This is a genomic window from Methylobacterium sp. JK268, assembly GCF_054052225.1.
In genome coordinates this window covers 1-56,111 of sequence record NZ_JBSVZN010000022.1, presented here as the reverse complement: position 1 = coordinate 56,111, position 56,111 = coordinate 1, and the positions used below count along the sequence as shown (strand labels likewise).

Annotated in this window: 50 protein-coding genes (1 of these 50 running past the window's edge); 30 read left to right on the top strand and 20 right to left on the bottom strand. The window is 72.3% G+C overall.

The genetic code is table 11. From position 1 onward, the window contains the following. Positions 1–646, bottom strand: the 5' portion of a protein-coding gene (locus ACW9J6_RS21890) for an AMP-binding protein (RefSeq protein ID WP_457118625.1). The gene continues 611 nt to the left of window position 1, outside the view; 646 of the gene's 1,257 nt are visible here — the first part of the coding sequence; its start codon is at positions 644–646; the stop codon falls past the left edge of the window. 285 nt (positions 647–931) lie between these two features. On the opposite strand from ACW9J6_RS21890, the gene ACW9J6_RS21885 reads away from it, so the two are divergent. Then, the gene (locus tag ACW9J6_RS21885; RefSeq protein ID WP_457118624.1) at positions 932–1,708 is read left to right on the top strand and encodes an invasion associated locus B family protein; all 777 of its coding nucleotides are present in this window, start codon (positions 932–934) and stop codon (positions 1,706–1,708) included. A 734-nt stretch (positions 1,709–2,442) separates the two neighbouring features. Here the strand turns inward: ACW9J6_RS21885 and hspQ are convergent. Both hspQ and ACW9J6_RS21875 read right to left on the bottom strand, forming a co-directional pair. Beyond that, positions 2,443–2,832, bottom strand: a complete 390-nt coding sequence (hspQ, locus tag ACW9J6_RS21880) for a heat shock protein HspQ (RefSeq protein ID WP_457118623.1) — start codon at positions 2,830–2,832, stop codon at positions 2,443–2,445. Positions 2,833–2,915: 83 nt separating this feature from the next. After that, positions 2,916–3,965, bottom strand: coding sequence for an HpcH/HpaI aldolase/citrate lyase family protein (locus ACW9J6_RS21875; protein ID WP_457118622.1), 1,050 nt, complete (start codon positions 3,963–3,965; stop codon positions 2,916–2,918). Positions 3,966–4,177: 212 nt separating this feature from the next. On the opposite strand from ACW9J6_RS21875, the gene ACW9J6_RS21870 reads away from it, so the two are divergent. The 4 genes from ACW9J6_RS21870 to ACW9J6_RS21855 all read left to right on the top strand — a co-directional run bounded on the left by ACW9J6_RS21870 (position 4,178) and on the right by ACW9J6_RS21855 (position 7,858). After that, positions 4,178–4,414, top strand: a complete 237-nt coding sequence (locus tag ACW9J6_RS21870) for a hypothetical protein (RefSeq protein WP_457118621.1) — start codon at positions 4,178–4,180, stop codon at positions 4,412–4,414. A gap of 277 nt (positions 4,415–4,691) precedes the next feature. After that, a complete protein-coding gene (locus tag ACW9J6_RS21865) occupies positions 4,692–4,892 on the top strand; it encodes a hypothetical protein (protein WP_457118620.1) in 201 nt (66 codons plus the stop codon). Between the two features lie 170 nt (positions 4,893–5,062). After that, the gene (locus tag ACW9J6_RS21860) at positions 5,063–6,361 is read left to right on the top strand and encodes an SLC13 family permease (protein ID WP_457118619.1); all 1,299 of its coding nucleotides are present in this window, start codon (positions 5,063–5,065) and stop codon (positions 6,359–6,361) included. A gap of 252 nt (positions 6,362–6,613) precedes the next feature. Beyond that, on the top strand, positions 6,614–7,858 hold the full coding sequence (locus ACW9J6_RS21855) for a patatin-like phospholipase family protein (protein WP_457118618.1): 1,245 nt from the start codon (positions 6,614–6,616) through the stop codon (positions 7,856–7,858). 3 nt (positions 7,859–7,861) lie between these two features. Here the strand turns inward: ACW9J6_RS21855 and hisI are convergent, their stop codons facing one another. Further along, positions 7,862–8,275 carry a phosphoribosyl-AMP cyclohydrolase gene (hisI, locus tag ACW9J6_RS21850; RefSeq protein ID WP_457118617.1) on the bottom strand — a complete coding sequence of 138 codons (414 nt, stop codon included), beginning with the start codon at positions 8,273–8,275 and terminating at the stop codon, positions 7,862–7,864. Then, positions 8,272–8,934 carry a GTP cyclohydrolase I FolE gene (gene folE, locus ACW9J6_RS21845; RefSeq protein WP_457118616.1) on the bottom strand — a complete coding sequence of 221 codons (663 nt, stop codon included), beginning with the start codon at positions 8,932–8,934 and terminating at the stop codon, positions 8,272–8,274. The genes hisI and folE overlap by 4 nt, the downstream gene beginning before the upstream one ends. A 227-nt stretch (positions 8,935–9,161) precedes the next feature. Here folE and ACW9J6_RS21840 point away from each other — a divergent pair, with 227 nt between their 5' ends. The 3 genes from ACW9J6_RS21840 (at position 9,162) to thrS (ending at position 12,320) form a co-directional block, all read left to right on the top strand. Further along, entirely contained in the window at positions 9,162–9,614 is a 453-nt protein-coding gene (locus tag ACW9J6_RS21840; RefSeq protein ID WP_457118615.1) for an iron-sulfur cluster assembly scaffold protein, read from the top strand. Continuing rightward, on the top strand, positions 9,611–9,916 hold the full coding sequence (gene yidD / locus ACW9J6_RS21835) for a membrane protein insertion efficiency factor YidD (protein ID WP_457118614.1): 306 nt from the start codon (positions 9,611–9,613) through the stop codon (positions 9,914–9,916). Before ACW9J6_RS21840 ends, yidD begins: the two co-directional genes overlap by 4 nt. A 391-nt stretch (positions 9,917–10,307) precedes the next feature. Further along, positions 10,308–12,320, top strand: coding sequence for a threonine--tRNA ligase (gene thrS, locus ACW9J6_RS21830; protein WP_457118613.1), 2,013 nt, complete (start codon positions 10,308–10,310; stop codon positions 12,318–12,320). Between the two features lie 34 nt (positions 12,321–12,354). On the opposite strand, the gene ACW9J6_RS21825 is transcribed toward thrS, so the two are convergent. Then, positions 12,355–12,642, bottom strand: a complete 288-nt coding sequence (locus ACW9J6_RS21825) for an alkylphosphonate utilization protein (RefSeq protein WP_457118612.1) — start codon at positions 12,640–12,642, stop codon at positions 12,355–12,357. Positions 12,643–12,838: 196 nt separating this feature from the next. Between ACW9J6_RS21825 and ACW9J6_RS21820 the strand changes: the two genes are divergently transcribed. Next, positions 12,839–13,312, top strand: coding sequence for an NUDIX hydrolase (locus tag ACW9J6_RS21820; RefSeq protein ID WP_457118611.1), 474 nt, complete (start codon positions 12,839–12,841; stop codon positions 13,310–13,312). A 128-nt stretch (positions 13,313–13,440) separates the two neighbouring features. Here ACW9J6_RS21820 and ACW9J6_RS21815 read toward each other — a convergent pair whose 3' ends face one another. Together ACW9J6_RS21815 and ACW9J6_RS21810 are read right to left on the bottom strand one after the other, a co-directional pair. Further along, the gene (locus ACW9J6_RS21815; protein ID WP_457118610.1) at positions 13,441–14,559 is read right to left on the bottom strand and encodes a metallophosphoesterase; all 1,119 of its coding nucleotides are present in this window, start codon (positions 14,557–14,559) and stop codon (positions 13,441–13,443) included. Between the two features lie 131 nt (positions 14,560–14,690). Beyond that, complete coding sequence (locus tag ACW9J6_RS21810; RefSeq protein ID WP_457118609.1) at positions 14,691–15,365, bottom strand: hypothetical protein; 675 nt, start codon at positions 15,363–15,365, stop codon at positions 14,691–14,693. Positions 15,366–15,707: 342 nt separating this feature from the next. On the opposite strand from ACW9J6_RS21810, the gene ACW9J6_RS21805 reads away from it, so the two are divergent. From ACW9J6_RS21805 to ACW9J6_RS21770, 8 genes are all read left to right on the top strand, one after another. Continuing rightward, complete coding sequence (locus ACW9J6_RS21805) at positions 15,708–16,433, top strand: trna delta -isopentenylpyrophosphate transferase (protein WP_457118608.1); 726 nt, start codon at positions 15,708–15,710, stop codon at positions 16,431–16,433. A gap of 366 nt (positions 16,434–16,799) precedes the next feature. Further along, positions 16,800–17,228: a response regulator gene (locus ACW9J6_RS21800; RefSeq protein WP_457118722.1), complete on the top strand. Its 429-nt coding sequence runs from the start codon at positions 16,800–16,802 to the stop codon at positions 17,226–17,228. Between the two features lie 260 nt (positions 17,229–17,488). Next, on the top strand, positions 17,489–17,698 hold the full coding sequence (locus ACW9J6_RS21795) for a NepR family anti-sigma factor (RefSeq protein WP_457118607.1): 210 nt from the start codon (positions 17,489–17,491) through the stop codon (positions 17,696–17,698). 160 nt (positions 17,699–17,858) lie between these two features. Beyond that, positions 17,859–19,082, top strand: coding sequence for an alpha/beta hydrolase (locus tag ACW9J6_RS21790; protein WP_457118721.1), 1,224 nt, complete (start codon positions 17,859–17,861; stop codon positions 19,080–19,082). A 31-nt stretch (positions 19,083–19,113) separates the two neighbouring features. Continuing rightward, positions 19,114–19,716 carry a glutathione S-transferase gene (locus tag ACW9J6_RS21785; RefSeq protein ID WP_457118606.1) on the top strand — a complete coding sequence of 201 codons (603 nt, stop codon included), beginning with the start codon at positions 19,114–19,116 and terminating at the stop codon, positions 19,714–19,716. A gap of 51 nt (positions 19,717–19,767) precedes the next feature. Then, positions 19,768–19,962, top strand: coding sequence for a hypothetical protein (locus tag ACW9J6_RS21780; protein WP_457118605.1), 195 nt, complete (start codon positions 19,768–19,770; stop codon positions 19,960–19,962). Between the two features lie 121 nt (positions 19,963–20,083). Beyond that, the gene (locus ACW9J6_RS21775; protein WP_457118604.1) at positions 20,084–20,887 is read left to right on the top strand and encodes an SDR family NAD(P)-dependent oxidoreductase; all 804 of its coding nucleotides are present in this window, start codon (positions 20,084–20,086) and stop codon (positions 20,885–20,887) included. Between the two features lie 621 nt (positions 20,888–21,508). Further along, positions 21,509–24,601: a S8 family serine peptidase gene (locus ACW9J6_RS21770; protein ID WP_457118603.1), complete on the top strand. Its 3,093-nt coding sequence runs from the start codon at positions 21,509–21,511 to the stop codon at positions 24,599–24,601. Between the two features lie 187 nt (positions 24,602–24,788). On the opposite strand, the gene ACW9J6_RS21765 is transcribed toward ACW9J6_RS21770, so the two are convergent. Together ACW9J6_RS21765 and ACW9J6_RS21760 are read right to left on the bottom strand one after the other, a co-directional pair. Further along, a complete protein-coding gene (locus ACW9J6_RS21765) occupies positions 24,789–25,658 on the bottom strand; it encodes a MipA/OmpV family protein (RefSeq protein ID WP_457118602.1) in 870 nt (289 codons plus the stop codon). Positions 25,659–26,023: 365 nt separating this feature from the next. Beyond that, a complete protein-coding gene (locus tag ACW9J6_RS21760) occupies positions 26,024–27,088 on the bottom strand; it encodes an amidinotransferase (protein ID WP_457118720.1) in 1,065 nt (354 codons plus the stop codon). A 415-nt stretch (positions 27,089–27,503) separates the two neighbouring features. On the opposite strand from ACW9J6_RS21760, the gene ACW9J6_RS21755 reads away from it, so the two are divergent. The 5 genes from ACW9J6_RS21755 to hpnK all read left to right on the top strand — a co-directional run bounded on the left by ACW9J6_RS21755 (position 27,504) and on the right by hpnK (position 33,086). Beyond that, complete coding sequence (locus ACW9J6_RS21755; RefSeq protein ID WP_457118601.1) at positions 27,504–28,580, top strand: lysylphosphatidylglycerol synthase domain-containing protein; 1,077 nt, start codon at positions 27,504–27,506, stop codon at positions 28,578–28,580. Positions 28,581–28,585: 5 nt separating this feature from the next. After that, positions 28,586–29,260 (top strand): ABC transporter substrate-binding protein, encoded by a 675-nt coding sequence (locus tag ACW9J6_RS21750; protein WP_457118600.1) that lies wholly within the window; start codon positions 28,586–28,588, stop codon positions 29,258–29,260. 58 nt (positions 29,261–29,318) lie between these two features. Beyond that, a complete protein-coding gene (hpnI, locus tag ACW9J6_RS21745; RefSeq protein WP_457118599.1) occupies positions 29,319–30,506 on the top strand; it encodes a bacteriohopanetetrol glucosamine biosynthesis glycosyltransferase HpnI in 1,188 nt (395 codons plus the stop codon). A gap of 43 nt (positions 30,507–30,549) precedes the next feature. Further along, the gene (gene hpnJ, locus ACW9J6_RS21740; RefSeq protein ID WP_457118598.1) at positions 30,550–31,989 is read left to right on the top strand and encodes a hopanoid biosynthesis associated radical SAM protein HpnJ; all 1,440 of its coding nucleotides are present in this window, start codon (positions 30,550–30,552) and stop codon (positions 31,987–31,989) included. A gap of 242 nt (positions 31,990–32,231) precedes the next feature. After that, positions 32,232–33,086, top strand: coding sequence for a hopanoid biosynthesis-associated protein HpnK (gene hpnK, locus ACW9J6_RS21735; RefSeq protein WP_457118597.1), 855 nt, complete (start codon positions 32,232–32,234; stop codon positions 33,084–33,086). Positions 33,087–33,279: 193 nt separating this feature from the next. On the opposite strand, the gene hpnN is transcribed toward hpnK, so the two are convergent. Next, the gene (gene hpnN, locus ACW9J6_RS21730; RefSeq protein WP_457118596.1) at positions 33,280–35,928 is read right to left on the bottom strand and encodes a hopanoid transporter HpnN; all 2,649 of its coding nucleotides are present in this window, start codon (positions 35,926–35,928) and stop codon (positions 33,280–33,282) included. Between the two features lie 494 nt (positions 35,929–36,422). On the opposite strand from hpnN, the gene hpnH reads away from it, so the two are divergent. Then, positions 36,423–37,577 carry an adenosyl-hopene transferase HpnH gene (gene hpnH, locus ACW9J6_RS21725; protein ID WP_457118595.1) on the top strand — a complete coding sequence of 385 codons (1,155 nt, stop codon included), beginning with the start codon at positions 36,423–36,425 and terminating at the stop codon, positions 37,575–37,577. On the opposite strand, the gene ACW9J6_RS21720 is transcribed toward hpnH, so the two are convergent. After that, positions 37,500–38,240, bottom strand: a complete 741-nt coding sequence (locus ACW9J6_RS21720; RefSeq protein ID WP_457118594.1) for a phosphorylase — start codon at positions 38,238–38,240, stop codon at positions 37,500–37,502. The genes hpnH and ACW9J6_RS21720 overlap by 78 nt on opposite strands. Positions 38,241–38,428: 188 nt before the next feature. Between ACW9J6_RS21720 and ACW9J6_RS21715 the strand changes: the two genes are divergently transcribed. From ACW9J6_RS21715 to ACW9J6_RS21695, 5 genes are all read left to right on the top strand, one after another. Next, a complete protein-coding gene (locus ACW9J6_RS21715) occupies positions 38,429–39,208 on the top strand; it encodes a glutathione S-transferase family protein (RefSeq protein WP_457118593.1) in 780 nt (259 codons plus the stop codon). Positions 39,209–39,623: 415 nt separating this feature from the next. Further along, the gene (locus ACW9J6_RS21710) at positions 39,624–39,764 is read left to right on the top strand and encodes a hypothetical protein (protein ID WP_457118592.1); all 141 of its coding nucleotides are present in this window, start codon (positions 39,624–39,626) and stop codon (positions 39,762–39,764) included. Positions 39,765–39,807: 43 nt separating this feature from the next. Beyond that, a complete protein-coding gene (locus ACW9J6_RS21705; RefSeq protein WP_457118591.1) occupies positions 39,808–40,767 on the top strand; it encodes a hypothetical protein in 960 nt (319 codons plus the stop codon). 22 nt (positions 40,768–40,789) lie between these two features. Then, positions 40,790–42,061: an HlyD family secretion protein gene (locus ACW9J6_RS21700; protein ID WP_457118590.1), complete on the top strand. Its 1,272-nt coding sequence runs from the start codon at positions 40,790–40,792 to the stop codon at positions 42,059–42,061. A gap of 2 nt (positions 42,062–42,063) precedes the next feature. Continuing rightward, complete coding sequence (locus ACW9J6_RS21695; RefSeq protein ID WP_457118589.1) at positions 42,064–44,217, top strand: peptidase domain-containing ABC transporter; 2,154 nt, start codon at positions 42,064–42,066, stop codon at positions 44,215–44,217. On the opposite strand, the gene ACW9J6_RS21690 is transcribed toward ACW9J6_RS21695, so the two are convergent. From ACW9J6_RS21690 to hpnC, 6 genes are all read right to left on the bottom strand, one after another. Continuing rightward, positions 44,159–45,625 carry a TolC family protein gene (locus ACW9J6_RS21690; RefSeq protein ID WP_457118588.1) on the bottom strand — a complete coding sequence of 489 codons (1,467 nt, stop codon included), beginning with the start codon at positions 45,623–45,625 and terminating at the stop codon, positions 44,159–44,161. The two genes, ACW9J6_RS21695 and ACW9J6_RS21690, sit on opposite strands and share 59 nt — an antisense overlap. A 234-nt stretch (positions 45,626–45,859) precedes the next feature. Beyond that, positions 45,860–46,891: a TIGR03885 family FMN-dependent LLM class oxidoreductase gene (locus tag ACW9J6_RS21685; protein ID WP_457118587.1), complete on the bottom strand. Its 1,032-nt coding sequence runs from the start codon at positions 46,889–46,891 to the stop codon at positions 45,860–45,862. 101 nt (positions 46,892–46,992) lie between these two features. Then, on the bottom strand, positions 46,993–48,957 hold the full coding sequence (shc, locus tag ACW9J6_RS21680; protein WP_457118719.1) for a squalene--hopene cyclase: 1,965 nt from the start codon (positions 48,955–48,957) through the stop codon (positions 46,993–46,995). Between the two features lie 142 nt (positions 48,958–49,099). Continuing rightward, complete coding sequence (gene hpnE / locus ACW9J6_RS21675; RefSeq protein ID WP_457118586.1) at positions 49,100–50,374, bottom strand: hydroxysqualene dehydroxylase HpnE; 1,275 nt, start codon at positions 50,372–50,374, stop codon at positions 49,100–49,102. Further along, a complete protein-coding gene (gene hpnD / locus ACW9J6_RS21670) occupies positions 50,374–51,225 on the bottom strand; it encodes a presqualene diphosphate synthase HpnD (RefSeq protein ID WP_457118585.1) in 852 nt (283 codons plus the stop codon). The genes hpnE and hpnD overlap by 1 nt, the downstream gene beginning before the upstream one ends. Next, on the bottom strand, positions 51,222–52,106 hold the full coding sequence (gene hpnC / locus ACW9J6_RS21665) for a squalene synthase HpnC (protein WP_457118584.1): 885 nt from the start codon (positions 52,104–52,106) through the stop codon (positions 51,222–51,224). Before hpnC ends, hpnD begins: the two co-directional genes overlap by 4 nt. Before the next feature lie 77 nt (positions 52,107–52,183). Here hpnC and ACW9J6_RS21660 point away from each other — a divergent pair, with 77 nt between their 5' ends. Both ACW9J6_RS21660 and ACW9J6_RS21655 read left to right on the top strand, forming a co-directional pair. After that, on the top strand, positions 52,184–52,426 hold the full coding sequence (locus tag ACW9J6_RS21660) for a type II toxin-antitoxin system RelE family toxin (RefSeq protein WP_457118583.1): 243 nt from the start codon (positions 52,184–52,186) through the stop codon (positions 52,424–52,426). A 12-nt stretch (positions 52,427–52,438) separates the two neighbouring features. Continuing rightward, entirely contained in the window at positions 52,439–52,825 is a 387-nt protein-coding gene (locus tag ACW9J6_RS21655) for a helix-turn-helix domain-containing protein (protein ID WP_457118582.1), read from the top strand. An 8-nt stretch (positions 52,826–52,833) separates the two neighbouring features. Here the strand turns inward: ACW9J6_RS21655 and hpnA are convergent, their stop codons facing one another. Next, positions 52,834–53,871, bottom strand: a complete 1,038-nt coding sequence (hpnA, locus tag ACW9J6_RS21650; protein ID WP_457118718.1) for a hopanoid-associated sugar epimerase — start codon at positions 53,869–53,871, stop codon at positions 52,834–52,836. A 293-nt stretch (positions 53,872–54,164) separates the two neighbouring features. Next, positions 54,165–56,111 (bottom strand): 1-deoxy-D-xylulose-5-phosphate synthase (dxs, locus tag ACW9J6_RS21645; protein WP_457118581.1); only part of this gene is annotated, 1,947 nt, incomplete at its 5' end.

Sequence of the window (56,111 nt, the reverse complement as noted above, 5' to 3'; positions counted from 1 at the left end):
GCGCGTCGTGGTCGCGCAGGACCGGTCGCGGCGCCGCCTCGCCCGTGAAGGTGACGTAGCCCGCGACCTCGGCGCTGCCGAAGGTGGCGTCGCCCCGGTGGTCCAGCACCATCCGGTCGAGGCCCATCACCCCGTCCGGGACGTGCGGGCCGAAGGCGGCGACGAAGCGCAGGGGAAAGTAGCGCGCCGCGACCCGGCACAGGCGCTCGGCGGGCCTGTCGTCGCCGACCTGGCCCTGGGTCACGATCGCCTGCATCTGCGCCGCCTCGACGGCCTTGAGCAGCCGCGCCTCGTCCCAGGTCACCGGCAGCAGGCAGGGCAGGTGGCCGGCCTGCTCGATCGCCATCAGGGCGAGGTGGCTCTCGGTGATCCCCGCCATGCAGAGGCCCACCGGGCTGCGCGGCGGCAGGCGCAGGGCCTGGAGGCCGGCGGTCAGCCGCGCGGCGATCTCCCGGGCCGTGGCGTAGGTCCAGGCGATGGCCGGCCGCCCGCACCAGGCGGCCTTGTCCGGCTGGTCGACGAGGGCGATGCGGTCGGGGTGGCGGTCGGCCGTGGCCGCGAGCAGCGCCGCCAGGCCGAGCGCGCGCGCCGGGTCCGCCCCAGGCTCCGCCGCCCCCGCCGTCACCGCCGCCTGCTGAGCCGCCACCGCACACCTCGCCCTCACGGCGCGACACTCCGGGGTCATGGTTAAGAAGACCTCAAGATCGCGGCTGCGGGCGGCGAATCGTCCTCGCCAGGCTCGCGGGCATGCGCTAGACGGCGCGCGCGGCCGGGAGGTCATGTCTTCGCCTCAATCGACGGGGAAGCAGGCGCCCGGAGGTCGAGCGGGGTCCCCGGCCGCGCTCCCGCTTACGCCCACGCCACAGGCCCGCTGCCGCCCCGCGCGGCTCAAGGCTCTGCAAATCAAGCCGAACCGAGGGGTTCCCACCTGATGTTCTTCGCGACTCGTTCCGCGCGACCGGCACCGGCCGCCGCCCGTCTGGCCCTGGCCGGCCTCGCCCTCGGCCTCGCGGCCGGTCCCGCCCTGGCCCAGCCGAAGAAGCCCGCGGCCCCGGCCCCGGCCCCGGCTCCGGCCGCGCCCGCGCCCGCCCAGCCGAACGCGGCGCAGCAGCAGGCCAGCGGCCCGCAGGTCGTGGCCGTGAAGTCCGAGCCGTCGCAGGCGGACTGGACCAAGGTCTGCGGCAAGGACCAGGGCAGCGGCGCCGAGGTCTGCTACACCACTCGCGACTTCGTCTCCGAGCAGGGCCAGCCGGTCCTCGCCGCGGCGATCTACGACCTCAAGGGCGCCCAGGGGAACGTGCGCGTCGCCCGCTTCCTGCTGCCGCTCGGCCTGCTCCTGCAGCCGGGCATCCGCGTGGCGGTCGATACCGGCCAGGCTCTCCCGGGCAAGTTCGCGGTCTGCTTCCCGAACGGCTGCTTCGCCGAGGTCCCCGGCCTGAAGGACGACGTGATCGCCTCCTTCAAGAAGGGCACCACCCTGAACCTCAGCGTCCAGAACCAGGCGCAGCGCGAGGTCACCTTCGCGGTGCCGCTGGCCGGGTTCGGCAAGGCCTTCGACGGCGCCCCGATCGACCCGAAGGTGCTGGAGGAGCAGCAGAAGAAGCTGCAGGCGGAGCTGGAGCGCCGCAGCGAGGAGATGCGCAAGCAGCTCGAGGCGCAGAAGGGCGCGGCGCCGGCGGCCCCCTCCGCCAACGCCCAGCCGAAGTAAGGCGGACGGATTTCCGGGATCGGGGCCGGGCGGCGACGCCCGGCCTTTTTCCATTCAGGGGGCGCCTCCCTGAAACGGTCTCGCAAAGCGGTGTCGTTGCTGCGAGATCTGAAGCACCCGGTTTTGGAGATCATGGCGCGGGGGAACCCCTCTGCCGTGCGGGCGACCGTGTGCACACATCTCAGTAGCCGGTTGATCAGCTGAACGCTTCTGGAAAGCACAACACTCCTCATGCTGAGGTGCTGCGCAGCAGCCTCGAAGCACCCCGCAGCCGTCAATCCAAGACAAGAATGTGTTGGATACGCTGTTCTGGGGTGCTTCGAGGCTCCCTTCGGTCGCACCTCAGCATGAGGAGATTGGTTTGCGGCCATTGTTCGGAGCTGATGCTGTCGTTTGCCAACGCCCCAGTTGAGGAGAGGTGCTGATCACCAGCCTCATCGACGGTGAGCAAGTCTCGCGATGTCATGCCAGCCACTGCCCAGCTGACGCGGCCGAGCGGTCATGGTGCCGTCCGCAGGTCCACCGGCGGAATTGACCATCTTCTCGATAGGGCGCGGTGTTTCCGCTGTGTGCACACGGTACCCCACTCGGGAGAGGGGATCCCGCGCCGGTCTGGAAGTGCCAGCACCGAGACTCGCAGGTCGTCGCCGCAAATCAGAACGCTCGCCGTCCGCAAGGAACGGTGAAGACGGTGACGGACTGACGCCATCCGCTTCGATCGAGCGGATCCCGGGTCAGTTCGCGGCCTCGCCCCGCATCCGGTAGGCACCGCTGGCGTCGCGCACGAACAGTTCCGCGATGCGCGCGTGGCGCAGGGCCTCGCCCGAGGTGTCGGGCACCAGGTTCTGCTCCGAGACGTAGGCCACGTACTCGGTGTCCTGGTTCTCGGCGAGCAGGTGGTAGAAGGGCTGGTCCTTGGAGGGCCGGACCTCCTCGGGGATCGCCTGCCACCATTCCTCGGTGTTGTTGAACACCGGATCCACGTCGAAGATGATCCCGCGGAACGGGTAGACGCGGTGGCGCACCACGGCCCCGATGTTGAACTTGGCGCGGCGGATCGCGACGGGGGCGAAGGCGGTGGACATGGCGATGGACGGGGCGGCTTCGGCGGGACGGCGGGTCATCGGGCAGAGGTAGGTGCGGCGGCACCGGTTTGCACCGGGCCGCCGCGCCGCATCATGCCACAGGCGCCGCGCCTGCGGGAGGGTCAGAGCCCGTAGCTCCGCGCGAGGTCGGGATCCTTGGCGGCCACGAGCTTGGCGAGGTTCACGATCACGCTCGCCTGCTTCCAGGTGGCGTCGTCCTGCATCTTGCCGTCGATCATCACGGCGCCGGTGCCGTCCGGCATCGCCTCCAAGATGCGTTGGGCGAAGGCGACCTCGGCCGGGTCCGGCGCGAACACCGTCTTGGCGATGGCGACTTGGCTCGGATGCAGCGTCCAGGCGCCCGCGCAGCCCATCAGGAAGGCGTTGCGGAACTGCGCTTCGCAGGCCGCCGCATCGGAGAAATCACCGAAGGGGCCGTAGAAGGCCTTGATCCCGTTCGCCTGGCAGGCATCGACCATGCGCGCGATGGTGTAGTGCCAGAGGTCCTGCTGGGCGCTCGCGCGGGCGGCCCCGCTCTCGGCCGGGTCGGCCAGCACCTTGTAGTCCGGGTGGCCGCCGCCGACCCGGGTCGTCTTCATGCCGCGGGAGGCCGCGAGGTCGGCCGGGCCGAGGCTCATCCCGTGCATGCGCGGCGAGGCGCAGGCGATGGCGTCCACGTTGGCGACGCCCTCGGCGGTCTCCAGGATCGCGTGGATCAGGATCGGCTTGCCGACCCCCGCGCGGGCTTCGAGCTGGGCGAGGAGCTGGTCGACATAGTGGATGTCCCACGGCCCCTCGACCTTGGGCACCATCACGACGTCGAGCTTCGCGCCGACCGCGCCGACGATCTCGATCAGGTCGTCGAGCATCCAGGGGCTGTTGAGGGCGTTGATGCGCGTCCACAGGCCGGTGCCGGCGGCGGCGAAATCCACGTCCCGCGCCATGGCGATGAAGCCCTTGCGGGCGTTGAGCTTCTGGTCGGCCGGGACCGCGTCCTCAAGGTTGCCCAGCACCACGTCGACCTGGTGGACGAGATCCGGCACCCGGGCGCGGACCTTGTCGTTGTGGGGCGGCACGAAGTGGATCATCCGCTCCAGCCGCACCGGCAGGTCGCGGAACGGCGCGGGCGCCCCGGTGGCCAGGGGCTGGAAGAAGCGGCGCGGCAGTTTCATGGCGGTCTCCCTGCGGGGTGGCGCGGCCCGGCGGATCCGGCCTCGCGCGCGGGAAGGCCCCGCCGCTCCCCCGGCTCGACGGCCAGGGGTAGTGCATGGGCCGCGCCAGCGTAAAGACGCGCGGCTTTCGGCCGATGGTCGGGGGTGGGCAGCGGCGGTTGCGCGCATCACCGGTCCACAAACGTCGGCGCTCTTGTCCGCGCGATCGAGGGTTGCGCCTCGCCGAGGAGGATGGTGCTCGACGATCGGCGGTTCTTGCTCCGACGATCACGCGCCATGACGCAAGGTCATCGAGAACGGTCGGCGCCCCTCCGAACGGCGGGCATGATCGGCCTTTGATCTGGTCACCGGATGACGTCGCGATCGCGGTCGAGGCGGTGGATGGCGACACCGTCCTCATCACCGTTGCGATCCCGATCGGCGTGATCAGGGTTCATCGCGACGGTTGATTTCGTGGCCGACGAGGTCACCTCTCATCCACCCACATCGAAGGGCTGTCTCCGGGCGATCTCGGCCGCGCGGGTTTGAATGCGATCGGACGCAAGGCGTTGGAGGTCTTCCATGTCGGACGTCTCAGGGTTGAGGGAGCGGCTCGGACGACCGGCCGCAACGCCGGTCGCGCGGCGCGCCCCTTCCGGTATCCCCGTGGCGATTGAGCTTCGGACGCCGGACGGGTTCGCGAAGCCCATCGCACTCCTTCACGTTCTCAAGGATCTCGGCCTCACCTTGGCGGAAGCGCACGGCGTGCTGAACGCCGCCAAGCAGGGCGGCACGGTTCGGATCACCAGCCGGGCCGCGCGCGGGCAGGAGGTCGTGGACAGGATGGTGGTGCTCGGCGTCCGCGCCTGCGCGATGCCGCCGAAGCGCATCCCGCGCGGCGCCCCCGACATCGAGATCCTCGCGGCGCCGCAATCCGACGAGGGGTGAGGGACGGCCCGCGGATCGTTGCCGGCGCGGGGTCACTCGCGGCCGGTCGGGCGCGACGAGACCCGCTTGGCGGTTCGGCTCCCTTCGCCCGTCGCGAAACGCACCTTGCGTAATCACGCATGTTGCAGGCCGCGACGCCGTGCGAGCCTCCCCGAAACGGAGGACACGCCATGGCATTCGCGCTCGCTCCCGGGGCGCTGCTCCCCGGGCTGATCGCCCTCGGGACGATCCTGCTCTGGGCGACGGCGCGGCTGCCCGAATACCTGACCGCGCTCCTGTTCTTCGCCGCCGCGATGGGGCTGCGGGCCGCCCCCGCCGAGGCGGTCTTCGCCGGGTTCCAGTCGGCGGCCTTCTGGCTGGTCCTGTCCGGCTTCGTGATCGGGGCGGCGATCCGCAAGGTCGGCCTGGCCGACCGGGTCGCCCGGGCGCTCGGGCCGCGCCTGTCGGGATCCTGGCCCCGCCTCGTCGGCGGCACGGTGGCGCTCTCCTACGCGCTCGCCTTCGTGATGCCCTCGAACATGGGCCGCATCGCCCTGCTGATGCCGATCGTCATGGCCCTCGCCGAAAGCTGCGGGCTGTCCGGGCGGGGGCGGACCGCGCTCGCCCTCGCGGTCGGCTTCGGCACCTACGAACTCTCGGCGAGCATCCTGCCGGCCAACGTCCCGAACCTCGTCATGGCGGGGGCGGCGGAGAGCGCCTACGGGCTGCACGTCTCCTATCTCCCTTACCTCGCGCTGCACGCCCCGCTGCTCGGCCTCCTCAAGGGTGCGGCGCTCGCCGCCTGCCTCTGCGTGCTGCTCCCTGACCGGCCGCGGGCGGTCGCGGCCGAGCCCGCGTCGCCGCTCAGCGGGCCCGAGCGGCGGCTCGCGGCGCTCCTCATCGTCACCCTGGCGCTCTGGGCCTCGGACGCGCTGCACGGGGTGCCGCCGGCCTGGATCGGGCTCGCCTCCGCCTGCCTCTGCCTGCTGCCGCGGATCGGCTTCCTCGCCGGGGAGGATTTCGCGAGCCGCGTCGACCTGCGCACCTGCCTCTACATCGCGGGCGTGCTCGGCCTCGCCGCGATGGTGGCGCGCACCGGCCTCGGCGACGCCCTCGGCCGCCAGTTCCTCGCGCTGCTGCCGCAGGACCCGGCCCGGCCGGCCCTCGGCTTCGCCTCGGTGCTCGGGATTGTCGCGGCGCTCAACTTCGCGGTCACGGGCAGCGCCGCCCCGGCGCTGTTCACGCCGCTCGCCCGGGCGCTGGCGGACGGCACCGGCCTGCCCCTCGACGCCGTCGTGATGGCCCAGGTGATCGGCTATTCCACGCCGCTCCTGCCCTACCAGGCGGCGCCGGTCGTGGTCGCGATGGGCATGGCCGGCGTGCCGCCCCGCGAGGCTGTGCGCCCCTGCCTCGCCGTCGCGCTCGTCACCTACGGGCTGCTGGCGCCCCTCGACTACGCCTGGTTCCGCCTCCTCGGCTGGATCCCGTGATCCTGCCGTCCGTCAGCCGGCTCACAGTCCAGGGCGAGATCGGCCGCCGCGCGTGGGGCGCCGGGCCTTCCGGTCGACTCGGGGCGGAAGCTATCGAGGGCGGGCGCGTCTCGGATAGACTGAGAAGGACTTGATCTGATCGGGCAACATTGAATTAATTTGTGCTATTTCGCACATGCGGCGAAGCGGTGCCGGAACGGGGCCGCGCAAGGGGCGTTTTCGTGCCGAGGCGGGTGGCGGAGGACCGGAACGATGTCGGGAACGACCCGGCGGCGGGACATGCTGCTCGCCGCAACCTGGCTGATCGCTGCGGGCGTCCAGGCCCCGGCCTGGGCCGGCAACCCGGCGGCGCCCGAGGGGCCGCGCGCCAAGACGCGGCTGGAGTTCACGGCCGGGGACCTCGCCGCGGCCCGGCCCGAGGGGCTGCCGGCCGCCCTTCGCCGGCCCGCCGACGATCCCGCCGCCTTCCGCGACCTCCTCGCCTCCGCTCCGCAGGCCGGCCGCGCTCCCTGGCTCGCCCTCTCCGGGGGCGGCGAGAACGGCGCCTACGCGGCCGGCCTCCTCAAGGGCTGGAGCGCGTCCGGCGGCCGGCCCGATTTCGGGGTGGTCACCGGCGTGTCCACGGGGGCGCTGATCGCGCCCTTCGCCTTCGCGGGCAGCCGCTACGACGCGGCCCTCGAACAGGCCTACACGCAGACCACCGCGGCCGACGTCTTCGAATTCGGGGGCAGCGACGAGGCCCTCACCGACACCTGGCCGCTCAGGAAGCAGATCGAGAAGAGCGTTACGCCCGCGCTTCTCGCCGACATCGCGGCCGAGCACCGCAAGGGCCGCCGCCTCCTCGTGGTGACGACCGAACTCGACAGCGACCGCCCGGTCCTGTGGGACATGGGCGCCATCGCGGCGAGCGGCGGGCCCGCGGCCCTGAAGCTCTTCCGCGAGGTCGTGCTCGCCTCGGCGGCGATCCCCGGCATCTTCCCGCCCGTGATGATCGACGCGCAGGGACCGGGGGGCAAGCGCTTCCAGGAGATGCACGCGGATGGCGGCACCACCGCGCCGTTCTTCCTGGCGCCCGGTCGCCAGATCCTCGGCGAGGACGGGGAGGCGGGCGGGCTTCCCGCGCCCGCGGTCTACGTCGTGGTCAACAACAGCCTCGCCCCGGATTTCCAGGTCACCTCGCGCACGACGCTGAGCGTGCTCGGCCGCTCGCTCTCGGCGGCCATCAAGGCCCAGACCGCCGGGGCGATCGCCCTGTCGCGGGGCTTCGCGGCGCGCACCGGCCTGCCGCTCCACGTGGCGGTGATCGACGCGCGCTTCACCCGCCGCTCCCCGGCGCCCTTCGACCAGGGCTACATGCGGGCGCTCTTCGCCCACGGCGAGCGGCTCGGCCAGCAGGGCACCGCCTTCGACTGGACGCCCGATTCCGTGACGACGAGCACCCTGCGGCGGGAGGCCGGCGGGTCCGGCGGGGAGCGGCGGGCCGACGCCGCGCGCTGAGCCTCAGCCGGCCGGGACGAGCCGCACCGCGCCGGTCGCCGGGTCGGCCGCGACGGCGCGGTAGAAGCAGGCGCGGCGGCCGGTGTGGCAGCAGCCGCCGTCGCCCCCGACCCGCACCCGCAGCAGCAGGGCGTCCTGGTCGCAATCGACGCGCATCTCGACCAGGGTCTGGATCTGGCCGCTGGTCGCGCCCTTGTGCCAGAGCTCGCCCCGGGAGCGCGACCAGTACCACGCCTCGCCGGTCTCGAGCGTGCGGGCGAGGGAGTCGCGGTTCATGTGGGCGAGCATCAGGATCTCGCCCGTGTCGGCGTCGACCGCGACGGCGGTGATCAGGCCGTCGGCGCCGAAGCGCGGCGTGAAGGCCGTGCCCTCCTCCAGGTCGCGTTTGGCGCCGGGCTGCGCGAAGGCGATGCTCATCGGCGCTGGTCGCGCACCAGGGAGAGGAAGCGGACCTGCTCGTGCGGGTCCTGCTTGAACACGCCGGTGAACTGCGTGGTCAGCGTCGAGACGCCCGCCTTCTGCACCCCGCGCATCGCCATGCAGAGGTGCTCGGCCTCCACCATCACGGCGACGCCGCGGGGGTTCAGCACCGCGTCGATCGTCTCGGCGATCTGCGCCGTCATGGTCTCCTGCGTCTGCAGGCGGCGCGCGAAGGCGTCCACCACCCGGGCGAGCTTCGAGAGCCCGACCACGCCCCGGCGCGGGTAGTAGGCGATGTGCGCCCGGCCGATGAACGGCACCATGTGGTGCTCGCAATGGGAGTGGAACGGGATGTCGCGCACCAGCACGATGTCGCCGTAGCCCTCGACCTCCTCGAAGACGCGGTCGAGGATGTGGGTCGGCTCCTGGCGGTAGCCGCCGAAGATCTGCTCGTAGGCGCGCGCCACGCGCTGGGGCGTCTCGCGCAGGCCCTCGCGGTCGGGGTCGTCCCCGGCCCAGCGGATCAGGGTGCGCACGGCGGCCTCGGCCTCCTGGCGGGTCGGGCGGTCGGTGACGCGCTCGGGACGGGCCGCGTCGCTGCGCTTGTCGGCGGCGTCCGGCAACCGGACCGACAAGGACTTCAGCACCGCATCCATGCAGCCTCCCGCCCGCGCGACGCGGGCCTCACCGTTGGGTCATCGCCCCGGACCATCCGGGCGCCGGCCTCGCGATCCGCCGCCGGGCGGCCTATATCGGTCCTGCGCGGCGCGGGCGCAATGCACCCGCCGCGCATCAGGTCACCATGGACTGGCCCCTGCGCGACGTCCACGGCGAAGACTATCTACAGGACCCCGAGGCTCCTCCGTCCAAAGTCCAACCGGCCATGCTGAGCGACATCTACAACCGGCGCATCCTCGAACTCGCCGCCGAGATCCCGCGGCTCGGCCGTCTTCCGGCCGCGGAGGCGAGCGCGAGCAAGCACTCCAAGCTCTGCGGCTCGACCGTGACCGTGGACCTCGTCACGCGGGACGGCACCGTCACCGACTTCGCCCATGACGTGAAGGCCTGCGCGCTGGGCCAAGCCTCCTCCTCGCTGATGGCCCGGCACGCGGTCGGCGCCACGGCGGAGGAACTGCGCGACCTGCGCGACCAGATGCGACGGATGCTCAAGGAGGGCGGGCCGGCCCCGGAGGGGAAGTGGGCGGATTTCGCCGTGCTGGAGCCGGTGCGGGACTTCAAGGCGCGGCACGCCTCGACGCTGCTGACCTTCGACGCGGTGGTGGACGCCCTCGACCAGATCGCCGCGCGGCGCAGCCTCGCCGAGGCGGGCGCGTGAGCCTGCCCCGCCGGGCCGCGCACGCCGCGATCCGGGGCTACCAGCTCACCCTGTCGGGGCTGGTCGGGCGCCAGTGCCGGCACTGGCCCTCCTGCTCGGCCTACACGGACGAGGCGATCCGCCGCCACGGGGTCTGGGCCGGGGGCTGGATGGGTTTCGCCCGGATCTGCCGCTGCGGGCCCTTCGGCACCCACGGCATCGACCTCGTGCCCGAGGTCCCGCCGCTCGGCGCCGCCTGGCACCGGCCCTGGGCCTACGGCCGCTGGCGGGGGGTGAACGCGCCGGCGCCCCTGGAGGAGTGAGCGGAGCGGGGAGGGTGGCTCGACAGCCGCTGCCATGGCTCAATCTCCGCAACAAGCCCCGTTGATGGCAATAAACCCACGCCCTCATGCTGAGGTGCCGCCGCAGGCGGCCTCGAAGCACGCCAGAACAGTGTGTCCAAGACGGCGTCGTCTCGGATAACCCTTCAGGGGTGCTTCGAGGCCGCCTGCGGCGGCACCTCAGCATGAGGGATGTTGCGGCCTCCACCTGCGCACCTCAGCGTCAGCACGGACTTTGCGGCACCGCGGCGCGATCACGCCCGCGGACCCCGCTGGCCTTTTCGCGCCGCGCTGCTATGCAGGCGCCCTTCCTTAGTCCGATCCGCTTACCTGCACGGTGCGCAGGAGTGAGCCGAAGGAGTTCTTCCCAGCCATGCCGATCCTGACATTCCCCGACGGCGCCTCCCGCGCCTACGACGGCGCCGTCACCGGGCGCGCGGTCGTCGAGAGCATCGCCAAGTCGCTTGCCAAGCGCACGGTGGCCATGGCCCTCGACGGGACCGTCCGCGACCTCGACGACGTCATCGAGGCCGATGCCCGCATCGAGTTCCTCGACCGCGGCGACCCGCGCGCCCTGGAACTGATCCGCCACGATTGCGCGCACGTCCTCGCCGAGGCGGTGCAGTCGCTCTGGCCGGAGACCCAGGTCACGATCGGCCCGGTGATCGAGAACGGCTTCTACTACGACTTCTACCGCGAGACCCCGTTCTCGCCGGACGATTTCGCCGCGATCGAGGCGCGGATGCGCGAGATCATCGCCCGCGACGCCCCCTTCACCAAGGAGGTCTGGGCGCGCGACGCCGTGCGCGCGCTGTTCCAGGAGAAGGGCGAGGCCTTCAAGGTCGAACTCGTCGACGCGATCCCCCCGGGCGAGGACCTGAAGATCTACCGGCAGGGCGAGTGGTTCGACCTCTGCCGCGGCCCGCACATGACCTCGACGGGCAAGGTCGGCACCGCCTTCAAGCTGATGAAGGTGGCGGGGGCCTATTGGCGCGGCGATTCGACGAAGCCGATGCTGAGCCGGATCTACGGCACCGCCTGGGCCTCGCAAGCCGATCTCGACGCCTACCTGCACCGGCTGGAGGAGGCCGAGCGGCGCGACCATCGTCGGCTGGGCCGCGAGATGGACCTGTTCCACTTCCAGGAGGAGGGGCCGGGCGTCGTCTTCTGGCACCCGAAGGGCTGGACGCTCTTCCAGGAGCTGATCGCCTACATGCGCCGCCGCCTGAAGGGCGACTACCGCGAGGTGAACGCGCCGCAGATCCTCGACAAGGCGCTGTGGGAGACGTCGGGCCACTGGGAGTGGTACCGGGAGAACATGTTCGTCACCAAGACCGAGGACGAGCGCGTCTTCGCGATCAAGCCGATGAACTGCCCCGGCCACGTGCAGATCTTCAAGCACGGGCTGAAATCCTACCGCGACCTGCCCCTGCGGCTGGCCGAGTTCGGCTCCGTGTCGCGCTACGAGCCGTCCGGCGCCCTGCACGGGCTGATGCGGGTGCGCGCCTTCACGCAGGACGACGCCCACGTCTTCTGCACGGAGAGCCAGCTCGCCGCCGAGTGCCTGAAGATCAACGACCTGATCCTCTCCACCTACGGGGATTTCGGCTTCGACGAGATCGTCGTGAAGCTCTCCACCCGGCCCGAGAAGCGGGTCGGCTCCGACGCGCTCTGGGACCACGCCGAGGAGGTGATGACCCGGGTGCTCGCCCAGATCGAGGAGCAGTCGGGCGGGCGCATCCGCACCGCGATCAACCCGGGCGAGGGCGCCTTCTACGGGCCGAAATTCGAGTACGTGCTGCGCGACGCGATCGGCCGCGACTGGCAGTGCGGCACCACGCAGGTGGACTTCAACCTGCCGGAGCGGTTCGGCGCCTTCTACGTCGACGCGGACGGGCAGAAGAAGACGCCCGTGATGGTCCACCGCGCCATCTGCGGCTCGATGGAGCGCTTCACCGGCATCCTGATCGAGCATTTCGCCGGCCATTTCCCGCTCTGGCTGGCGCCGCTGCAGGTGGTGGTGGCGACGATCACCGGTGAGGCGGATGCCTACGCCCGGGACGTGCTGGCGGCCGCCGAGGCGGCGGGCCTGCGGGCGGAGAGCGACCTGCGCAACGAGAAGATCAACTACAAGGTCCGCGAGCACTCGCACGCCAAGGTCCCGGTGATGCTGGTGGTGGGCCGCCGCGAGGGCGAGGAGCGCACGGTCTCGATCCGGCGGCTCGGCAGCCAGCAGACCCGCACGCTGCCCCTGGACCAGGCGCTGGCCGACCTCGTCGCCGAGGCGACCGCTCCCGACCGGCGCCGCCGCGACGCGGTGAAGGCGGCCCTCCCGAGCGAGGAGGTCGCCCTCGATTCCCACCACGCGGTCGCGCCGACGCCCTGATCCCGCTGAGGGCCGCGCGCCTGGCGCGCGGCCCTCAGCGCTTGCGCACGAATTCCGTGCGCAGGACCAGACCCTTGATGGTGTCGTGGCGGCAGTCGATCTCCTCGGGATCGTCGGTCAGCCGGATCGAGCGGATCACCGTGCCCTGCTTGAGGGTCTGGTTGGCGCCCTTGACCTTGAGGTCCTTGATCAGGGTCACGGAATCCCCGTCCGCCAGGAGATTGCCGGAGGCATCGCGCACCGCTACGGCCGCCGCCTTCATGTCGGAGGCCGGCCGCCACTCGCCGGTCGCCTCGTCGTACACGTAATCGTCGTCGCTCATCTCTCGCTCTCCACGGACGCGGTCTTCTCGCCAGGACGGGCAGAAACCGCAAGGGCGGACCGATGGCGGCGAGATGAGCCCGCGCGCTGCCGCAGGGTCCGCCGACGGCCGCCCAGGTGTGGCCGGGATCGCGTCGGCTCTTGTGCCGGCCCGGCGGGTCGGGGATCGTCGCGTCTTCTCGGCCGCGGGTGGAGTCATGTGGGACGGTCAGGACTTCGTGGGTTCCAAGCTCGCCCTGCTGCAGGGCGGTGACGTTCTGGCCTATCGGCGCGACGCCAAGCCCGGCATCCCGTTCCCGGGCTGCTGGGACCTGCCGGGCGGCGGGCGCGAGGGGACGGAATCGCCCGTCGATTGCGTGCTGCGGGAGCTGGAGGAGGAGTTCGGGCTCCGGCTCCCGCCCGCGCGGCTGACCTGGTGGCGCCGCTACCCGCCGCTCACGGCGGGCCGCCCGCCGAGCTACTTCTTCGCGGGCACGATCCGGCCGGACGAGGTCGCGCGGATCCGGTTCGGGGAGGAGGGCGAGGCCTGGGCGATGATGCCGGTGGCGACGTTCCTGGCGCGGGACGACGCGGTACCCTACCTGCGGGTGCGGCTGGCCGACCGGCTCGCAAACGGTGACGCACCGGAGACCTCAGTGGACGTTCTTGCAGGCTTTCGTCGCAGCATGTGACGCCTCGGGCGGACCCCCTCGCGAGCCGTTGCGGGCTGCGCCCTGCCGCTCGCCGCGTGCGCCCGAAGGCCAGGCCGTCCTCGCCCGTCCGCATCCCGATTTGGCCGCATCCCGGATCCAGGTCGGTGCTACGAGGACGCCCGCAGGGTGATCCGCGTCAACTCGGACGGGCGGCCGAGCCGAAGCGCGAAGCCCGGCCAGAGCGCGGTGCCGTTGCTGACGTAGAGCAGCATGTCCCCGACCCGGTAGGCCCCGGAGACGAAGCCGGCGTTGGCGCGCGCCACCAGCCGGTCCAGGCCGCGGATCATGCCGCCGTGCGTGTGTCCCGACAGCTGCAGCTTCACCCCGTGGGCGGCCGCCCGCGCGGCGTTCGCCGGCTGGTGGTCCAGCAGCATGACCGGCGCTCCCGCGGGCGCGCCCGCCAGCGCGGCGGCGAGGTCGGGGCCCGACTGGCCCGCGCCGGGCGCCGAGCGATCCGTCACGCCGGCCACCACGAGCGCACCGCCGTCGCGTTCGAGGACCGTGTGGGCGTTGGCCAGCACGCGGATCCCCAGCCCGGCGAGGTGGCGCATCCAGGCATCGTAGTCGAAGAAATACTCGTGGTTGCCCGGGACGGCCCAGACGCCGTCCCGGGCCCGCAGGGCGCGCAGCGGCTCGACGTCGGCCCGTCGGGCCGCGAGCGAACCGTCGATGAAGTCGCCCGTCACCACGATCAGGTCGCTCCCGAGGTCGTTGGTGCGCGCGACGACGGCCTCTGCCCACCCCACCGGGAACAGGCGGCTGATGTGTAGATCCGAGAGGTGCAGGATCGTGTAGCCGACGAAGCCGAGGGGCAGGTCCGCGATCGCCACCGTGACGTCTTTCAGCGGCGGGACGCGGATGGCCTGAAACACGGCGACCGCCGACAGCACGAACGCCGCAAGAGCCGCCGCGTAGCGCCAAGCCATGGGGATCGCCCATCCGCTCCCGGGCAGGATCCAGCAAACCAGCGCCGCAGCATCGAGGACGAGGAGCATCGGCGTCGCCAGCGCGAGCGCACCGAACGCGGTGTTGAAGAGGATCACCACCGAGCGGGGAAATTCCGGCGCGAACACCGATCCGGAGGAGAGGCGGCTCCACAGATGATACTGGGAGGCGGTGAGCAGGAGGACCGTCACGCCGATCTGGATGACGGGCGACCAGGGGCTCGGCCACACCACGCGCGCGAGGACGTAGACGGCGGGCAGGCTGGGGATCAGTCGGATCATGGGCTGCTACATGGCGAGCAGCCCCCTCAAAGCAAAGCTCGCGCCGGGCCGGGCGCGCCGGTTGCCTCTCCGCCTGGCGATGAGCGCGACGCCGGTCCGGAAGCGCCCGACCGCGCTGTCCGGACAATGCTCTAGAACCCGAACGGGTCCGCGAAGGGCAGGGGGCGCCGCCGCACCGGGGTCTCGGGCAGGATCGGCCGCTCGATGTCCAGGGCGACCAGTCCCTCCACGGCCAGCGCCAGCACCGCCGCCACGCCGTCCGACGCGTTCTGCACCGCCGCCGCGCACTCGACGAGCCGCCCGGTCCCGCACTCGTCGAGGAAGTGCAGGATCCGCACCCGGTCGCCCGCGGACACGAAGGTGCGGCGGCAGGCCAGCACCAGCCGCACCGTCGACAGCCGCGGCTCGGCCCGCAGGGAGGCCGCGCTCTCGATCACGAAGTGGCGCCCGTCCTCCGTCACCATCGGCTCGCCCGCCACGTAGGCGACGCGCAGAGGGTGCCGGGGGAGGTCCGCCTCCGCCACCACGTCGACGAGGCGGCCCGGCTCGTCCCGGCGGGTCTGCTCGAAATCCGCCGCGTGCTCCACCACCTCGCCCCCCGCCAGGATCCGCGCCGGGGCGGGCGCGGCGCGCAGGGATTCGACGGCCGGATCAAGGGTGGTGATGGCCAGGAAATCGGCCACCAGCCCCATGCGGGTCGCCGCCACGGACGGGCCGCCGGGGCGCCGGGGCGCGGTACGCACCGCGCCGCGGCGGGTGCCCGGACGCCCCAGGAGCGGGGCGTGATCCTGCGCGAGGGCGGTCATGGTGGCGGAGGGCTCCGAACCACGAGGGGGGCCGCGCGGCCCCCTCCCGAGAAGATGTTGCATTCCTGATTGAAAGGAACATTATGCGAACAGGCCCGCCATGGTCAACCACCGGACAGTTGCCGTCGCAGAAGCTGGGCCACGATCGCCAGCACAGGCGCGAAGCTTTTCAGGGCGTGGTGGCCGTTCGGCGGCGCGCAATGCGGCGGAGAGGCGCGTCTGGTCTTATCATTGAGGCGACAAAACACTCGCTCTTCAGCGTGATTCGTGATAGGAAAATCGTCGTGGAATCGGAGCCTGCGCGGCCTCCGAGGCCGCCTTCGAGCAGGTGAGATCGATCGCATGAGCGCAACGACCGACAAGCAGATCGCGGAGATCCTCGCGACCTACGGGGAGCCGCTGGCCGGCAACGTGTGGCGGGTGCAGGGCACCGCCGTGATCTACCACAAGGCGCTGGAGCGCATCGCCGCGCAGGCGCGCATCCGCTTCGACGCGCCCGTGATCGTGCGCGCCGAGCGCGACGAGGCGGTGATCCTGGTGACCGGGCACATGCCGGGACCGGGCGGCGAGCGCGCCGAATGGTCGATCGGGGAGGCGCTGATCGGCGTGAACTACAAGATCGGCGGCAAGCAGCCAGCCTACGTCTACGCCATGGCCGAGAAGCGGGCCAAGGACCGGGTGATCCTGAAGCTCGTCGGTCTGCACGGCCTGCTCTACTCCGAGGACGAGGCGGACGAGTTCAAGGCCTCGCGGCCCGACCTGCAGGGCGCCGCCAAGGCCCCGGCGTCCCGCGTCCAGCGCCCCGGCGAGGACGAGGAGGAGCCCGCCGAGGCGGAGGCGGCCCGCGACGCCGCGGCACCGGCGAGCGCCGCGGATGCGGATCTCAGGGCCGAGATCGACCGGGCGAAGAGCATCAACGCCGTCACCGACCTGATGCTCGATCCCGCCACCCAGGCCCGCCTCGCCGCCATGGCGCCGGGCCTGCGCGACGAGGTGCGCGAGCACGCCAAGCAGCGCCTCGTCGCCCTCGGCTGGCCCGCCAAGACCCGCAAGGCCGCCGCGGCCTGATCGCCGCCGCGGGAAGACGGGGTGGTCCGGGCACCGGGCCGCCCCGCCTCGCGTGCGCGGGCGCACCGGCCGGCCGGCGGCCCGGCGGATTCCGCGCCTCCGCGGCTTGTCGCCGCCGTCCGGGAACGCAAGATTAGGGAGACGTCGGAGAGAGCGACGGTCTCGCGGAATCGAGGGACGCCGCCGGCCGTGCCGCGGACAGGTCTCGGGCTCGTCCCGCGCCCGCGGCGGGGACCTGTGGCCGCCACGCCCTTGATTCGTGTCATCGAGGGCAAGATGATGCGCTGGTGGTCAAGCTTCCGTGAGCCCGCCGGGACCTCCGTCCAGGGCGATGCAACCAGTCGACTGGACGCCCGTTCCATGCCTATGAGCGAATCCGGCGCCGCGAAGACGCAACCCGTGATCCTGGTCGTCGAGGACGAGCCGGAGGAGCGCTTCCTCGCGGCCACCCTCCTGGAGGAGACCGGGTTCCGTGTCATCGAGGCCGAGACGGCCGAGAAGGCCCTCGCCATCCTGCGCGAGCGGGGCGAGGAGGTGAACGTGGTCTTCTCCGATGTCCGCACCCCGGGTCCGATCGGCGGGTTCGAACTCGCGCGGATCATCGGGGTGACATGGCCGCGGGTGCACGTGCTCCTGACCTCGGGCGATGCCGGCGACCAGCCGAGCGACCTCAGGATGTCCGCCACCTTCATCCCCAAGCCCTGGCGCGCGCTCGACATTCTGACGCTCGTGGAGCAGGCGGCCGGCCATTCTCACGGGGGCGGGTCCGCCGTCGGGGATGCCAGCGCGGGCTGAGGCCCGGCCTGTTTCGAAGGTATTTCGCGCGATCCGGGCCCGCCCGCAGGGCCGTGGCGAGTCCTCGCCGCGGCCCTGCGGGCGCTTGTGCGTCGTGGGACCCGCCGGCGCGCGTCCCTGATCGCGAAATCCCGTCGACGGCCTTACGCAACCCGGCCGGGGGGGATGCGTTGTTACTCGGGATTGCTCGCGGCCCGCGCCGCGTGCGCCCAGACGGTACTTCCGAGAGCGGAGACAGGGCGCGCGCCCGACGACGACCCATGAAGGTGATCCCGAGCAACCATGCGGCCAATTTCGGCCAGACGCACGCCACGGCCTCGTCGCTGGCGGACGCTCTGCTGCTGGCCAAACTCGGGCACGACCTCAGGGCCCTCTACACGGACGTGGTCGATCAGCCGGTGCCCGACGCCCTGAACCGGCTCATCGCCCGTCTCGATTCGCTCGACGAGGACGGTCGACAGGACGGTTGAGCCCACGCGACAGTGCGGGACTGTACCGTGGAAGCGACATGACCGGGCCGAGCCGACTTCCACGACGCGATGATGACTTGAGATTGGGGGCGAGTTGGTGTCGGGTGAGTCCGATCGACGGACCGGCTCCCGCCGGCGGATCCTCGCCCTCGCCCGGTTCATGCGCCCGACCCTTCGTTCCTGCCTGGTCCTCCTCCTGAGCCTCGGCGTCGTCGCGGCGCGGGGCGAGGCGTGGGCCGCCACGCCGCCGCCGCAGCCCAAGGACGGGCCCGGCGGATCCGCCTATGCCGCCCCCACGGTCGTCAAGCGCGCCGTGGTCCGGACCGGGTCCGCCACCTTCGTCTATCACGGCGGCGGGCCGGCCCCCGCGGAGGGGCGCCCGGTCGTGGTGTTCCTCCACGCTTGGGGAGCCGTGAACCCGCAGGCCTACGGCTCCTGGATCGAGCACCTCGCGCGCGAGGGCTACCTCGTGCTGTTCCCCCGCTTCCAGGAGGTGAACCGCACCCGGCCCGCCGATGCCAGCGACACCGCCGCCCGCCTCGTCAAGGAGGCCTTCGACGCGCTCGCGAGCGACCCCGAGGCCAAGCCCGACCTCAACCGCGTGGCGCTGATCGGCCACCTCGCCGGGGTGCCGATGGCCGCCAACCTCGCGGCCTCCGCCGAGGCGGACGGGCTGCCGCGCCCCAAGCTGATCTTCGGCGCGATGCCGGGCGGCATCGCCCGGGACGAGAAGTCCCGCGGCATCGCCCTGCACGACCTCGCCCGGATCGCGCCGACGACGCTGCTGATCACCGTCGTGGGCGACCGCGACGCGCGGGCCGCCGACCTCGCGGCCCGCCGCCTGATGCGCGAGGCGAGCGCCGTCCCCCCCGAGCGCAAGCTCCTGATGCGCGTGCTCTCCGACGACCACGGCTTCCCGGCCCTCTCGGCGACGCTGGCCTCGCCGGCGGGCAACAATCCCGCCTACGACGCCGGGGCGATCAAGCTGCCGGCCGAGCCGGCCAGGGACCCGAAGCAGAAGCCGCCCCCGTTCAAGTGGTCCGCCGACATGGCGCTCACCGGCGAGCAGACCACTTTGGTCGCGCAGATCAACGCCGCCGGGACCGACAGCCTCGACTATCTGGGCTTCTGGAAGACCTTCGACATGGCGGCCGCCGCCGCCTTCGCGGGCCAGGACGCCGCCTCCCTTAAGGCCAATCCGCGCTTCACCGACATGGAGCGCTGGAGCGACGGCTGGCCGGTGCGGCGCCTCGCGGCCGAGACGCCGCGCCCGCCGGCGGAGCGGCCGGCCGCCACCGCGGCGACGACCAAGCCCGCCCCGCAGAAGCCCGGCCTCGCGCGGCCCGGCGTGCGGCCCGTCAACGCGCCGCACCCGCGGCACTGACCCGGCCGGGCCGTCGCCCGAGGAGCCTTCGATGAAGCTGTACCATTCGGCCACCTCTCCCTTCGTGCGCAAGGTGATGGTGACCGCCCACGAACTCGGCCTCGTCGCGCGGCTGGACCTGCTGCCGGCCGCCGCCCATCCGGTGAACCGGGACGGCGGCATCGTGGCCCGCAACCCGCTCGGGCAGGTCCCGACGCTGATCCTCGACGACGGGACCGTGCTGGCCGACAGCCGGGTGATCTGCGAGTACCTCGACCATATCGGCGAGGGCGGCCTGCTCCCGCGCAACTCGGCGCGCTGGGGCGTGCTCGCCGCGCAGTCGCTGGGCGACGGGCTGCTCGATGCGGCGCTGCTCTGCGTCTACGAGGGACGGGTGCGCGCCGAGACCGAGCGCTCCGACGCCTGGGTGGCCGGCCAGCGCGCCAAGGTCGAGAGCGCGCTCGCGGCGATCGAGGCGGCTTCGCCCGGTCTCGGCGACCGGCTCGACATCGGCACCATCACCTTCGGCTGCGCCCTCGGCTATCTCGACCTGCGCTTCGCCGACCTCGACTGGCGCGGCCGCTTCCCGGCCGCGGCGGCGTGGTATGCCCGCTTCAGCGAGCGCCCCTCGATGCGGGCGACGCGTCCGGCCTGATCGCCTGGTGCGCCCCTTGCATGGCCCCCGGGGTCAGCATCGGGCCCGCCCATGAACGCCTTCGTCGCCCTCCTCCTCGCGGCCTCGGCCTTCTGCCTCGCCTTCCTGCTCGCCGGGCTCGGCGTTCAGGTGGCGCTCCGCTTCCAGCTCGGCTCGCGCTTCCTCAGCGACGGGAACTTCCTGCAGGTCGCGCTGGCGCTCGCCCTCGCGGTCGCAACCTTCCGGCGGGCGACGCGCGCGGTGTGAGCGCGCCCGCCCGAGGGGACGGCCGGAGCCATGCGGGCGCCGGATGGCGGTCCTGCTCGCCGCCCCGTTGCGGGATGGCCGCGATTGTCGCGACTGTCGCCGGGTACGGGGATCCGCCGCCATGCCCGACCGCCTCATCGGAAAAACCGCGATCGTCTTCGGGGCCGGCTCGGCGGGCACCGGCTGGGGCAACGGCAAGGCGGCGGCGGTGGCCTTCGCCCGCGAGGGGGCGCGGGTGGTCTGCGTCGACCGCCTCGCCGCGGCCGCCGAGGAGACGGCCCACCTCATCGTGGAGGAGGGCCACGAGGCCGAGGCCCTCGCCGCGGACGTGACCGATTCTGACGCCGTGGCCCGCGCCGTGGCGGCGGCCCAGACCCGCTTCGGGGCCATCGACATCCTCCACAACAATGTCGGCCTTCTCGCCGCGGGCGGGCCGGAGGATCTCGACGAGGAGGGCTGGCGGCGGGTGATCGACCTGAATGTCGGGGGCGTGTGGCGCACCTGCCGGGCGGTGCTGCCCGGGATGCGCGCCCGCCGGAAGGGGGCGGTCGTCAACATCTCGTCCGTCGCCGCGATCCGCTGGACCGGGACACCGGCCTTCGCCTACGCGGCCGCGAAGGCGGCCGTGAACCAGGCGACGGTGGCGGTGGCGATGCAGTACGCCCGCGACGGCATCCGGGCGAACGCGATCCTGCCGGGGCTCCTCGACACCTCGCTGCGCGACGACTGCCGGGCGGCGGGCACCCGCGACGCCGGCCGCGACCGGTCGGTGCCCCTCGGGCGGCTCGGGGAGGCCTGGGACATCGCGCACGCGGCGGTGTTCCTGGCCTCGGACGAGGCGCGCTTCATCACCGGCGTCTGCCTGCCGGTCGATGGCGGCCAGAGCTGCAGCATGGGGTGGCTCGGCGAGAGCGGTTCCCGCTGAAGCGGCCTCCGCGCCCGGCACCGGCCCGGCGGCAGAATGAAGGACCGGGAGCGGGGCTCACGGTTCGATCTCGCCGCGGCCTGCTCGCGAATCCGGTTCCGTGACGCGCCACCGCATCGGGGGAGGGGTCCGGCATGATCGCCGCCCCGGCCGAGGGTGATCCGACGAGCAGGGCCGCTCGAATCGCGCGTCGCGCCATTGCGACCCTCGGACGACCCGTCCGCATCGGGCAGGTCCGAGCGGCGAAACGCCGTTCCGCCCCGGCCTCCGCTCCGCTCCGCTTGCGCGCCGCCGCCCCGCGCGTGCCGGGTCCGCCCGGAGGCAACCCAACTTCACCATTGACCAAAGGTCAAGAAAGGTATTATCATTTCTTCAGACATAAGAAACTGTTTTTCTCTCACTGCATCCGCGGTCGTCGCGCACGTATTGCGTTCGATTGAGTCTAAAACTCTCGAAATATGGTCGGCTAAGTCCCGCAGGATGACGGAACGTCTTCGCGCTGGGCCTTGGCCAGCCGTGGATGCTGCGTGCGCTGCGACGACGATCGCGCGCGGCGTCCGCCCCGTCACAACCGCCGGGCGGCCGACAGCGTCCGCCGCGGCAGACCGGAGAAGACAGACGATGACGACGAGGTCTTGGCTCGGTGGCAACGGCAACTGGATCACTGCGGAAAACTGGAGCCCCAGTGGCGCACCGCGGGCGGGCGATTTCCTGACCGTCAAGTCCGGCAAGCCGAAGCTGACGACCGACGGTGAGAACGGGTACGACTGTTACGACGACGAAGAGGTGACGCTGGAGAGCGGCGCCGGGCTCGAGATCGCCGGTGCCAATCTCGGCCAGTTCTTCGTCGTGCGGACCCGCGGCGACGCGACGCTGAGCTTCACCGGCTCCGAATGCGTCAACGGGGTGATCCTGGTCGGCGGCAACAGCCGGACGACGGTCGACATCGCCGGGCCGACCGGCGGCTCGGACGCGCTGGTGCTGCAGACCGGCAGCGAGATCGATGCCGTCGGCACCGAGGACGCGGGGAGCACGATCAGGTTCTCGGGCACCGTCGTCCTCGAGTCGCGCTACCGACTCGCCCTCAAGTCCCCGGTCGTCAATGCCGGCGCGCTCACGGCGGTCGGGACGAGCGTCGAGTTCGGGCAGCTCAGCGGGTCGGGCACCTTCACCCTCCAGACCGGGGCGACGCTGACGATCGACGCCGCCTGCGCGTCGGGGCAGACCATCCGCTTCGGCGAGGTCGGCGGGGACCTCCGGATCGCCGACGTGGCCGATTTCGGCGGGGCCATCGAGGGATTCGCGCCCGGCGACCTCATCGACCTCACCGGCGTGGCGGGGTCCCGCGTCGCCTACGACGCGGGCGCGGGCACCGCGACGGTCTACGACGCCCAGAATCGGTCCGTGGCGACGCTCAACCACCTGCGGGCCGCGGCCGGGACCCTGACCGCCACGTCGGACGGCGCGGGCGGCACGCTGATCGGCTTTTCCGGCGGGCCGTCGCGGCTTACTTCCGCGATCGGCATGGGCGCGCGGGCCATGCGGGCCGACGTCGTGCACGGCATGTCGGCGCCGAACGGCAGCGCGCACCTGACCGGGTCGGGAATCAAGATCGGCATCATCTCCGATTCGTTCTTCCGCAACGGAAGCAGGACCGATACGCCTGACGCCGACGCGGCGGCGGGCCTGCTCCCTGCCAAGCCCGACGGCACCTGCGCGGTCCACGTGCTGAACGACCGCGTCGAGTCCGGCGAGGACGAGGGCCGCGCCATGGCGGAACTCATCCACCAGGTCGCCCCGGACGCGGACCTCTACTTCTCCGACATGGGTGACAGCCTGGCCGGGATGGGGGCCTCCGTCACCGCCCTGAAGAACGCGGGCTGCAATATCATTGTCGACGACATCTACTATTACGCCGAACCCGACTATCAGACCGGCAGTGATCTCGACAAGGCGATCGAATCTGCGATCGCCGCGGGCGTGAACTACTTCACATCGGCGTCCAACAACGGCCCCTATTTCTACGAAGGGACGTTCCAGCCGGCGCTGGCGAGGGTGGGGGATTCGACGCTGTGGGCCAACACGTTCGGCAACGGGAGCGCCTATCTTCCGATCCGGTATCCCCACGCCGGCCAGATCCTCAAGCTGACCTGGACCGCGCCGTGGAAGGGCGAGGACGGCACGGGGGCGCCGGAGGACCTGCGATTCGAGATCGTCGATGCGAGCGGGAGGGTGCTGGCGTCGAGCCAGCAGCTCGACGATGGCGGGGTCAAGGTGGCGTGCGAGGCGCTGCAGGTGCCGTCCTCGCCGCGGGTGCCGACGAACGCGAACATCGTCGTGTACGCGCCGGGCGGACGAAGCCTTCCCGAGGACCTGACCTTCAAGGTGACCGTCCTGAACGGCGCGCTCGGAATCGAGGATCCCGCGGCCGGAACGGGCTCCGGCTCCTCCTTCGGGCACAACCTGCTGGCGCGAGTGAACACCGTGGCGGCCATGCCGGCCGCGGGCAGCGACATCTACGCCCACCAGAAGGGCTACGCGGAGCCGTTCTCGTCCTACGGGCCGGACAAGATCGTCTACGACGAGGCCGGCGAGCCGCTCGCCTCGCCGCACAGCGCCGGCAAACCCGACTTCACGGCGCCGGACGGCATCATGACGAGCGTGGCCGGCTTCACGCCCTTCTACGGCACCTCGGCTGCCGCGCCGAACGCCGCGGCGGTGGCGGCCCTGATGCTGCAGGCCAATCCGAGCCTCACCACCTCCCAGGTCACGGCGCTCCTGAAATCCTCTGCCGTTCCCCTCGAGGGCGCGTCCATCCGGCAGCAGGGGGCCGGACTGGTCCGGGCCGACCGGGCGGTCGCCGCGGCCGAGTCGCCGGTCACGGTCCGGGGCTCGGGCACCGGGTCCTATGACGGGACTGCGGCGGTGCTGGTCGACGGCGACCTGACCCTGACGGGTGCCGGTGGTGGGACCATCTCGGGCGCCACCGTGGCGATCACGGAGGGCTTCCAGGACGGCGACGTCCTGAACGTCGCCGACCGGGACGGCATCACGGCGCATTTCGACGGCGGCGTGCTCACCCTGACCGGAACGGCGTCGGCGGAGGCGTACCAGGCGGCGCTGCGGTCGGTGAACTTCGCGTCGGTGAGCCCCGACCCGATCGCGCAGGGCCGCGACCCGTTCCGCCTGATCGACATCGCGGTTACGGACGCGCTGAACCTGAGCGGCGGGACCACCAGCACCATCGCGTTGACGGGGAGCGGCGGAGCGCTCTCGGCCGACCGCCTCGCGTCGTTCCTGGCGGCCGGCCGGGGTGCCGATGGCACCGCCCTGTTCACGCCCGCGCCGGAGGCTCCGGAGATTTCGCCGGAGACTTGGCCCGAGACTTGGCCCGCATCGGATCCCTGGCGCGGCGGGGATGAGGAGGTGGGGTCTCTCGCCGCGGGCCATGCCGGCTTCGCCAACGCCGTGGACCTGATCGAGGGCCGCGCTGCGTCGCCGGCCGGATGGCACGACCAGGGCAGCTCCGCGGCGGGGCTCCTCAACGGCACCCGCGGCGCCGGAGCGGAGCCGCCGATCGCCGCCCCCGCCTCCTGGCTCCCGCAGGGCCCAGGCCTCGGGGCCTTCGCGGCGAGCGAGGCCGATCTCCTGGAGGCCTGGGGGTTCTCGCCGGCCGTCCTGGCCCAGGCGATCGGCGTGGCCCATCCGGCATAGGGCGGGCCGCGACGGAGCGGTCATCACTCCGTCGGGTGAGACGGGATCCGTTTGATCCAGGCGGATCCCGTCTCACTGAGCCCGCGCGGCGGGGTGTCTGCCCCGCGAGGAGCGGCCATGCGGGACTGATCCCGCGTGAGGCGGGGGCAACCCGGCCGGATCGCCGCCTCGGGTCTGCCGGCCGCCGTCAGAACAGCGACGGCATCGTGAAGCTGTAGTCGATCCGCGTGCCGAAGATGTACTGGTCGGGGGTGCCGAACCGGCCGCGCACCAGCGGGCTCCCGGCCGAATCCCCGACGATGCGGTTGTAGCCCGCGTAGCCGGTGGCCGACCAATGCTCGTTGAACGTGTAGGTCAGCGCCGCAAGCGCCCCGACCGTCACGTAATTCGACGGGTTGTAGGGCGTCGCGAAGCCGTTGATCGCCGCCTCGAGGGGCGTCACGCCGAAATAGCGCCGCGCGAATTCATCATCGCCGAAATTGAAGCGCGGCCCGACCGAGACCACGAAGCGGTCGATGGGCTGCACGTAGTCGAGGGCGAGGCTCCCGACGACGCCGTGATGCCCGAAGACGCCGTGGCGCAATTCGCCCCGCGCCCGCAGCACCGGGATCGGCCAGAACTCGATGAACACACCCGGCTCCACCGACCAGCGCACGTCCTTGAAGCCGAACAGGGCGCGGCGGTTGTCGCCGTAGTAGCGGCCAGTGAGGACGCGCGCGGTCGGGCCGATCAGCAGGTTGGGCGTGTCGTACAGCGCGAAGCTGATCCCGTCATCGGGCGCGGAGAAGCGCTTGGCCTCGCCCGCCCGCCGGATGCTCCCGGACGGGTAGACGATGCCGGTGTAATCCTCGCCGCCCGGATATTGCGGCATCGCCTGGATGTTCGCCGAGAGGGTGACGATCCAGAGCGGGGGCGGGGCCTCGACGAAGGTCGGGACGGGCCGCTCGGCGAGGTCGGCGGCGGCCGCCGCGCCCGGCAGCAGCCCCGCCGCGGCCGCGAGGGGGAACAGGACGCGCGTCAGGGCGGTGGAGGCCGCCTTCGAGAGGACCGTGAGCATGGGGGGATCTTAGGCGGTGCGGGGTCACCAACCTACCGCCGACATCGCCAAGCGTGGCGATTGGCCGGCGCTGTGTCACCCCGGCAACGGGCCAGAAACAACATCAATCCAGTCCCGAAGAGGCCGTCCCGCCACAAGCATTTCTCGATGCACGGCGCCGCCCGGAAGCCAATCCACCGGGATCTGCTCCAATCGAGACCGCCGCGCCGGGGCGGGCTCGACATCGGATCGTGCCACGCCGGGGAAACGCCCCGGCCTCCCTGCCGGGCTCGTTTGGGAAGGGGGGAGGGGCGGGGAGCGGTGTGACCTTCGGAAGATCCGCTCCCGCGATCTCACCCGCGTCGGGCGCGCCGGGGCGGCCGGGATCAGAAGTAGGATTTCAGCGTGCCGCGCCGGCGCACGTCGAGCGTGGCGCAGTGGAACGACCCGCCGAACGGCCCGTAGGACAGGAAGGGCGCCGGGATCGGGTCGAAGCCCCAGCCCTTCAGGGCCTTGATCAGGGTCGGCTGGCTCGCGTCGACGACCACCTTCTTCTCGTCGAGCATCAGCACGTTGATCGAAGTCCAGGGCGAGCACATGGAGATCCGGCTCATGAAGCCCTCGACGGGGTCGGGGCGGGGCGCCACGAGCACGTCCCAGGACTTGAGCACCGCGGGCAGCCGCTCGATGTCCACGTAGTCGGGGTTCACCAGCACCTTGCCGGGGGCGAGGGGCATGAACGAGGAATCGATGTGCATCGGCTGCGGGCAGCGGCTCTCGATCTCGTGGATGCGGAAGCCCGGCCCCAGATGGCGGCGCAGCCACTCGATGCCCATCAGGTTCGTCACGTTCGAGCGGGTCACGAACAGGTCGCGCCCGCAGCGCACGAAGTCGGCCGCGTCGAAGACCGGCTCGAACTCGTTGACCGTGTAGCGCATCGGCTCGCCGGCCTTCAGGTTCGGCACCCGGTAATCGTAGTTGTAGAGCTCGTCGGTGAGCTGGGGCCGGGGCGCCGAGGTCCAGCGGGCGCCGGCCCGGAAATACTCCTTGAACAGCGCCCGGTAGGCGTCGCCCTCGAAGTAGCGCGAGCGCCAGCACATCGGCGATTCGATGATCTCGTCGCCGATCACCAGGTAGGGGTCGCGCGGGCAGGCGACGCAGAAGCCGCGGGAGGTCCAGCGCGGCGCCCGGTACTTCCGCGAGAAGTCGGTCGTGTCGGGCCGGCGCACCCGCACGCCCTCGCCGGCCAGGATCTTGATGAAGTTGTCGAGCTCGGCCTGCGCCAGCTTCTTCATGAACTTCGGGTATTTCCAGCCCGAGGCGAGCCGGTAGAAGGGCTGGGCGGCCCGCGGCAGGTTGAAGATCACCGTGAGGTGGTGGGTCGGGATCGTCGCGCCGTCGAGGCTGCCGACGATCACCTCCTCCAGCGGGTCCCACTCGTTCCAGGCCATGACCGGCGATTGCGGCGCCGGCGCCCGCCGCCCCGTCACCCCCGCGCCGATGACGTCCCGGCCCGCGGCCTCGTCGAGCACCTCGTGCCCGCCGTCGATGGTCGTGTCCCGGTCCATGTCGCGCTCCCCCCGTGTGACCGTTGCAAATCCGCCGCATCGGGACAGCTTCCGGCCGGCGCGCCCGGCGCCTCACCTTGGCTTAAGCGTCCCGCGCCATAATCTCGCGGCGTTTCGCGACCAAGTCCGTTTCCAGGACCGCGTCGCTGGTTTGCCCGGCGGTGTGTCCGGGCGGTGATAGACAAGCAGTGGCAAAGCTGCAACGTCGCGGGAGTCATGCCGACGCGTCGCGCCGACGCCGTTGCAAGAAAGGCGCGCATCGGGAGGCGGGGTCCGCCGCCCCACCGGAAAGAGGACCATGAAGCGTCTCACCACCCTGGCCCTCGTGGCAGGCCTGTGCACCGCGATCGGCCTCTTCGTGTCGTCGGGGCCCGAGGCCGTGCTGGAAGCCGCCTGGACGGCCGGCTGGGGCGCCGCGCTCGTGGTCCTCGCCCGCCTCGTCGCGGTGGCCTGGGCGGGGCTCGGCTGGTGGGCGGTCTTCCCGGCGGCCGCGCGGCCCCGGCTGCGCGACTGCGTGTCGATCCGCTTCGTGCGCGAGGGCATCAACACGCTGCTCCCGGTGGCCCAGGTCGGCGGCGACCTGATCGGCGCGCGCCTCCTGACGCTGACGAAGGTGCCGGGCGGGCTCGCGGGGGCGAGCATGTTCGTCGACCTGATGCTCCAGGCCCTCACCCAGTTCCTGTTCACGATGATCGGCCTCGGCGTCCTGGTGGCGCTGGGCGGCGAGGGCCCCATCGTCCACTACGTGGCGCTCGGCCTCGCGGTGGCGGCCCCGGCGCTCGGGGCCTTCTACCTCGTGCAGCGCCGTCACGGGCACCGGCTGTTCCAGGCGCTGCTGCGCCGCTTCGCCAGCGGGCGCGAGTGGCGGGCCCTCGGCGCGGTCGACGTGCTCTACGAGAACCTGCGCGGCCTCTACGGCGCGCCCCGGCGCATCGCCACCGCCACCGGCCTCCACCTGATCGGCTGGTTCATCGGCGCGCTGGAGGTCTGGGTCGCCCTGTACTTCATGGGGTATGGGACGGATGTCCTGCAGGCCCTGGTGATCGAGAGCCTCGCCCAGGCGGTGCGCGGCGCCGCCTTCGCGGTGCCGGGGGCGCTGGGCGCGCAGGAGGGCGGATTGATCGCCCTCTGCGCGGTGTTCGGGATTCCGGCCGAGGCGGCGCTCGCGCTCTCCCTGGTCAAGCGGGTCGCGGATCTCGCGATCGGCGTGCCGAGCCTCGGCCTGTGGCACGCGCAGGAATCCCGGGCCCGTGGCGAGACGCCCGCCTTCGGGGCCTCCTTCCGCAACCTGTTCGGGGCGCCGCCGATCCGGCCGTCCCTCGATCGCGCCTACGGCTACGCGCCGGTCGCGGCCGACGCCAAGAGGGGAGAGTGACGCTCGTGCGCAATCGACGCGACATCCTGCGGGCCGGCCTCGTCGCGGCCGGCCTCGCCGTCGGGGTGGGGGCGCTGGCGGCCGACGATCCGGCCGTCGCCACGGTGCAGCGGATGACGGCCGCCTTCACCGAGGCCCTGAAGAGCCCGGACGTGCGCGGGCGCGTGGCGGTGCTGAGCGGGCCGATGGCCGAGTCCTTCGACCTGCCGGCGATGCTGCGGCTCGCGGTCGGCAGCCGCTGGAAGGAGATCCCGGCGGAGAAGCAGGCGGCCCTGGTGGAGGCTTTCGGCCCCTATCTCACCGCCACCTACGCGACCCGCCTGTCGGCGGCGGCGGGCGGCCATTTCACGGTGCAGCCGAAGAGCGAGGCGCGCGGCAGCGGGCGCATCGTGCGCGCGAGCGCCGTCGACGCCAGCGGGGACGAATCTCCCGTCGATTACATCACCACCAATGACGGCAAGATCACCGACGTCTACCTGCAGGGGACGGTGAGCGAGGCCGGCACCCTGCGCACGAAGCTCGGCGAACCGCTGAAGAGCGGCGGCCCCGACGCGCTCCTCGACTATTTGCGCAAGACCACCGCCACGATGCTGGCGGCCCCGGCGCCCGCCGCTGCGCCCGCCTCCGCCCCGGCCGCTCCCGCGCCGGCCGCGGCGCCCGCGTCGGCGCCGAAGCCCTGATCACGGGGGGCAGCCCCCTCGGCCGCCCGGGCGGCCGCCAGCGTCCTCGGATTCACTCATGGACTCCACCTGGATCTCGACCCTGATCCTCGCCCTGGCGGTCGCGGGCTGCGCCTACGCCCTGGTGGCGGCCTGGCGCGCCGGGCGCGTCGCCGGGCGGCCGGCCCCCGCGCTTCCCGCCGGGGCGCCGCGTCCCTCGGTGACGCTGATGAAGCCGCTCTGCGGCGACGAGCCGAACCTCCACCACAACCTCACGACCTTCTGCCGGCAGGCCTATACGGGGCCGGTGCAGGTCATCTTCGGCGTCCAGAACGCTGCCGACCCGGCCATCGCCGTGGTGAACCGCCTCAAGGCGGAGCACCCGGACCTGCGCATCGACCTCGTGATCGACGCGCGCCAGCACGGCGCGAACCGCAAGGTCTCGAACCTGATCAACATGGCGGGGCGGATCGCCCACGAGATCGTGGTGCTGGCCGACAGCGACATGGTGGTCGGCCCCGACTACCTGGAACGGCTCGTGGCCGAACTGGCGCAGCCCGGCGTCGCCGGGGTGACGTGCCTCTATCACGGCGTGCCGGCCAACCGCTCCGTGTTCGCGCAGCTCTCGGCGCTCGCCATCGACACGCAGTTCCTGCCGAACGTGCTCGTCGGCACGGGCCTCGGCCTCGCCGAGCCCTGCTTCGGCTCGACCATCGCCTTCCGGGCGGAGGCCCTGGCGGCGATCGGCGGCTTCGAGCGCGTGAAGGACGACCTCGCGGACGATTACGCCCTCGGGGCGGCGCTCCGCGGCACCGTGGGCGGGGTCGTGGCCATCCCGAACTTCACCATCGGGCACACCTGCACCGACGTCGCGCTCGGCGAGCTGTGGCGGCACGAGACGCGCTGGAACCGCACCATCCGCACCGTCGACCCGGCCGGCTACGCGGGCAGCCTCGTGACCCACGCGGTGCCGCTGGCGCTGATCGGCGCGCTGATGCCCGACACCAGCCCGCAGGGGCTCGCCATCGCGGCCCTGGCGCTGACCTGCCGGATCGTCCTGTGCCTGCGGCTGGAGCGGGCCTTCGGCCTCGCGCCGCACCCCTACTGGCTGTTGCCGATCCGCGACGTGATCTCGTTCGCCGGCTTCACGTGGTGCTTCATGTCCGGCGCCGTGACTTGGAAAGGTCATGATTATCGGGTTGTGGCTGATGGCACGCTCATCCCCGAGCCGGGCCTCGCGCAGGAGACCGGCGCCCCCACGACCTGACCGGCCGCCGCGGCGGCCCGTCCCCATCGCGAGAGTTTCCCCGATGCGCACCCTCTTCCTCCAGGCTCCCACCTTCGACGGCTTCGACGGCGGCGCCGGCTCCCGCTACCAGGCCAAGCGCGAGATCAAGTCGTTCTGGTACCCGACCTGGCTCGCCCAGCCGGCGGCCCTCGTCGAGAACTCGAAGCTGATCGACGCGCCCCCGCACAACCTGAAGCTCGACGACGTGACGCGGCAGGCGAAGGATTTCGACCTCGTCGTGCTCCACACCTCGGTCCCGTCCTTCAAGCAGGACGTGGCGACCGTCGAGGCGCTGAAGGCCGCCAATCCCAACCTCAAGGCCGGCCTGATCGGCGCCAAGGTGGCGGTGGACGCGCAGGGCTCGCTGGAGAAGGCGCCGGCCATCGACTTCGTGGCCCGCAACGAGTTCGACTTCACCTGCAAGGAGGTCGCCGACGGCCGCGATCTCTCGCAGATCAAGGGCCTGTCCTACCGCAACGGCTCCGGCGTCATCGTGCACAACGAGGACCGGCCGGTGATGATGGACATGGACCAGCTGCCCTTCGTCACCAGCGTCTACAAGCGCGACCTGGTGATGGAGAACTACTTCATCGGCTACCTGAAGCACCCCTACATCTCGTTCTACTCGGGTCGCGGCTGCAAGTCGCGCTGCACCTTCTGCCTGTGGCCGCAGACGGTGGGCGGGCACACCTACCGGACGCGCTCGGTCGCTCACGTGATCGAGGAGATCAAGTACTGCCTGAAGGCGTTCCCGCAGACGAAGGAGTTCTTCTTCGACGACGACACCTTCACGGACAACCTGCCCCGCGCCGAGGAGATCGCCCGGGAGCTCGGCAAGCTCGGCGTGACCTGGTCGTGCAACGCCAAGGCGAACGTGCCGCGCGAGACCCTGAAGGTGCTGCGCGACAACGGCCTGCGCCTGCTGCTGGTCGGCTACGAGTCCGGCAACCAGCAGATCCTGCACAACATCAAGAAGGGCATGCGGGTCGAGGTGGCGGAGAAGTTCACCAAGGACTGCCACGAGCTCGGGATCGCCATCCACGGCACCTTCATCCTCGGCCTGCCGGGCGAGTCGAAGGAGACGATCCAGGAGACGATCAAGTTCGCCACCCGGATCAACCCGCACACCATCCAGGTCTCGCTCGCCGCGCCCTATCCGGGCACCTTCCTGTACAAGCAGGCGGTGGAGAACGGCTGGCTCGACGCCGCCAACGCGGAGCTCGTCGACGAGAACGGGGTGCAGATCGCGCCGCTGCACTATCCCCACCTGTCGCACACCGAGATCTTCAACTCGGTGGAGGAGTTCTACAAGAAGTTCTACTTCCGGGCCCCGAAGATCGCCTCGATCGTCGGCGAGATGGTGCGCTCGCCCGAGATGATGAAGCGCCGCCTGCGCGAGGGCGTGGAGTTCTGGCACTTCCTGAAGGACCGCCAGGCCAGCGGCTCCGCCAAGGCGGCGTGACCGCCAGGAACGGCGCGCGAACCCTCCCCCCTTTGCGGGGGAGGGTGCCCGGCGGAGCCGGGCGGGAGAGGGGAACCACGGTGCCGCATCTTCCTGAACCGGCCTGACGGACGCCCGATCCTGAAGCGTGGTTCCCCTCTCGGCGGGACTTCGTCCCGCTGCGCTCACTGCGTTCGCCACCCTCCCCCGCAGAGGGGGGAGGGTTGAGAGACGCCTCGCGTCCCGCTCGACCTGCGGTCCCGATGCCCGTCCCCCCCAAGCGCCTCGTCGTCACCTCGGATGATTTCGGCCTCTCGCCGCAGGTGAACGAGGCCGTCGAGCGGGCGCACCGGGAGGGCATCCTCTCCGCCGCGAGCCTGATGGTGGCGGCCCCCGCGGCGGCCGACGCGGTGGCCCGCGCCCGGCGCCTGCCCTCGCTGCGGGTCGGGCTCCACCTCGTGATGGTGGAGGCCTGGCCGCTGCTGCCGGCCGCCGACCTGCCGGACCTCGTCGACGGGGAGGGCCTGCTGCGGCGCGACATGGGCGGGCTCGGCCTCGACCTCGCCGCCAAGCCCCGCGCCCGGCGCCAGCTCGCCGCCGAGATCCGGGCGCAGTTCGAGGCCTACCGGGCGACCGGGCTCCCCCTCGACCACGTCAACGCCCATAAGCACTTCCACGTCCACCCGGTCATCGCCGGCCTCGTGCTGCGGATCGGGCGGGACTTCGGCATGCGGTCCCTGCGCGTGCCGCGGGAGGACCGGGACACCCTGCGCCGGGCCGAGCCGGGTTTCCGCCCCGGCCTCGCCCTCGACACGGCGCCCTGGGCGGCGCTCCTCGGCTGGCGCGCCCGCCGCGCCGGGCTCGCGGTCCCGGATCGCGTGCTCGGACTCGCGTGGTCGGGCCACATGACCCCGCCGCGGGTGGCGGGCCTGCTGCGGCATCTGCCGGACGGCCTGACCGAACTCTACACGCACCCCGCGACGGCGGGCGGCTTCCCGGGCGAGGCGGAGGGCTACGCCTACGCCGAGGAACTCGCCGCCCTCACCGCGCCGGAGAGCCGGGCCGCGCTGGCGGAATCCGGGGCGGTGCTCGGCGGGTTCTCGGAGTTCGCGGCGTGACGCGCGCCCTCACCCTCCCCCCTCTGCGGGGGAGGGTGCCCCACGGAGTGGGGCGGGAGAGGGGAGCCACGCTTCGGGATTTGGCTGAGCCGTGGCGCAGGGCGCCCCCCTGAAAGAGCGTCGCGCCAGCCCCTCTCCCGGCTCACTGCGTTCGCCACCCTCCCCCGCAGAGGGGGGAGGGTGAGGATCCCGGCTACACCGCCCGCCGCGCCACCACGCCCTCGGGCGCCCGCACCGGCTCCCGCGGCTTGGCGGGCGCGTCCTTGCCCTTGGCCGCCGGAGGCGGGCCCAGGAAGGCCGGCACAATGAAGAAGGCCGCCACCAGCGTGAAGAACAGCGACAGGGCCAGCAGCTTGCCCATGCTGGCAGTGCCCGGGTGGCTCGACAGGACGAGCGAGCCGAAGGCCGTGCCCGTCGTCAGCGCCGAGAAGAAGATCGCCCGCGTCAGGCTCGACGCCAGCATGTCGGCGACGCCCGCCCGCCACGCGATCACGTAGTAGATGTGGAAGGCCACGCCCACCGCCAGCATCAGCGGCATCGCGATGATGTTGGCGAAGTTGAGCGGCATCCCGATCACGTAGAGCGCCTCCAGCGTCCACAGGGTCGCCAGCACCAGCGGGCCGAGCGCCATCGCCACGTCCCAGGGCCGGCGCAGCGCCACCGACAGGATCACGAAGATCGACACCAGGGCGAGCAGGCCGGCCTCCACGAAGGCGCCCAGGATGGTGTGGCTGGAGCGGGTCGTGGCGATCGGCGCGCCGGTCGCGTGCGGGGCCACGCTCAGCACCTCCTTGGAGAAGCGCTTCAGCACCGTGTTGTCGTTCGAGTTGCCCTTCGGCTGAACCTCCAGGCGGGCGCGGCCGTCCTTGGCGATCCATTCCTGGCGGATCTGCGCGGGCAGCGTGTCGAGGGTGATCTTCTCCGGGGCCAGCAGGCCGCGCAGGCGCGCCAGCAGGCCCTTGAGGTCCGGCACCGTGGCGGTGGCCGAGGCCTCGCGGAGCTGGGGCGTGGCGTCGGCGAGGCGGTCGAGCGTGTCCGTGAAGGCCAGCACCTCCTTCTGCGGCGCGGTCTCGCCCTTGCCGGCGATGCCCTTGAGAGCGCCGGAGGCCGTCTTGATCGCCTGGACGACCTCGCGGTCGCTCGGCGGCGGTGCCACGCGGGGCGGGTTCAGCACCGGCCCGAGCACGCCCGCCGCATCCTCGATCGTGGCGAGCTTCTGGTCCTGGTCCGGCGGCACGAAGGTGTCGATGTCGATGACGTTCGCGACGATCGGCAGGGCCCGCAGCTTCTCGGCCATCGGGCGCACCGCGTCGGTGTTCGGCACCAGCACGTCGATCGTGTTGGGGCTCGTCGCCGGGTCCTTGGCGAGGTCGAGATAGGTCGCGACCGATTCCACCTTCGGGCTGCGCAGGTGCATCGGGTTCGAGTCGAAGGGGAGGTAGTAGAGCAGGGGCAGCCCCGCCACCGTCACCAGCCCGGTCAGGACCAGCACCAGCTTGCGGTGATGAATGATCCAGTGGTCGACCGAGGCGAGGGAGGCGGTCCCGACCTCCTCCTTCTCGCCCGGCGGCCGCATCACCGCGATCAGGGCGGGGAGCAGCGTCAGCGCGAAGGCGTAGGCCACGATCATGCCGACGCCGGCGATCAGCCCCAGCTCAGAGACGCCGCGGAACTCCGTCGGCAGGAACGAGAAGAAGCCGGCGAGCAGCGAGACGGCCGCGAGCGTCAGCGACCAGCCGACCCCGTTGGCTGCCTTGCGGATCGCTTTCGCGAGGTCGGGCTCGGCGAAGCGGTCCGCCCGGTAGCGCACCGCGAACTGGATGCCGAAATCGATCCCGAGGCCCACGAACAGAGCCGCGAAGGCCACCGAGATCGGGTTGAGTTCGCCCACCATCAGCAGGCCGAGCGCCGCCGTGACGACGAGCCCCGCGAAGGTGGTGATGAGCACCGCGACGACGAGGCTCGGCGAGCGCAGGGCCAGCCACAGGAACAGGATGATCGCCCCGACCGTGACCGAGTTGTTGAGGAGCGCGTCGTCCGACAGGGTGGCGAACTCGTCGTCCGCCACGGCGACCTGGCCGGTCAGGCGCACGCGCACGCCGGCCTGCGGCGTCAGGCCGAGGTCGCGCGCGGTGCTGCGGATCAGCGCGGTCGCCTGGGCGCCCGGCTGCAACTCGTCGAAGTCGAGCTTCGGCTGCGTGATGATGAAGCGGCGCAGGTCGCTCGTCTGGGCCTTGCCGCCCGACAGCAGGAGCTGCCACGACAGCCGCGCCGGCTCGCCCTTGAGCACCTTCTCGAAGGTGTCGCGCAGCTGCCCGATCGGAGAGGTCAGGTCCTCGATCTTGGCCTGGCCGCCCTTCACGCCCTGCGCGCCCAGGCTCATCGCCTGCATGATGCCGCGCAGCGACGGGTCGGCCGCGAGCGGGCCGAGGAGGCCCTGCTGCTGCACCAGCCGGTCGGTGGTCTGCTCCAGGTCCTTCTGGGCCATCAGCAGGAAGCCGTTCTTGTCGAAGAACGGGCCCCCGTCCGGCCGGTAGACGACCGGCAGCAGGTCCTTGTGCGCGGCGAGCGCCTCCGCGAGGCGCGAGGCGGCCTCGTCGGCCTGTTCGGGCGTCGCGGCGTCGAGCACCGCCACCAGCAGGTTGCTGCGCTGGGGGAAGGCCTGCTCGAACTGGATCTCGTCCTGGCGCCAGCTCACGTCCGGCGCGATCAACCGCTCCACGTCGGTGTTGATGCGGAAGTGGCGGGCGGCCGAGACGCCGCCCGCCGCCGTGGCGACGAGGCAGAGCAGCAGCACGATCCAGCGATGGCGGACGGAGAGGGCGACGAGCCGTTCGAACACGTTGCTGAGCCTACCTTCTGCGGGGCGGATGCGCGAGAAGCCGCGCCATCCCGTCCGGGTTCCGTCGATCCCCCGCCCGGCGCCTCCGCTGCCGGGACGGCGGCGACGGCCGGGAGGGCGGGGAGCCCTCGAACACGGACAGCCCTCTCGCCGTTCCAGGGCATTGGGGCGCTAAGTAGTGACCCCGGGAGGGGATTGCAACGCGCCCGCCCGGACCGCGTCCCCGAGCCGGCCGGCCGGGCCTGACCATGGGTCGCGCCGGGGAGCGCCCCCCGCCGCCCTCCCGGTCGTGCGGCCGGTCCTTGCTGCGCTGCAGCGTCGCACCACCTTTGCAATTCCGGCATTGGTCGAGGAAGAGGGGCGCGGTACCGTCGCGCGACCGTAGGGTTTGGGCCACAGTTGGACCCATTCCAACCTAGATCGCTGGAATTTCGCCGCTTTTCGGTCTAAGGACGCGCGGTTCCACCCTGCAAGCGAGACAAGGAGCCTCGATCTTGGGCATCCCTCTTCGGTACGTCGCGAAGATCGGCGGCTACATCCTCAAGCAGCACCTCACGGGCCGCAAGCGCTACCCGCTCGTGATGATGATGGAGCCGCTGTTCCGCTGCAACCTGGCCTGCGCCGGCTGCGGGAAGATCGATTATCCGGACGAGATCCTCAACAAGCGGCTGCCGGTCGACGAGGCGCTCGAATCGGTCCGCGAGTGCGGCGCGCCGGTCGTCGTCATCGCGGGCGGCGAGCCGCTGCTGCACAAGGATCTGCCGCAGATCGTGCAGGGCATCATCGCCCAGAAGAAATTCGCGATCGTCTGCACGAATGCGCTGCTGCTCGAGAAGAAGATCTCTCAGTACAAGCCGAGCCCGTACTTCACCTGGTCGATCCACCTCGATGGCGACAAGGAGATGCACGACAAGTCGGTGTGCCAGCGCGGCGTCTACGACAAGGCGGTGGCGGCGATCAAGAAGGCCAAGGAGCTCGGCTTCCGGGTCACGATCAACTGCACCTTCTTCAACAACTCCTCGGCCGACAAGATCGCCGACTTCTTCGACAGCGTGACCCGGATGGGCATCGACGGCATCACCGTCTCGCCCGGCTACGCCTACGAGCGCGCGCCCGACCAGCAGCACTTCCTCAACCGGAAGGCGACGAAGGACCTGTTCCGCGGCGTGTTCCGCCTCGGCAAGGAGAAGGGCCGCGAGAAGTGGACCTTCCAGCAGTCGGGCCTCTTCCTCGACTTCCTGGCGGGCAACCAGTCCTATCACTGCACGCCCTGGGGCAATCCGACCCGGACGGTCTTCGGCTGGCAGAAGCCGTGCTACCTGCTCGGCGAGGGCTACGCCAAGACCTTCAAGGAGCTGATGGAGACCACCGACTGGGATTCCTACGGCACCGGCAACTACGAGAAGTGCGCCGACTGCATGGTGCATTCGGGCTACGAGGCCTCCTCGGTGGTCGATTCGGTGAGGAAGCCCTGGAAGCCGCTGGTCTACGCCCTGCGGGGGATCAAGACCGAGGGCGCGATGGCGCCGGAGATCTCCCTGGAGAACCAGCGCCCGGCGGAGTTCGTGTTCTCACGCAACGTCGCGCAGAAGCTCTCCGAGCTCCGGGACGCCGAGGCCGAAGCCAAGAAGCGCGCGACAGCGGCCTAAGGACGCGAAGGCCGCCGAGGAATCGCGGGCGAGGCGCACCAGCCCGCCCACCTTGGCGGATCGCCGGGCGAGAGCCCCCAGGACGGCGAGCACATCGGGCTCGCCGTTCGGCTTGAGGGCCTTGGCGATCGCGGCGGGGAGCGCCCGGTCGGCCGGGTCGCAGATCACCCGCACGGCGCAGAAGGGCAGGCCGTGCCGGGCCGCGAAGGCGGCCGCCACGTGGGATTCCATGTCGACCGCCGCCGCTCCCGTGCCGGCGCGCAGGACCGCCTTCGCGTGGGGAGAGAGCACTGCGGAATCCTCCCCGGCGAGGTCCGCCGGCATCACCCGGAAGGGAAGATCCGAGAGGCGGTGCGTCAGCGCCGAGACCACCGCCGGGTGGGCCGCCTGCCGCCGCCCCGCGGCGATCACGCCCGTCGCGACGACGACGTCGCCCGGCGCGAGGTCGGGATCGAGCCCGCCCGCGATGCCGATGCTCATGACCGCGCGGCAGCCCGGCCGTACCCGCTCCTTCAGGAGGTCCCGCAGGCGCCCCGGGTTGCCGCCCGCGCCCACCGTGGCGACGCCCGGCCCGGCGGCGACGCGCGCCTCGCGGGCGAGGCCGGTGACGGCCAGCACGGGATGCGGCCCGGACGGGCCGGTGGTGTCCTCGACGACAATCATGCGGCGGGGTGACCTGTGCGTGAGACAGGGCGGATGGCTCGGCGCCCGATGCAGCCTTCATACCAAGCCCGGTGCGGCGGTGATGTGGCGGAGCGGCCACGGGCGGGGCCGGACGGAACCGGCGTGAAGCGGCCGACGGTCTCTGGCATGAGGGCGGGGCCGCCGCGTCGGCGCAGGGAGGCTCCGCCATGCCGCATCTCTACGAGCACCCGCTCTCGTCCTATGCGCAGAAGATCAAGATCGCGCTGCGCGAGAAGGGCATCCCCTTCACGGCCGAACTCCCCGGGAGCTTCGGGACCAGCGGCGCGGACGATCCCTTCGCGCGGGCCAATCCCCGCGGGGAGGTCCCGGTTCTGGTCGACGGCGACCTGTCGCTGTTCGAGTCGACGGTGATCCTCGAATACGTGGAGGAGACCTGGCCCGAGCCGCCCCTGCTGCCCCGCGATCCCGCCGGGCGGGCGCGGGCGCGCCTCACCGAGGAGGTCTGCGACACCCAGTACGAGGCGGTGAACTGGGGCTTCGGCGAGGTGCTGTGGTTCCGCCGCGCCACGGGCCACCTCGCGGTCCGGCTCCGGGAGCGGGCGGCGGCGCAGACGCGGGTGCTGCAGGACTGGCTCTCCGCCCGGCTGGGCGAGGCGGCGTGGTTCGGCGGCGAGCGCTTCGGCTGGGCGGATGCGGCGGCTGCCCCGATGGTGAACCGGTCGGTGCATTACGGGCTCGGGCCGGCGGAGGGCAGCCCGCTCGCGCGCTGGCACGCCCGCCTGCGCGAGCGGCCCTCCGTGGCGGCGACCTTCGCGGAGTTCGACGCCGCCGCGTCGCGCATGGCCGAGGCCGCCGACCACTACACGACGGGCGGCCGGCGGCGGGAGTACCGCGATCACCGGCTCGACTGGATGATGCGCTCGGGCGGCGTCGAGGTCGTGCTCGCCGGCCTGCGCGACGACACCATCCGCTTCTCCTGGCCGTGAGTCCTGGCTGTGAGCCCTGGCTGTGAGCTCTGGCCGTGAACCCGCGCCAGCGCGCCATCGATGCCGCCGGCGCGACCGGGAGCCCGGCAAGACCGGCATTCTCCCTGACGCAAGGGAGTCATGAGGGCGAAGGGGCGCCGGATCGCACGATGGCGAATCATTCTCCGCGCCGAGGCAGAATGGAGATGTGTCTTCTGCGTCATGGTGAATTTTCCACATCGATCTGCTGAAGAGATTTCGGACAATTGCGTAGGCACGAATCGGCTGAGAACTCTAAGGCATTCCGCAGAAACAGCTTTTCGTGAGCGGTCGCGATCCTCTCACGGACCCGCAGCCTCGACACGCCGCGAGGTCATGGGGCAGGTGAGGTCGCGCGGGAGACCCCCTGTCTTCCGCGCCACACGAGGAGGTCATCATGAAGAAGCTCGACGCGAAGGCGCTCGCGACGGTCGCTGGCGGCTGCTGCACCCCCTGCTGCCCGCCCCCTTGCCCGCCGGCCCCGGTCTGCGCCCCGGCCCCGTCCTGCGGCGGCCACAAGTCCAAGAAGGGCTGCTGATCCGACGACCGCGGGGGCCGCTTCGTCGACGGATTGACCTGCGATGGACGATGCTCCCCGCATTCCCGCCGCGTACCGGCTCCTGGCGGGCCTGCCGCTCCCGTGGCGCCGCCGGGGGCTCGGCTGGGGGCTTGCCGCGGCGGGACTCGTCGGCCGATGGCGCGGCCGGCGCCAGGGGCTGGGCCTTGCCGACCTGCTGCAGACGCTCCTGCGGATGCCGCGCCGCGAGGCGCTTCGTCTCGATCGCGCGGCCTACCGGCACGACGTCGCGGCGGAGGTCGAGTGGTGCGCGCTCCACCGGCGCAGCGTCCCGGCGATCCTGCGCGACCTCGCGCGCGCGCAGGTCGAGGAGCCCGATCTCTTTCGCCGCGCGGCGGCGAGCGGCCGGCCGGTGATCCTGGCCCCCCTGCATATGGGCGGCTACGTGACGGGCCTCGCCTGCGCGATGGTCCGCTACTTTCCGGGCCGGCCGCTCGTGGTGCTGCGCCAGCGCGACGACATGAGCATGGAGACCGAGGTCATCGGCCGCCTGCGCGAGGTCGGGATCGACGTCCGTTTCCTGACCGTGACGAACCGCGCGGATTTCCTGCCCGCCGTGCGCTTCGCCCGGGACGCCCGCGCGGTCCTCGTGGTGTTCTGCGACCTGCCGCCCGCCTACGGCGCGCCCGCCGCGATGCCGATGTTCGGCCGGCCCTTCCGGTTCGCCTTCGGGGTCGACACGCTGGCGCGGCTCACCGGGGCGCTCGTGATGCCCCTCGCCACCACCCTGGAGCGGGACCGGGACGTGATTCGCCCCGGCCAGCCCTTCGAGGTTCGCGGCAGCGGGCCGCAGGAGCGGGCCGAGGTCGCGGAGATCATGCGCCGGCACCTGCGCGCCGCCATCGAGGGCCGGCCCGAGCAGTGGCACCTCTGGTCGTCGATCGCCGAATATTTACCCGAATCCGACAACCTGCCCACGAACCCTCCGGAAGGTGAAGGAACGCCGCAGATCCTCGCGGCGTGAGACCGGCGAGACCCGACCGCGCATGAGCGACTCCGCGGCCCCCCCTCCGGCCGAGCCGATGCTGCGGCCCCGCCGCGCCCAGGCGGTGCACCTGCATCGGGACCGGGGCAGCACTTGGCTGGCGTGGTTCTTCGGCGCGATCATCGCGGCCCTCCTGGCGGCGCTGATCTTCGGTCGCCTCGCCCGCTCCGAAGCGGTGCGCGGCTACGTGTCGGCGGCCTCCGGGCTGACGCGCCTCGACGCGCAGGCCGCCGGGATCGTCGACGAGATCGCCGTGCGGCAGGGGGACCGGGTGACCCGCGGCCAGCGGCTGATGCGGATCCAGCTGCGCGAGCAGACCACGGGCGGCGTCTCGACGGTGGCCGCCACCCTGCGCAGCCTGGAGCAGCGCCGGGCGACGCTCCGCGGCGAGCGCGCCCGCCTCGCCGCCTATCTCGAGTCGACCCGCGGCGACCGGCAGGAGACCGAGCGCAACGTGGCCGCGGTGATCCGCGCCCTCGACGAGCAGGAGCGGACCCTGCGGGACGGACTGGGCCAGCAGGAGGAGATGGTCTCCCGGGTCGAGGCCTACCTGAAGCAGGGCTACGCCACCCGCGAGGCGCTGAACGCCCAGCGGCGGCTCGCCCTCGACTACGCCCGCCAGATCGCCGACCTCCGGGCCCGCCGGGCGGAGCTGCGGCAGAGCACCGCCGAGCGCCTGCGCGCCCAGCGCAGCGGCGACACCGAGAAGGCCGCCCAGCTCGCCGCCGCCGAGAACGAACTGAGCGCGGTCGAGGCCCAGATCACCGCTTCCGGCGCCCAGTCCCGCATCGACGTGGTGGCGCCGACCGACGGGGACGTGGCCGGCCTGTTCGTGGAACCCGGCGCCTCGGTGAGCGCCGACCAGGTGGTGGCGATCCTCGGCGACACCCGGGCCGAGCCGGTCGTGGTTCTGGAGGTGCCCGCCCGGGCGATCGGCCTCGCCAAGGTCGGCCAGCGCGTCGTGCTCAAGTACGACGCCTTCCCGTTCAAGACCTTCGGCATCGCGCACGGCACCGTCACGGTCATCGCCGCCACGCCCCTGCGCAACCCGATGCTGGCCCCCGCGGCGGATGCTGCGCCCGAGCCCGGCGCGGCCGCCCGCCAGTCGGTCTACCGGGTCGAGGTGAAGCCGGACTCCCGCACCGTGCGGGCCTACGGGGTCGACGAGCCGATCCGGATCGGCTCGACGCTCTCGGCCGACATCGTGGTCGAGCGCCGGCGCCTGATCGACTGGATGCTCGATCCGATCCGGGCCATCCGCGGGAGGCTGTGAGCGTGAGCGACGGGCTGAAGAGGATGCTGGCGGGCCGGCAGCGGGTGCGCACGGTCCTCCAGGCCGAGGACAACGAGTGCGGGCTCGCCTGCCTGGCGATGGTGGCCAATTTCCACCGGCACGCGATCGATCTGCCCTACCTGCGGGCGCTGTTCCCGCTCTCGCGCAACGGGATGACGCTCGCCGACATCGTCGGGGTGGCGGATGGGCTCGATCTCGACGCGGCCGGCTACGCCCTCGACGGGATCGACGACCTCGCCGGGCTCTCCCTGCCGGCGATCCTGCACTGGCGCGGCAACCACTTCGTGGTGCTGGAGGGGATCGCGCGGGGCCGCTACCGCGTCCACGACCCGGAATTCGGCCTGCGGATCTACGACCGGGCCGACATGGAGCGCCATTTCGCCGGCATCGCGCTCGAATTCGCCCCGCGGATGGCGTTCCGGCCCCGCAAGGCCGGCGGCCGGCTCACGCTCCGCGACATCCTGCGCATGACCCGGGGGCTCGGGGCCACGGCCGGGCAGATCGGCCTCGTCTCGGTGGCGATCGCGCTCCTGAGCCTGATGACCCCGGTGCTGCTGCAGATCGCCCTCGACGTGGTCATCCCGCAGGTCGACCTGGATCTCCTGCAGATGCTCGCCCTCGGGCTCATCCTGATGATGCTGTTCGAGGCGCTGGGGCAGTGGCTGCGCGGCCGCATCGCGCTGCGCGCCGCGACGCTGTTCCAGATCCAGTTCACCCGCAACCTCGTGGGCCACGCCTTCCGGCTGCCGCTCCGCCACTTCGAGCTGCGCCACCCGGGCGACTTCGTCACCCGCCTCCAGTCGGTCGATGCGCTGCGCACCTTCCTGGTCGGCGGGCTCGCCACCTCGTTCGCCGATATCGGCACCTCGGCGCTGCTGATTGGGCTGATGGTCTACTACTCGCCCCTCATGGCGGGCCTCACCCTCGCCACCCTGGCGGCGGTGCTGGGGATGCGCTTCGTCACCTTCCCGATCCTCGACCGGGCGACGGCCGGGTCGCTGGAGGCGCGCTCGCAGGAGCAGGCCCGGCTCATCGACGGGATCCGGCGCATCGGCAGCCTCAAGGCCCATAACGGCACCGAACTCTTCGCCATGCACTGGTTCGAGAGCTTCGGGCGCTTCGCCACCCTCGACTTCCGCGCCCGCAAGGCCGGCCTCGACGCCGAGTTCCTGATGCATGCGGTGATCGCCGTCAGCACCGTGACGACCCTCTACCTCGGCATCACCGGCGTGATCGCCAACACGATGACGATCGGCACGCTCTACGCCTTCATCGCGCTGCGGGCCGACTTCTTCGAGCGGGTCAACCACCTCACCGCGAGCCTGCTGCAGCTCGCAGCCCTGCGGGTGCATGTCGGGCGCCTGGACGACGTGGTCGGGGAGGCGCCGGAGGAAGGGCTGCACGAGGCGCGCTTCCACCGGGCGGTCCGCCGGGAGGTGCGGATCGAGGGCGTGGCGATCCGGTTCGGCCGCGGCGCGGCGCCGATCCTCACCGGGGCGGACCTCGCGATCGACGTGGCCCGGGGCGAATCGATCGCCATTGTGGGCGCCTCGGGATCGGGCAAGTCCTCGCTGATGCGCGTGCTCGCGAGCCTCACCGACCCGGCGGAGGGCCGCGTCACCGTCGACGGCGCGCCGCTCGCGGAGTTCGGCAAGCGGGAGTACCGGGCGAATCTCGGCGTCGTCTTCGCGGATGACGGCCTCTTCGCCGGCACGGTGGCCGACAACCTGTCGCTCTTCGACCCCGCCGTGTCCCACGCCGAGATGGAGGCGGCCCTCGACCGGGTCGGGCTGCGCCACGAGGTCGAGCGGCTGCCGCAGGGCTACGCCACCCACGTCTCGGAAGAGGGCAGCGTGCTCTCGACCGGCCAGCGGCGGCGGCTCCTCCTCGCCCGCGCCCTCTGCCGGCGCCCGGCGCTGATGCTCCTCGACGAGGTCACGGCCAATCTCGACCCGGAGACCGAGGCGGCCCTGGTGGCGAGCCTGCGCGACGTGAAGGCGGCCAAGGTCTTCATCACCCACAGCGAGCGCCTGCTCGATCAGGTCGACCGCATCTACCGGATCGCCGACGGGCGGCTCACCGAGGAGCCGCGTCCGCCAGCGAAGCCCGGAGCACCGGTGCCGGAAGCGGCCTGACCGGGGCGCCCGGCGCCTCGGAGCCGCGCAGGAGCGGGGCGGGCTCGGCGGGCGGCGCGGCGCGCCGGAAGGAGGCGAGGGTTTCGAGCCGCGGCCCTCTCTCGACCGCGAGCAGCCCCGCCGCGGCCGCGAGCTGCAGGGTCTGCCCGTCCCGCTCGTTGCGCACGAGCTCGGCCGCGACCTCCGCGTTGGCGAGTTCCCCCTGGATGTTCAACTCGTCGAGCACGGTGCGGAACCCCGCCCCGCGCTCGATCCCGAAGCCCCGCATCGTGGCCCTGAGTTCGCCGACCCGGGCGACGAGCTGGGCGTACTGCTCCGCGGTGGCTTGGCGGCGCGCGAAGGCGGTCCGCGCCGTCGCCAGGGTGGTGCGTTCCGCGTCCCGCGCCTCGTAGCCGCGCTGCAGGGCGAGCGCCGAGGCCTCGCCGATCCGCGGCAGGGTGCCGGGCTCGTAGAGCGGCACGCTCGCCACGACCCGGGTGGTGGTGTCGGTGATGCGGTCCAGGGACGGGCTATAGCCGAGCTGCGCGACCTTGGAGAACTGCAGGTTGACCTTGGGCAGGAGGTCCGACACGGCGGCCTGGGCGTCGTGGCCGGCGGCCTCCGCCTCCAGGTGGGTGGCGGCGATGCTCGGATTGGCCCGGCGCACGAGGTCCGCGTAGGCGTCCGGGTTGCGCGGCAAGCCGTCGGGGAGGCGCGGCGGCCTGACCTGCTCCGGCTCCAACCCGGTGAGGCGGGTGAAGTCGAGCCGGGAAGCGGCGAGATCGGCCCGGGCGCGGGTGCGCAGGGCCTCCGCCTCCTGCACGCGGGAGCGGGCGAGGGCCAGGTCGGTGCGGGTCGCGTCCGCGAGGTCGAGCTGCTTCTCGGTGAAGGCGGCGATGCGCTGCGTCGCGGCGAGCTGCGCCTCCCGGGCCGCCAGGATCCGCGCGTCGCGCAGCACCGCCAGGTAGGCGAGACCGGTGTCGAGCAGCACCTGCTCGCGCTTGCCGATCAGCAGCTGGCGGCCCGCCTCCGCCAGGGTCTGCGCCGATTGCAGCGCGTGCCAGCGCCTGAACCCGTCAAAGAGCGGCAGGCTCGCCGTGAGCCCGACCACGGTCGGCGCGCGGCGCGGGGTGGAATCGAGCCCGACCACGGTCGGTTCCGGGTTGGGCGCGTAGGTGATGCGGCTGCGCAGGGGCCTGTCGGCGGTGAAGGTGACGGTGGGCATGAAGGCGTCGAGGGCGCCCCGCAGCCGCGCCTGCGCGCCCTCCTGACGGGCCTCCTCGGCGCGCAGCGCGAAGCTCGACTCGAGGGCGGCCGTCGAGGCGTCCTCCGGGCCCTGCGCCCGGGCGGCCGGGGCACCGGCGAGCGTGAGGAGGATCGCGGCCGGGACGAGGCCCCGTCTCCTCCGCACTGCGCGCCGCACCGGCATGTCCACTCCCGCCCTGCCCGACCGGGCTCGCGCCCTCCCACCCGGGCGGGCTGCCGGTGCGGCGGACGATCGCTCACATCTGCCGTCCTCAGGGTAAAGGAAGCCCTAAGATCTGACCGGACGCTCGGGCAGCTGCGGCGTATACTCGCTCTCGACGCCCGAGCGAATGAATTCGACATGATGACCCTGCGCAAGGACGGCGGTCTCATGTCCGCTGGGCGGCCCGAGCACGGCCTACCCCGCCCGCGCCGCCGGCCGCACCACAGTCGCGTCGAAATCCGCGGCCGGTGCCCGGCGCCCCCGCAGGGCGGGGAGCACCCGCTCGCCGAACAGGTCGATGAAGGCGGCCTGGTCGCCGCCGACCTGGTGTAGGTCGATGCTGTCGAAGCCGAGCGCCGCGCAGGCGGCGATCCGGTCGATCATCGCCGCCGGGTCGGCGGAGACCAGCACCTGCGCGTGCATGTCCTCCGGCCGCACGAAGCGGGCGGCGGCGTCGAACTCCGCCGGGCTGCGCAGCTCCCAGGCGACCGGGCTGCCGAGCTGGTTGAAGCGCCACGCCGCATGGGCCTGGGCCAGGGCCTCGGCGGGGTCACGGGCGAGGCTGACGTCGAGCTTGAGGAAGATCGGCTTGTCGGCCCCGCCGGTCTCGCGGAACGCCTCGACGACCGGCGCCAGCGCCTCGGGCCGGCTCCCGACCGTGAGGAGCCCGTCCGCCCAGGTGCCGAGCCAGGCCGCGGTCTCGGCGGTGGCGGCGGCGCCCACCAGCCGGGTGGGGGTCTCGGGGCGCGTCCACAGCCGGGCGTCGAGGGCCGAGACCCGGCCGCGATGGGTCACGGTCTCGCCTGCGAGCAGCGCCCGCATGATCTCGGCGCCCTCGCGCAGCCGGGCGTGGCGCTCGGCCCGGTCGGGCCAGGGCGCGCCGGTCACCGATTCGTTGAGGGCCTGGCCGCTGCCCAGCGCCACCCAGGGCAGGCGGCCCGGATACATCTGGCCCAGCGTCGCCACCGCCTGGGCGAGCACCGCCGGGTGGTAGCGCCAGCCGCCCGGCACCGTGACGACCCCGAAGGTCAGGCGCCGCGTCGCCTGGAGCGCCGCGCCGAGCCAAGCCCAGGCGAAGCCCGCCTGACCCTGCGCCGGCGACCAGGGCTGCAGGTGGTCGGACGAGAAGGCGCCGTCGAACCCCGCCTCCTCGGCGCGCTGCACGAGGCCGATGAGGTCGCGCGGCGCGACCTGCTCGTGCGAGGCGTGGTAGCTGTAGAGCGTCATCGCGGGTTCCCACCGCGCCCGTGCGGGCCGGCTCCCGGGGGAAACGGCCCGGGCCGCCCGGCGGGTCCGCGGCGGGCGGGCGGGATCGTCGGGCGCGCCGGCTACATCCCGACCGCGACCTTGCGGGTGTTGCTCCGCTGCAGGTTGCGGTAGCGGGCGAGCGCCCAGAGCGGGAAGAACTTCGCGTAGCCGTGGTAGCGCAGGTAGAAGACCCGCGGGAACCCGGTCGCCGTGTAGCGGTCCTCCGCCCACAGCCCGTCCGCCCCCTGCGTGCGGGCGAGGTAGTTGATGCCCCGCTCCACCGCTGGATGGTCGGTCTCGCCCGCCGCCATCAGGGCGAGCAGCGCCCAGGCGGTCTGCGAGGCGGTGCTCGGCGCCCTCTCGTAGCCGCGATATTCGAGCTTGTAGCTCGACGCGTCCTCGCCCCAGCCCCCGTCGGGGTTCTGGATCCCGGCGAGCCAGGTCACCGCCCGCCGCACCGGCTCGGAGGCCGGGTCGACGCCGGCCGCGTTGAGGGCGCAGAGCACCGACCACGTGCCGTAGATGTAGTTCATGCCCCAGCGGCCGTACCAGCTGCCGTCGGCCTCCTGGTCGGCCAGCAGGTAGGCGACGCCCCGGTCGAGGGGCGGGCAGGTCTCGCGGGTCTCGCCGAGCTGGGCCAGCATCGAGACGCAGCGCGCCGTCACGTCGGCGGTCGGCGGGTCGAGCAGCGCCCCGTGGTCCGAGAACGGGATGTAGTTGAGGTAGTGGTAGGTGTTGTCCGCATCGAAGGCCGCCCAGCCGCCGTCGCGGCTCTGCAGGCCCTCGACCCATTCCCGCGCCCGGGCGATCGCCGTGCCGTAATCGGCGGCGTCCGGCCCGGGGCTGCGCCGGCCCTGGACCCGGTCCATCGCCATCACGACGACCGCGGTGTCGTCGAGGTCCGGGTAATGCGGGTTGGCGTACTGGAAGGCCCAGCCGCCCGGACGCACGTCCGGCTTCGAGGCCGCCCAGTCGCCCTTGATGTCGAGCACCTGGAGGGGCTTCAGCCAGTCCATGGCGCGCTTGGCGTGCCGCTCGGCCTCCGGGCCGCCGGCCTCCATCAGCGCGTGGGCGGCGAGCGCCGTGTCCCAGACCGGCGACAGGCAGGGCTGCACGTAGGCCTCGTGCTCCTTCACGGTCACGAGCTTCTCGACCGCGGAGCGGGCCGTGACCACCAGGGGATGATCCTCCGGGTAGCCCAGGGCCTCGTACATCAGCACCGAGTTGACCATCGCCGGGAAGATGGCGCCGAGCCCGTCCTCGCCGTTCAGGCGCTCGCTCACGAAGGCCACCGCCTTGTCGATGGCGCGGGCGCGCGATCCCGCCGGGAAACGCCCCTCGACCTTCTGCAGCACCTTGTCGATCGCCGCGAAGACCGGACGCCAGGGCGAGGATTCCTGCGGGCCGGCCGGCCAGGTCCGCACCCGCTCGGGCGCTTCGACGAAGAGTTCCCGGATGCCGATGCCGCGCGGGTTCCGGGCCCGCGGCTTCCTCGCCTGGAGCACGAAGAGCGGCACCATCACGGTGCGCGCCCAGTACGAGACCTTGTCGAGGTGGAACGGGAACCACCGCGGCAGCAGCATCACCTCGACCGGCATCACCGGCACGGCGGTCCAGGGCACCTCGCCGTAGAGGGCCAGCATGGTCCGGGTGAAGACGTTGGCGTGGGCCGCGCCGCCCCGGCGCAGGATCGCGTCGCGGGCGCGGCGCATATGCGGCGCCTCGATCGAATCGCCGATCATCTTGAGGGCGAAGTAGGCCTTGACGGTCGCGCTCATGTCGAACGGGCCGTCATGGACGAGGGACCAGCCGTCGTGCTGCGCGCTCTGGGTGCGGCGCAGGTAGGCGGCGATCTTCGCCTCCAGCTCCGCGGGCGGGATCGAGGCGCGGAAATGGTGGTAGAGGATGTACTCGGACGGGATGGTGGCGTCGGCCTCGAGCTCGAAGCACCAGTGACCGTCCGGGTTGACGAGCCGCATCAGCCCCTTCGACGCGAGCGACACGCGCCGCTCGACATCCTCCAGCGTGATGTCCTGCGTGCTCATGCGGTGCAGCGTCTCGACCTTGCCCACGTTCGTCCCGCCTTCTCCTGTCGGCGGCCCGTTCCGCCGCCTGCCCGTCCATCGATTCGCGGCGGTGCAAGAACGCCGCCTATTCTCAAGCTGTTCCGCCGCGTCGCCGCCCGCGTCAAGCGGCTCCGCGCAGATCTGGTTTGCGTCGCGTGACCAGGGCCGCCGCCGCGGCGCCGGACCGGATGGCGCCCTCGATCGTCGAGGGCAATCCGGTCGCCGTCCAATCTCCCGCAAGCGCCAGATTGGCGAGGTGCGTCGGCGCACCCGGGCGACGGGCGGCCTCCGCGGGCGTCGCCGCGAAGGTGGCCCGCTTCTCCTTGACGATCTGCCACCGGGGCAGGGGCGCGCCCGGCTGCCCGGTGAGGCGGGCGACCTCGTCCCAGATCCGCACGGCCAGGTCCTCGCGGGACTCCTCCAGCAGGCGGTCGGCGCCGCTGATCGTCACCGAGAGCCGGTCCGGATAGGCGAAGAGCCACTCAGTGAGGCCCCCGATCACCCCGAGGAGCAGCGGCGCGCCCGCGGGCGGCGGGACCGCGAAATGCGCGTTGACGATGGCGCGGTGCTCCCGCGGGGTCTCGAGACCCGGCAGCAGGTCGGCGGCGACCCAGGCGGGCAGCGCCATGACCGCGTCGTCCTCCGGCCCCAGCGCCTCGGCGCCGTCCGCGAAGGCGAGGCTCGCGACGCGGTCCCCCGCGCGGTCGAGGGCGCGCAGGCGCCGGCCGAGGCGGATCTCGGCGCCCTCGCGGGCGAGGAAGCGCAGGGCCGGCTCCACGAAGGCCGTCGAGAGCCCCTCCACGGCGATGAGCGGCCGGCAGGCCCGCCCGCCCGCGCCGAGGGTCTCGCGCAGGATCGCGGCGGCGAGCGCGGCGTCGCTCTCGCGCGGCTCGGTGTTGAGGGCCGCGAGCAGCACCGGGTGCCAGAGCCGGTCCCAGAGCAGGCCCTCGCAGGGCATGCTCTCCCCGATGGTGCGGCGCCCGCCCGCCCGCAGGATGCCGATCGGCGCGAGGTAGTCCCGCGCGCGGCTGCCCGGCACCCGGCGGCCCTCCGCCAGGACCCACCAGGGCAGGCGGCCGGCATTGGGGCGCAGGGTCCAGCGCTCGCCCGTGACGAGGTCCGCGAACGGGAAGGCGGCCTCGTCGGGACCGGTGAGGGCGTTCGGGGGGGCGCCCACCACCCGCAGGAAGTCGAGGGCGTCGCGGTTGCCCGAGAGCAGCAGGTGGTTGCCGTTGTCGATGGTGAGCCCGAGGGCCGGGTCGAAGTAGGAGCGGCAGCGCCCCCCCGCCTGCTTGGCGGCCTCGTGCAGCACCACGCGCCGCCCGGCGAGCGTCAGCCGGACCGCCGCCGAGAGACCGGCGAGGCCCGCCCCGAGGACGTGGACGGTTCCGGCCATCACACGATCCCGTGGCGCAGGAGGACGCCGATCAGCGCGAGCTTGCCGGGCTTGACCCGCGCGCGGGGCTGCACCCAGCCGCGGGCGTTCAGGCCGTCGAGGATCAGGTGATAGGCCGCCGCCATGATCCGGGGCGCCTTGGTGGCGCGCCGGGGCTGGCCGGCCATGATCGTCCAGGACGTCCGGTAATGCGCCTCGGCCTCCGTGGCCAGCGCCGCGCAGACCTCGCCCAGCCGCGGATGCACGAGGGCGGCCTCCGGCGTCGGAGCGGTCAGGCCGATGGCGGCGAGGCGCTCGCGGGGCAGGTAGAGGCGGCCGCGCTCGGCATCCTCGTCGATGTCCCGCAGGATGTTGGTGAGCTGCAGCGCCCGGCCGAGATGGTGGGCGAGCGCCTGTCCGGGCTCCTCGGCCATGCCGAAGATCCGCACCGACAGCCGTCCGACCGCGCTGGCGACCCGGTCGCAGTAGAGGTCGAGGGTCGCCACGTCGGGAGCGACGATGTCGGCCTCGGCATCCATCGCCATGCCGTCGATGACCGCCTGGAAATCCTCGCGCTTCAGGCCGAACTGCCGCACCGGGCCGGCGAGCGCCGCCGTGCGGGTCGTGAGGCGGCCCGCGTAGAGGGCGTCGATATCGGCCCGCCAGCGGTCGAGTTCGGCGGCGCGCACCTCGCGCGGGCCGCCGTCATCCGCCACGTCGTCGACGGCGCGGCAGAAGGCGTAGACCGCGTACATGGCGTCGCGCTGGGCGGCCGGCAGCAGGCGCATCGCCGCGTAGAAGGACGAGCCGGCGGCGGGCAGCGCCGGAGCCTCTTCGGCGGGCGCGGGAACGGGCGAGGCGAGGGCGGTCACGGGCGGGCTCCCCGGACGGTTGGGACGAGGTGGCGCCGGAAGGGCCGGCGGGCGAGGGTGGCGCCGGCCGAGGCCAGCGCGATCAGCGCGAACACGGCCTTGCCGTGGTGGACGCGCTCGCTCAGCGGGTCGCGGGCGGTCAGGCCGCGGGCGAGGGCGACGGCGAGGCGGTGGATCGCCGCGATCTCCATGGCGAGCCGCGTGTCGGCGATCAGGTCGGGCAAGGCGCGGCCTTCGTGCAGGAGGTCGAGGCAGCGATGGGCGAGCGTGCCGATCACCGCGCGCAGGCCCGGCGAGGCCCGGTCCGCCCCGAGATCCGCGACCGTGACGCCGTGGATGCGCATCAGGTCGTCCGGCAGGTAGACCCGGTCGAGGGCGCGGTAATCCTTCCCGCAATCCTGCAGGTGGTTGATGATCTGGAGCGCCGCGCAGATCGCGTCCGAGGCCGCCCAGGTCGCGGCCGGATCCTCGCCGTGCACGTCGAGCACGAAGCGCCCGACCGGCATCGCCGAGTAGCGGCAATAGTGCATCAATTCGTCGAAGGTCGCGTAGCGCGACTTGCGCGCGTCCATCCGGAAGGCGTCGAGGAGTTCCAGCGCGTGGCGCGGTGCGAGCCCGCTCTCCGCCAGCGCCTCCCGCAGCGGCGCGGCCTCCGGGTCGTCGGGACCGGCGCCCGTGAGCGCGTCGGCGAGCCCGTCGAGGAGGGCGATCTTGCGCTCCGGCGGCAGGCCCGCATTGTCGGCGACGTCGTCGCCCGCGCGCACGAAGTCGTAGAAGGCCAGGATCGGCCGGCGGTGGCGCGGATGGATCAGGTGCGACGCGACCGGGAAGTTCTCGTCGCGGTGCGACTTGCCGGAGCGCGCCTCGGTCGCGGTGGTCATGACGGGCGTCCTTCCGTGGCTCGAACCTGCCTTTCACGAGGCTTGCCGATATCGCACCATGGCGCGATAATATCGCCATGAAGCCGATCGCCTACGCGCCCTCCGCGGCGAAGGCCCTGGTGAGACTGCCCCCGCCGGTGCGGGTCGCGATCGTCAGCAAGCTGTCCCGTTACGCCGAGACCGGCAGCGGCGATACCCGAGCCCTGGTCGGCCGCCCGGGGCGCCGCCTGAGAGTCGGCGATGATCGGGTGTTGTTCGTCGAAACGGAGAACGCCATCGATGTCTTCGCGATCGGGCACCGGCGTGACGTCTACGAGTGAGGGAGAGGCATCGTGAAACCCCAGATCATCACGACGGATGCGGGTGAAGAACTCGTCGTCCTGTCGCGTCACGCCTACGACACCCTGCTCGCCCGCCTCGGCGACGAGGCCGCGGAGGATCGTGCGACCGCGCGGATGGCGGAGGCGTATCTCGCCGGAAAGATCGAGGATTCGAGCCTCGGCATCCCGCACTGGTTCGTCGCACTGCTCGCCGAGCACGGGTCCGCCGTTGCCGCGGCGCGCAAGCATCGCGGGTGTACCCAGGCGGAACTGGCGCAGAGGCTGGACATCTCGCAAGGACACCTGAGCGACATCGAGCGCGGTCGGCGGCAGCTGACCGCCACGCAGCGCCACCAGATCGCCGCTGTCACGGGCGTCGAGGCGGGTTGGCTGGAGTAGTCCGCCCGTCACCGGATGTATCCTGCCTGACGGAACCACGCGACGGCGTCCTCCAGGCCCTGCCGGTAGGGCCGCGCCGCGTAGCCGAGTTCGGCCCGCGCCTTGGCGTCGGAGAAGAACATCCGGTAGCGGGACATCCGGATGCCGTCGATCGTGGCGAGGGGCGCCTTGCCGGTGAAGCGGGCCGCGAGTTCGGAGACGAGGGCGACGGGGTAGACCGCCGCCCGGGGCAGCCGCACGGTCGGGGCTTTCCGCCCGACGATCCCGGCGATGTCGGCCAGCATCCGCGACAGGAGCACGTCCTCGCCGCCCAGGATGTAGTGCTCGCCGATGCGCCCGCGTCGCAGCGCGAGCAGGTGGCCCGCCGCCACGTCGTCCACGTGCGCGAGGTTGAGGCCGGTATCGACGAAGGCCGGCATCCTGCCGTTCGCCGCCTCGACGATGATGCGGCCCGTGGGCGTCGGCTTCACGTCGCGCGGGCCGATCGGCGTCGAGGGATTGACGATCACGGCCGGCAGGCCCTCGCGGGCCACCATCTCGTCGACCACGCGCTCGGCCACGACCTTGCTGCGCTTGTAGGCGCCGATCGCGGTTTCGGGCGTGAGCGGCCGGGTCTCGTCGGCGGGCGTGCCGTCGTCATGGGGTTTGATCGTCGCGACGCTCGACGTGTAGACGACCCGCTCGACGCCCGCGTCGAGGGCGGCCCGCATCAGGACCCGGGTGCCGTCGCGGTTGGTGCGGACGATCTCCTCCGGGTCCGGCGCCCAGAGCCGGTAATCGGCCGCCGCGTGCACGAGGTAGCGCATGCCGCGCATGGCCGCGGCCACGGCCGCAGGGTCGCGCATGTCGCCCTCGGCCACCGCGACGTCCGGCCAGGTCAGGTTGGTGCGCGGGCTCGTCGCCCGCACCAGGATGCGCACCGGGAAGCCGGCGCCCCGGAAGACGTCGACCAGGGCCGGGCCGAGGAAGCCGCTCGCGCCGGTGATCAGCACCGGGCCGACCTCCGGCCGGGCTTCAGACAGGGTGCGGTCCGAGGCCTCGTTCATGCTCACGTCGCTGTCCGGAAGAGCCGCCCCGAAGGGCGGCGGCAGGCAGCCTCGGGCAGGGCCAAAGGCCCGCCGCTTCTGCCATTTCGGGGCCCAAACGACAAGCGCGGGGCGGCGGAATGCGCCGCCCCGTGCCCTCCGGGCACCAGTCCCGCCGGGGTGAGCCCGGCGCTCATACGGTTTCCGATTGATCGCTTCGCGATGCGGAAACCGGCTTCGCTCAGGTGCGCGGAGCGAAGCTCCGCCGCGCGGGCTGGTGGTACGGCTTCCGAACGGATCGTCCGGAAACCGTATCAGACCCGCCGCAGGCGCGCCCGCTCGCGGCGATCGGCCGGCAGCGCCGCCTCGACGGTCCGCACGATGGCGGCGGCGTCGAGGCCGGCCTCGGCGTAGAGCCGCTCGGGCGTGTCGTGGTCCTGGTAGGCGTCCGGCAGCGTCAGCGTGCGCACCCGCACCGTGCCCCCGTCCAGCGCCCCCTTCGCCGACAGCAGGTGCAGCACCATCGCGCCGAACCCTCCCGTCGAGCCCTCCTCCACCGTCACCAGCACCTCGTGGCTCCCCGCCAGGTCCAGCAGAAGCGCCTCGTCCAGCGGCTTGGCGAACCGCGCATCCGCCACCGTCACCCCGATCCCGCTCTCCTCCAGACGCTCCGCCGCCTTCACCGCCTCGGCCAACCGCGTCCCCAGGCTCACCAGCGCCACCCGCGCCCCCTCGGGACGCCGGATCACCCGCCCCTTGCCGATCGCCAGCACCTCGCCCCGCTCCGGCAGGTCCACTCCCACGCCCTCGCCCCGCGGGTAGCGGAACGCGATCGGGCCCGAATCGTGCGCGTGGGCCGTCGCCACCATGTGCACCAGCTCCGCCTCGTCGGAGGCCGCCATCACCACCATGTTCGGCAGGCAGCACAGGTAGGCGAGGTCGAAGGCGCCCGCATGCGTGGCCCCGTCCGCCCCCACCAGACCCGCCCGGTCCAGCGCGAAGCGCACCGGAAGGTTCTGCAGCGCCACGTCGTGCACCACCTGGTCGTAGGCCCGCTGCAGGAACGTCGAGTAGATCGCGCAGAACGGCCGGAACCCCTCCGCCGCCAGACCCGCCGCGAAGGTCACCGCGTGCTGCTCGGCGATGCCCACGTCGAAGGTGCGGTCCGGATGCGCCTTGGCGAAGATGTCCACGCCCGTGCCCGACGGCATCGCCGCGGTGATCGCCACCACCTTGTCGTCCGCGTCCGCGGCCTTGACCAGGCTGTCCCCGAACACCTTGGTGTAGCTCGGCGCGTTCGGCTTGGCCTTGACCTGCTGGCCCGAGATCACGTCGAACTTCACCACCGCGTGGCCGCGGTCGGCGGCGGCTTCCGCCGGCGCGTAGCCCTTGCCCTTCTGGGTGACCACGTGCACCAGCACCGGCCCCTCGGGCGCGTCGCGCACGTTCTTGAGGATCGGCAGCAGGTGGTCGAGGTTGTGGCCGTCGATCGGCCCGACGTAGTGGAAGCCGAGCTCCTCGAACATGGTGCCGCCGCCCGCCAGGATGCCGCGGGCGTATTCCTCGGCGCGCACGGCGGTGTCGTAGAGGGCCTTGGGCAGCAGGCGGCCGAAGGTGCGGGCGGTGTCGCGCAGGGAGCGGTAGGTGTCGCCCGAGACCAGGCGGGCGAGGTAGGCCGACATGGCGCCGACCGGGGGCGCGATCGACATGTCGTTGTCGTTGAGGATGACGACGAGGCGCGAGCGCAGGGCGCCTGCGTTGTTCATGGCCTCGTAGGCCATGCCGGCCGAGATCGAGCCGTCGCCGATCACGGCGACGACGTTGCGGCGCTCGGGGGTCTCGCCGCGGGCGCGGGCGGCGGCGTCGGAGAGGTCGCGGGCGATGGCCATGCCGAGGCCGGCGGAGATGGAGGTGGAGGAATGGGCGGCGCCGAAGGGATCGTAGGGGCTCTCGGCGCGCTTGGTGAAGCCCGAGAGGCCGCCGCCCTGGCGCAGGGTGCGGATGCGGTCGCGGCGTCCGGTGAGGATCTTGTGGGGGTAGGCCTGGTGGCCGACATCCCAGATCAGGCGGTCGTCGGGGGTGTGAAAGACGTAGTGGAGGGCGACCGTGAGCTCGATCACGCCGAGCCCGGCGCCGAGATGGCCCCCGGTGACCGAGACGGCGTCGATGGTCTCGGTGCGCAGCTCCTCGGCGAGCTGGGCGAGGTCGCTCTCGGGAAGGGCGCGCAGATCCGCCGGCTCACGGACGCGATCGAGGAGGGG

Excerpts from the sequence above, each read along its gene's own strand:
- ACW9J6_RS21885 (WP_457118624.1), top strand. The coding sequence starts at position 932 with ATGTTCTTCGCGACTCGTTCCGCGCGACCGGCACCGGCCGCCGCCCGT.
- hspQ (WP_457118623.1), bottom strand. The coding sequence starts at position 2,832 with ATGACCCGCCGTCCCGCCGAAGCCGCCCCGTCCATCGCCATGTCCACC.
- ACW9J6_RS21875 (WP_457118622.1), bottom strand. The coding sequence starts at position 3,965 with ATGAAACTGCCGCGCCGCTTCTTCCAGCCCCTGGCCACCGGGGCGCCC.
- ACW9J6_RS21860 (WP_457118619.1), top strand. The coding sequence starts at position 5,063 with ATGGCATTCGCGCTCGCTCCCGGGGCGCTGCTCCCCGGGCTGATCGCC.
- ACW9J6_RS21855 (WP_457118618.1), top strand. The coding sequence starts at position 6,614 with ATGTCGGGAACGACCCGGCGGCGGGACATGCTGCTCGCCGCAACCTGG.
- hisI (WP_457118617.1), bottom strand. The coding sequence starts at position 8,275 with ATGAGCATCGCCTTCGCGCAGCCCGGCGCCAAACGCGACCTGGAGGAG.
- folE (WP_457118616.1), bottom strand. The coding sequence starts at position 8,934 with ATGGATGCGGTGCTGAAGTCCTTGTCGGTCCGGTTGCCGGACGCCGCC.
- ACW9J6_RS21840 (WP_457118615.1), top strand. The coding sequence starts at position 9,162 with ATGCTGAGCGACATCTACAACCGGCGCATCCTCGAACTCGCCGCCGAG.
- thrS (WP_457118613.1), top strand. The coding sequence starts at position 10,308 with ATGCCGATCCTGACATTCCCCGACGGCGCCTCCCGCGCCTACGACGGC.
- ACW9J6_RS21825 (WP_457118612.1), bottom strand. The coding sequence starts at position 12,642 with ATGAGCGACGACGATTACGTGTACGACGAGGCGACCGGCGAGTGGCGG.
- ACW9J6_RS21820 (WP_457118611.1), top strand. The coding sequence starts at position 12,839 with ATGTGGGACGGTCAGGACTTCGTGGGTTCCAAGCTCGCCCTGCTGCAG.
- ACW9J6_RS21815 (WP_457118610.1), bottom strand. The coding sequence starts at position 14,559 with ATGATCCGACTGATCCCCAGCCTGCCCGCCGTCTACGTCCTCGCGCGC.
- ACW9J6_RS21810 (WP_457118609.1), bottom strand. The coding sequence starts at position 15,365 with ATGACCGCCCTCGCGCAGGATCACGCCCCGCTCCTGGGGCGTCCGGGC.
- ACW9J6_RS21805 (WP_457118608.1), top strand. The coding sequence starts at position 15,708 with ATGAGCGCAACGACCGACAAGCAGATCGCGGAGATCCTCGCGACCTAC.
- ACW9J6_RS21800 (WP_457118722.1), top strand. The coding sequence starts at position 16,800 with ATGAGCGAATCCGGCGCCGCGAAGACGCAACCCGTGATCCTGGTCGTC.
- ACW9J6_RS21795 (WP_457118607.1), top strand. The coding sequence starts at position 17,489 with ATGAAGGTGATCCCGAGCAACCATGCGGCCAATTTCGGCCAGACGCAC.
- ACW9J6_RS21790 (WP_457118721.1), top strand. The coding sequence starts at position 17,859 with ATGCGCCCGACCCTTCGTTCCTGCCTGGTCCTCCTCCTGAGCCTCGGC.
- ACW9J6_RS21785 (WP_457118606.1), top strand. The coding sequence starts at position 19,114 with ATGAAGCTGTACCATTCGGCCACCTCTCCCTTCGTGCGCAAGGTGATG.
- ACW9J6_RS21780 (WP_457118605.1), top strand. The coding sequence starts at position 19,768 with ATGAACGCCTTCGTCGCCCTCCTCCTCGCGGCCTCGGCCTTCTGCCTC.
- ACW9J6_RS21775 (WP_457118604.1), top strand. The coding sequence starts at position 20,084 with ATGCCCGACCGCCTCATCGGAAAAACCGCGATCGTCTTCGGGGCCGGC.
- ACW9J6_RS21770 (WP_457118603.1), top strand. The coding sequence starts at position 21,509 with ATGACGACGAGGTCTTGGCTCGGTGGCAACGGCAACTGGATCACTGCG.
- ACW9J6_RS21765 (WP_457118602.1), bottom strand. The coding sequence starts at position 25,658 with ATGCTCACGGTCCTCTCGAAGGCGGCCTCCACCGCCCTGACGCGCGTC.
- ACW9J6_RS21760 (WP_457118720.1), bottom strand. The coding sequence starts at position 27,088 with ATGGCCTGGAACGAGTGGGACCCGCTGGAGGAGGTGATCGTCGGCAGC.
- ACW9J6_RS21755 (WP_457118601.1), top strand. The coding sequence starts at position 27,504 with ATGAAGCGTCTCACCACCCTGGCCCTCGTGGCAGGCCTGTGCACCGCG.
- hpnI (WP_457118599.1), top strand. The coding sequence starts at position 29,319 with ATGGACTCCACCTGGATCTCGACCCTGATCCTCGCCCTGGCGGTCGCG.
- hpnJ (WP_457118598.1), top strand. The coding sequence starts at position 30,550 with ATGCGCACCCTCTTCCTCCAGGCTCCCACCTTCGACGGCTTCGACGGC.
- hpnK (WP_457118597.1), top strand. The coding sequence starts at position 32,232 with ATGCCCGTCCCCCCCAAGCGCCTCGTCGTCACCTCGGATGATTTCGGC.
- ACW9J6_RS21720 (WP_457118594.1), bottom strand. The coding sequence starts at position 38,240 with ATGATTGTCGTCGAGGACACCACCGGCCCGTCCGGGCCGCATCCCGTG.
- ACW9J6_RS21715 (WP_457118593.1), top strand. The coding sequence starts at position 38,429 with ATGCCGCATCTCTACGAGCACCCGCTCTCGTCCTATGCGCAGAAGATC.
- ACW9J6_RS21710 (WP_457118592.1), top strand. The coding sequence starts at position 39,624 with ATGAAGAAGCTCGACGCGAAGGCGCTCGCGACGGTCGCTGGCGGCTGC.
- ACW9J6_RS21705 (WP_457118591.1), top strand. The coding sequence starts at position 39,808 with ATGGACGATGCTCCCCGCATTCCCGCCGCGTACCGGCTCCTGGCGGGC.
- ACW9J6_RS21700 (WP_457118590.1), top strand. The coding sequence starts at position 40,790 with ATGAGCGACTCCGCGGCCCCCCCTCCGGCCGAGCCGATGCTGCGGCCC.
- ACW9J6_RS21690 (WP_457118588.1), bottom strand. The coding sequence starts at position 45,625 with ATGCCGGTGCGGCGCGCAGTGCGGAGGAGACGGGGCCTCGTCCCGGCC.
- ACW9J6_RS21685 (WP_457118587.1), bottom strand. The coding sequence starts at position 46,891 with ATGACGCTCTACAGCTACCACGCCTCGCACGAGCAGGTCGCGCCGCGC.
- shc (WP_457118719.1), bottom strand. The coding sequence starts at position 48,957 with ATGAGCACGCAGGACATCACGCTGGAGGATGTCGAGCGGCGCGTGTCG.
- hpnE (WP_457118586.1), bottom strand. The coding sequence starts at position 50,374 with ATGGCCGGAACCGTCCACGTCCTCGGGGCGGGCCTCGCCGGTCTCTCG.
- hpnC (WP_457118584.1), bottom strand. The coding sequence starts at position 52,106 with ATGACCACCGCGACCGAGGCGCGCTCCGGCAAGTCGCACCGCGACGAG.
- ACW9J6_RS21660 (WP_457118583.1), top strand. The coding sequence starts at position 52,184 with ATGAAGCCGATCGCCTACGCGCCCTCCGCGGCGAAGGCCCTGGTGAGA.
- hpnA (WP_457118718.1), bottom strand. The coding sequence starts at position 53,871 with ATGAACGAGGCCTCGGACCGCACCCTGTCTGAAGCCCGGCCGGAGGTC.